Source organism: Aminobacter sp. BE322 (assembly GCF_050433525.1).
Classification (GTDB): Bacteria; Pseudomonadota; Alphaproteobacteria; order Rhizobiales; family Rhizobiaceae; genus Aminobacter.
Genome location: NZ_JBNPXB010000025.1, coordinates 1 through 52,714 on the forward strand (window position 1 = coordinate 1; position 52,714 = coordinate 52,714).

Below are 52,714 nucleotides of genomic sequence, written 5' to 3' on the forward strand. Positions count from 1 at the left end.
GCCGACATCTCTGATAGCGCAGGTGCGCAAACGATCCTCGATGGCATCCGCAAACGCTGGCCTTGGGTGAAGCATCTCTTCGCCGATGGCGCCTACGCTCGTCTGCAACATCATCATCATCGCCATCGGGATCGGGATCGGGATCGTCATCGAGGGTTGCGAGCGGCTCGTCCTCAAATTCCTCGGCGACCTCAAGCACCGCGCGGGGATCGGCATCGTCCCGTCGATCGATGCGCAGCCCATCCTCGGCGGCGGCGGTGACGAGCGCTTCTTCCTGGCGCTCCAAGCTGAGGCGTCGATCCGCGAGTACTGTGAAACGCGCGTCGCGTTCCGCGTCGGTCATTGCTGCGGCCATGTCGAGATTGTCGACCATGCAACACAGGCGATCGACCAACGCATCCCTCATCAGCCAAACAAAGAAGCTTGCGCCGCCATCGCCGATCTTGTTGCCGCCCACGATGTCGAGACGAATTCGTCTGCCGATGCCAGCCGGGTCGCCCTCCCGTGCCCGGGCATTAATCTCCGGAGCGCCTTTCGCAGCAATCGCATCAACGCTGCTGGCAATTTCTGCCTTAACTTCGGCTAGCGGCATGGGCGCCTGCTCCACCGCTCGCCATTCAGTCTCAACCCGCTCGATCTCGGTGCGAACGCGGTCGATAGCCTGGCGAAGGGTCTCGCCTTTCCGGGGCCCGATTTTTGGCAAGCTTTCGTGACGCAGCTTGCCGTCGCGACCAAAATAGGTGGCAACCCAGTCGCGGAGGTTCTCGATGAAGGCGAACTTTTCCCATGCTTCGCTGGCACGAGCCTCTGCGCCGACCGCCCGGTCGAGTTCGGCCTTGCGACGGGCAACGGGCGCAAGCATGCGCTCGACGGTCTCAGGGTCGCGCGTCTGCGACATACCCGAGATTTGACGTTGCGCCTGCGCCTCGGCGCTTTCCCACCGCTGGCGAGCATCTTCCACATCGGCAGACGCCAACCGCAGTGCGCCGAGGGCCGCTTGCTGTGTTTCAAGCAGGTCACGAACCTTGTCGGCGCTCTCGACTGGCAGTCGTGAAATCAGGTCTTCCGTCCAGTGGGCCACATTCGTCTCCTTCTCTGTGGGGGAGACGATATGCCGGGCGCTGAACGCCCGACGACTGACAAGTCGTGACACTCACTACGACATGTTGCGACATCGTGCGGTCGGCGCAGTTCTACTGACTTCGACAAAAGTCCGCCCGCCAGGGTCTCTATGAACATCGACCTGGCCTTTGGCGATCCAACGCCAAACCGTGCGCTCATCTACGCCATACAGGCCAGCGAATTTTGGAACGGTAAGACGTATCGGCACCTCTGCCGTCCCATCATACCCGCCTAAGCGCGCGACCAGCGCGCGCCTGGCATCATCCGGCGCGGTTAGGATGGCGACGAGCGCGGCTTCGAGATCGGCAGGCGCCGTCATGCTATGCCTCCACGAGGCTCGTCTTCGTCACTACCCCAAAATGTTTCCATGACGATTTTGTCGAATAGGTGCCCCACCTGTAGGCGCACAGCTTCGCGTGGAACGCCGGCCGCAAGCAGGGGCCCGGCGATCTCTCTTGCCAGCGTTTCCCAATATTGGAGGACATCGCTGTCCGTCATGCTCGCCATTCGAGTAACAGCCTGCCGAACCAGCGCGCGTCTGCTAGCGAGCGGAAACATGACGATCTTGGCCGATGGCTTCCAATCGAACAAATCAAGCTGCCTCATCTCTCGCCCCTTTGCTCGATTGCGACGATGGGGCATTCCAACGGATGCGCTTCAACTGTTCCGGCGAAACTTCGTCGTACCGTTTGGTCGAGTTTGGGAGCAGCGCCTCGCGCCCATTGATGACAGCCGCACCACACAGGAGATCAATTTCTCGGCATGAGATCATCCGGACAATCCCGAAGGTCCTTTCTTCTCCAGCGATGGTCTTGGTCATTATGCCCTTGCCAGTGATCGAGCATTGGCCAAAGCCGTCGACATCGATCCCATGACCGAGTTCGAACATGACTGGATCAGGAGACGCGCCCGCAGGGTGCGCGTCTCTACTATGATTTGTTGTGTCACCATTGGCAGACGCTTGAGGCGTCTGCCTGGGTTCATCAAAGGGTTCCATCAAAGGGTTCCCCTTCAATTTCTTGCAGGGTTGTTGGTCCGGATTTTGAAGGGATGCGCTTCTCAATTTTGAAGGGTTGCCGCATTCCATACCCTTCAAATTCTTGAAGGGTATCCCGTTCACAAGAGGTATGAACTTGTGGGTCTTTTTCGGCCCGCCTGCAGACCAATTCACCGCCATGTGTCCGCCGATTTCCAGCGCCTTCAATGCGGCTCTGACCGTGTTCAACGACTTGATCGACAGATCGCTCGCTAGCGTCTCGATCGATGGCCATGCCGAGCCGGTTTTCCGATTGAGGTATCGGCCGGCGACGACGACAGCGACCCGGATCGCGGCCGGTGGCTGAGCCGGGTCGGTGGCAACCTGATCGAGCCACTCCCATTTGAAGACGGTGAAACCGTCATCCTGCTGGCCGCTTGCCTTACCGGCGACCTGGCCGTAGGCTTTCACCTGTTCATTTTGATGATCTGCCGGCCCGGACGTTCGAGCGTCCGGCCGGCTTCTTTTTTGGGAGGTCATCGGACACCTCCCGCGACGAAGACGGCGACCGTCAGGATCGCCGCCGCGAACGAAAGATGGGCCAGCATCAGGCGGCTCTATCCGAGGTCGAGTTGACGACCTTTGCGGACAACCACTCGCGGGTCCATTCGACCGTGTAGAAGCACTTGATGCCTACCTTGATGTACTTCGGGCCGGCGCCCGTAACACGGTACTTTTGCAAGGTTGAACGACTGAACATGCCTCGGAATTCGGTGGCGGATATGAGTTCGTTGTCCATCATATAGATGCGATCTGTGCTCACTGCGGCAATCCTTTCTAACAGCAGAAGAACAGGCGCAACAATACATACTCACTCGCATTTATGCAAAATATCTATTTCCAACAATTGAGTAAAATCAAATGGTTATTTCAATATACAGCAGGATCATTTCCAGAAATAGCAGCGAAAAACCGCCTATTTCGTTCGCGTTGCTTTCCTGAATTCTATGACCTCGCCACCGGCCGCCACCCCCATCGCTGCGGCCACGGTGGCGGCAGTCTTTTCCGCTACAGCACGAACCGGGTCATCGGCGAGATGGGCGTATCGGGCTGTCATCGCCGGCGTCGAATGGCCGAGCAGCTTCCCAATCATCGGCAGGCTAGCGCCGCCGCTAGCGGCGAAGCTCGCAAAGCTATGCCGTAGATCATGGAGCCGAAGACCAGCGAGACCGGCCTGGCGGCGGAGCGGTATCCAGGCACTATCCAGATTGCTGCGGGGAACCGGCTTCTTTGCCGTTGATGATCGGCCTGGAAATACGTAGACGCCGCGCCGAGGCACACCAGCCAAGACGAGCGCGGCCGGCGCCGGCAACAAGACTGCTCGGCGGCCGGTTTTGCCGTGAATGGTCAGAACGCCACGTTCAAGGTCGACCTGATCCCATTTGAGGTGGAGAATTTCGCGGAGCCGGCATCCCGTGAATATCAGTATGCGCAAGGCGGCAAGCGCGTCAGGGTCGACCACCGTTCTGCGATCGCCACCATGCGGAACAAACTTTGCGCCATCTTTGGATTTCAGCTCCCAGAGTAGGCCGATCGTCTCAGCTTCGGACATCGCAGCCCCGAGCCGCTCGACCTCGGCCATGGAGAGAAAGCGCTCCCGCTTGTTCTTTTTGTACTGTTTGATACCGATCGCGGGGCATGTCTGCTCGGCTAAGAGCTCGGCCTCGGCCGCAGCCGCGTAGAGGTTCCGCAAACATTCCAGCATGGTGTTTGCACCGACTGGCGTCGATGCCATTTTGGTGTGGAGCTTGGCCACATCAGACTTCGCGACGGTGTCCATCTTCCGGTTTCCGAACGCCGGGCCGACATGCTTTCGAATGATCGATTGGTAATTCCTAATCGTCCCGATACGCAGCTTTGCTGTGAGCGGTTGCTCCGTCGCGATCTTCGCTGCCTCCTCGTAAAACTCCTTGGCGAAGTCATTCAGCGTGGGCACCTGCCGCGCCTTGGCGCGACTGGCAGCAGGATCGCCGCCGGCGACAACATCGGATGCAAGCTGCTCCGCCAGGCTTCGAGCTCGGTCAGGGGTCAGAACACCACCTCCCTCACGATCGCGGCCGATAGTTACGCGTCGCGTGATGCCACCCCTACCCTTCGATGAGCGATACTCGAACGCATAGCTTACGGTACCATTGGCATTCTTCCTGGCCTGAAATCCAACGAGCTTATCATCGCGAATGACGGTGCCAGCCTCAGCACCAAGCAGCGTGTCGACGGACCGCTTTGAAATGCGTATTTTTGCCATCCTTGCCTCCGGTCCAGTTAGTGCCGTCTCGCCACCGTGTCGCGACAGAGGCGCGACGTAAGTGGCAAATGGCGGAGATTACTGGCGAAGGATTAGGAAGCGTTACGACGATTATGCAAGTGAATTCCGTCACTTATGCAAATTGATGCAATAGACAGAAAGCGCCGGAAACGATGTATTTAAGGTTCAACACCTGAGGCCTCGGCAGGCTGGTGGCGCAGGCTGCGTGCCACGAGACCGGACTCGGGGCTGCGGGACGCGTCCCCAACGCGAGGCAGGAGCCGGCGAGTTCTGCCGCCGGCCGTCGCAACAGCCTTGGACAGGCTGGCGCCCTTTAAACATTCGTTAACCATCCCCATATACACCGTCATGGAGATTGCAGATCGTCTCCTCCTTTGACCACGGATGTACTGGCACTGGATGTCGAGATGTAGAGAAAGGTCGGGTTAGCCCGGCCTTTTTTGTTGGCTGGGACCGCCCATGTTCCGCCGCAATGCGCCGGCATTTGAGCCATAGGGGCTCAAGGAGAGGATTTGATCGTGAAATTCAATGGAATAGCTCTCGCTACCGCGCTGCTCGTGACGCTGGCAGCCTGCGCGCAGACGCCGCAACAGCAGGGTGCCGGGACGGGCGCTCTGGTGGGTGCGGCCGGCGGAGCGCTGGTTGGCCAGGCCATAGGCGGCAACACCAAGAGCACCGTGATCGGCGCCGCCAGCGGCGCCCTGCTCGGCGCGGTCGTCGGCTCGTCGGCGGCACCCCGGCAAGGCGGCGAGGTGCGGCGCGGCGAAGAGATGTGCCGCTACCGCGCGCCGGACGGCAGCATCTATGTCGACCGCTGCGACGACCGCTACTACAACGGCAACTATTGATCCCGGTCCCGATGCGGCGACGCATCGGAAAGCGGTCCATCAGCGCGCGGCGGGCTCGACCTGCCGCGCGTTTTCGTTTGGCCGCTGCCCGGCCCATGCCGGAGCTGAAGTGGATGCCCGGCTGCCCGATGGCGCTCGGGCCGCTAGCGGTCCCGGCGATACTGCCGTTCTGCGGGCTTTGCAGCCGCGGCTGGCTCTGAGCCAATCGATCTCCCCTGGCAGGCCCCTGCCGGGCCTTGTGCAGCATGCCGGGCCGGTCCATGGTGGATCGTACAAGCTTGAACAGGAATGCCGATGACCGCCAGAAAATGGGCTTTCGAGGATTTCGCCGAGGGCGTCGAAATCGACCTCGGCACCAAGACCGTCGAGGCTGGCGAAATCGTCGAATTCGCCAGCGAGTTCGACGCCCAGCCCTTCCACCTCGACGAGGCGGCCGGCAAGGCGAGCATCCTCGGCGGGCTCTCGGCGTCGGGCTGGCACACCTGCGCCATGTTCATGCGCATGCTGTGCGACGCCTTCCTGCTCAATTCGACCTCGCAGGGCGCACCGGGCGTCGACTTCGTGAAGTGGAAGAAGCCGGTGCTCGCCGGCGACATGCTCGCCGGCCGGCTGACGGTCCTTTCCAGGCGGTTGTCCAAAACGCGGCCGGGCATCGGCTTCGTCACCTGGCGGGCGGAACTCAAGAACCAGAAAGACGAACTGGTGTTCGAATTCCAGAACACCTGCATGTTCCTGACCCGCGAGGCGGCAGCGGCATGACCCTCGAGAACTATCTCGGCATCGGCAGGACGATCACCCTCGGCAGCTACCTCTTCGAGGCCGAGGCGATCAAGGCGTTCGCCCGCAAATACGACCCGCAGCCCTTCCATGTCGACGAGGAGGCCGCCCGCAACAGCGTCTTCGGCCGCCTCTGCGCCTCGGGCTGGCACACCACCGCGGTGTGGATGAAGCTCAATCTGGCGCATCGCGGCGAGCCCTGGGCGGGTCAGGGCCCGGCACCCGAATTCGGTCCCTCGCCCGGCTTCAAGAACCTCAAATGGCTGAAGCCGGTCTATGCCGGCGAAACCGTGACCTTCACGCGCATGGCGCAGGATCTCCGTCCGCTGGCCTCGCGCCCCGGCTGGCGGATCCTCACGCTGCACTCGGAAGGCTTCGACGGCAGCGGCGACAAGGTCATCGAGTTCGACAGCGTGGTGCTGGTGAAGGCGGGGTAGCGGCGCGCGCCTTCTCTTTCAGGAAGGTCCGTCTCATTCCTTCCCACCCCCCTCTGCCCTGCCGGGCATCTCCCCCACAAGGGGGGAGATTGGCAGCTTCGGCCGCAGCCCTTCAGTGCCCCTCGTAGGCGATGAGCGTGCGGACCTCGACGCCGAGGGCCTCGAGCTTCCTGCGGCCGCCGAGGTCGGGAAGATCGATGACGAAGCAGGCGGCGACGATGTCGGCACCCATCTGGCGCAGGAGCTTGACCGCCGCCTCCGCGGTGCCGCCGGTGGCGATCAGGTCGTCGACCAGAATGACTCTTTCGCCGGGCGTCACCGCGTCCTTGTGCATCTCCATCTCGTCCAGGCCGTATTCCAGGCTGTAGGCGATGCGCACGGTCTCGTGCGGCAGCTTGCCCTTCTTGCGGATCGGCACGAAGCCGGCGGACATCTGGTGGGCGATGGCGCCACCAAGGATGAAGCCGCGCGCCTCGATGCCGGCGATCTTGTCGATCTTCGATCCCGCATGCGGGTGGACGAGTTCGTCGATGGCGCGGCGGAAGGCGCGCGCATCGCCGAGCAGGGTGGTGATGTCGCGGAACATGACGCCGGGACGAGGATAGTCCGGGATGGTGCGGATCGACGAAAGCAACGTCTGTTCGAGAGAGGTGTTCATGGGGCGCCTTGTGAAGAGTTCCCTTCTTCTAGATGCTCGCTCACGGGATGAAAAGTCGTCCCGGAGACGAATGGTTGACGCCACCCCCACCCCACCCCTATCCTCACCTCGGCATTCCGCGATATCTGGAGGCAGCCATGCTTATCGAGATCAAGGACGATGTGATCTGGGCAAAGCACTTGAAGGCAAGCCCGGCCCTGTACGAAACCGTAGTCAGCCTTGCTCCCGAAGAGACGATCAGCCTTTCGGTCGACGGCATCGTCGGCAAATGGGCCAGGATGAGAAGTGGTGCGGACGGACGCCCGACACTCGGGCTGAAGCCGGTCGGCGCCATGGCCACGGTATGGAAGCGCCTGCAGGAACGGCGTGGCCAGAAGGTTCAACTGACCTGGCCCGACGATGACACGGATGCCTTGCTGCGTCTCGCCGACATGACCTTCGATGAATGGTACTCAGCTGAGGACGAAGAGGCCTTCGGTGACCTACGACCGATTTGACATCATCCTGGTCAACTTCCCCTTCACCGAAAAGCGCGGCCAGAAGCAGCGTCCGGCAATCATCCTAAGCAACGGCTCCTTCAATCGTGCGCATGGCCATTCACTGACCACGATGGTCACGACGGCCAGCAACACGAAATGGCCGAGCGACCTGCCGATCATCGACTTCGCCGACGCCGGATTGCGAACCCAGTGCGTTGCCCGAATGAAGCTGTTCACCGTCGCAGACGACCTCATCATCGGCCGCCTCGGAACATTGTCAGGCGGCGATCAGGGCCGGCTGACGGAAGCGATCGGCAAGATGATCAGCGCATAAAAAGAAAAGGGCGCCTCGCAGCGCCCTTTCATTTCTTGGCAAATCACACCCGCTCAGTGCGCGACGTTCGCCCACACCTTGCGCTTGGTCGCATAGAGCAGGCCGCCGAACAGCGCCAGGAACAGCAGGACCTGGAAGCCGGTCTGCTTGCGCTCCGGCAGATGCGGCTCGGCCGCCCACATCAGGAACGCCGCAACGTCCTTGGCATACTGGTCGACCGTCTCGGGCGTGCCGTCCTCGTAGGTCACCTGGCCGTCCGAGATCGGCTTGGCCATGGCCAGCGACTTGCCGGCGATGAAGGCCGGATTGTAGTGCGTGCCTTCCGGAATCTCCATGCCGGCCGGCGGCTGCTGGTCGTAGCTGGTCAGCAGCGCGTGGATGTAGTCCGGACCGCCTTCGGCATACTGGGTGAAGATGTCGAAGACGAAGGTCGGGAAGCCGCGGATGACGCCGCGCGCCTTGGCGATCAGCGAGAAGTCCGGCGGCACCGCGCCGTTGTTGGCGGCGGCCGCAGCGGCGCTGTTCGGGAACGGCGCCGGGAAGCGGTCGCCCGGCAGTGCCTTGCGGGTGAACATCTCGCCGTCGGAGTTCGGACCGTCCTGGACCTCGTACTCGGCGGCGAAGGCCTTGACCTGCGCCTCGGTGTAGCCGAGGTCCTCGAGCGTGCGGAAGGCCACCAGGTTCATCGAGTGGCAGGCCGCGCAGACTTCCTTGTAGATCTTGAGGCCGCGCTGCAGCTGGGCCTTGTCGTAGGTGCCGAACGGCCCCGCGAACGACCAGTCCATCTCCTTGGGCGCGTTGATGGGGAAGTGCGTCGGCTCCGCAAGGTTGTGCTCCGACGGGGCCTCCATGCCGGCCATGCCGGCCATGCCGCCCGTGCTGCCGGCGCCCATCTTGGACATGTCGTGCGGCTGGGTCGCGGGCGCGTTCTCCTGAGCCAGCGCTGCGCCGGCGGTTGCGGCGAGCAGCAGGCCGATGGCAGCCAGGCCGTTGAGAATCTTGTTCATTCGAAAAATCCCTCTCAGATTCTCGTTGGCTCAGCCGCGGGTTTCGGGCGCAGCGGTGGCACCGGCCGGGTGGGCCGAACCGCCCTTGTTCTTCTCGAGCACCGCTTCGGTGATCGAGTTCGGCAGGCGGCGCGGCGTCTCGATGAGGCCGAGCACCGGCATGACGATCAGGAAGAAGGCGAAGTAGTACAGCGTCGAGATCTGCATCAGCGGGATGTAGATGCCTTCCGCGGGCTTCGAGCCGAGCCAGCCGAGGAAGATGGCATTGGCGACGAAGAGCCAGAAGAACAGCTTGTACCACGGGCGGTAGACGGCTGAGCGCACCTTCGAGGTGTCGAGCCACGGCACCACGAACAGCACCGCGATGGCGCCGAACATGGCGAGCACACCGCCGAGCTTCGAGTCGATCGGCCCGATGTTGAAGGTGATGGCGCGCAGGATCGCGTAGAACGGCAGGAAGTACCATTCCGGAACGATATGCGCCGGCGTCTTCAGCGAGTCGGCCATGATGTAGTTGTCGGGATGGCCGAGGTAGTTCGGGATGTAGAACACGAAGTAGGCGAAGGCGGCGAGGAACACGATCATCGCGAACGCGTCCTTGATGGTCGCGTAGGGCGTGAAGGCGACGGTGTCGGTCTTCGACTTGACCTCGATGCCGGTCGGGTTGGTCTGGCCGGTCACGTGCAGCGCCCAGACGTGCAGGACGACGACGCCCGCGATCATGAACGGCAGCAGGTAGTGCAGCGCAAAGAAGCGGTTCAGCGTCGGGTTGTCGACGGCGAAGCCGCCGAGCAGCAGCTGCTGGATCCAGTCGCCGACCAACGGGATGGCGGTGAAGAAGCCGGTGATGACGGTCGCACCCCAGAAGGACATCTGACCCCAGGGCAGCACGTAGCCCATGAAGCCGGTGGCCATCATCAGCAGATAGATGATGCAGCCGAGGATCCAGAGCAGCTCACGCGGCGCCTTGTAGGAGCCGTAGTAGAGGCCGCGCATGATGTGGACGTAGACGGCGATGAAGAAGAATGACGCGCCGTTGGAGTGCAGGTAGCGCAGCAGCCAGCCGGAATTGACGTCGCGCACGATCTTCTCGACCGACTGGAAGGCGAGCGAGGTGTCCGAGGCGTAGTGCATGGCGAGCACGATGCCGGTCAGGATCTGCACGCCCAGCATGATCGAAAGGATGCCGCCGAAGGTGTAGGCGTAGTTCAGATTGCGCGGGACCGGGTACGACACGAAGGAATCGTGCACCAGCCGCGGCAGCGGCATGCGCGCATCGAACCAGCGGCCGATGCCGGTCTTGGGCGAATAGGTCGAGTGTCCGCTCATGGAAATAAGTCCCCCTGCCTCAGCCTATCCGGACCATGGAGTCGGAAATGAACTGGAATGTCGGAATTGCGAGATTTTCCGGCGCCGGCCCTTTGCGGATGCGGCCGGCCGTATCGTAGTGCGAGCCGTGGCACGGGCAGAACCAGCCGCCGAAATCGCCCTGCTGGCCGAGCGGCACGCAGCCCAGATGGGTGCACACGCCGACCATGACCAGCCAGTTTTCCTTGTCCTTGCCGGCGGAACGGTCGAGATCGGTCGCCTGGGCGTCCGGCGCGATGTTGGCGTTGCGCGCGACCGGATCCTTGAGATCGTCGAGCGAGACTTCCTGCGCAGCCTTGATCTCTTCGGGCGTACGGTTGCGGATGAAGACCGGCTTGCCGCGCCACTTGACCGTCAGCGACATGCCCGGCGTGACCGACGAGACGTCAACCTCGATCGAGGAAGCGGCCAGGGTCGAAGCGTCGGGGCGCATCTGGTCGATGAAGGGCCACGCCACGGCGCCAGCGCCGACCACGCCAGCCATACCGGTGGCCACATAGAGAAAATCGCGGCGATTGGGCTCGCTCGTATCGGTTGCGCTCACGGGACCTGATCCTTCTGCCTCAATTCCACCGGAGGCCGAGCACGTGTCCCCGCTCAACAATGCCAGCCCGACGGCGCGTGGCAACCAGGCTAGCGAAATTCCTCCGGCATTTGGAGTTCGGTTTATGCGTGAAGCCCGTTTTTGTCCAGACAAGACAGGAGACGTGGGCAGATTGTCGCGGGGATGGCGATATCCGTGGAAAACCCCCGGCAATCAGGCGGTTTCGGGCCTTTTTGCCTATCTTTGCGAGGCCTTGGCCACAGCTGCGCGACGGCATCGGCCGCCGCCCCCTCCAGCGGCAGCAAGGTTATCCCCTGCCACGTTCAGGCCGCGCCGAGTCGCGCCAGCACCTCGCGCGGGATGCCGTAGTGGCGGATGGCGTCGTCGTGGCGCCGGTAGCCGCAGAGTTCGCGCTGGACGAAATAGCCGTAGACGGCGTCGGCGGCGGCCTTGACCAGGACGCGGCGCGCCTCGGCATCGCCCGAATGGGCGCCGAGCCTGGCGAGCGCCTCGCCGACCCGTTCGCCGGCCCGGCCGAGGGCGGCCGCCTTCTCGGCCAGGAGTTCGTAGTCGAGGATGTTGAGGCTCTGCTCCTGGCGGCTGGAGAAGAGGCTGGGCGGGCGCACGGACATGAGGCGATCCTACTCCGCAGCGAGGCGATCGGCGAGGAACCCGCCCGACTGGCGCTTCCACAATTGCGAATAGAGCCCTCCCTTGGCGATGAGCGCGTCGTGGGTGCCCTCCTCGACGATGCGGCCCTCGTCGAGCACGATCAGCCGGTCGAGTGCGGCGATGGTCGACAGCCTGTGGGCGATGGCGATCACGGTCTTGCCCTCCATCAGCTTGTAGAGATTGTCCTGGATCGCCGCCTCGACCTCGCTGTCGAGCGCCGAGGTCGCCTCGTCGAGGATCAGGATCGGCGCGTCCTTGAGCATCATGCGCGCGATCGCCACGCGCTGGCGCTGGCCGCCCGAAAGCTTGACGCCGCGTTCGCCGACATGGGCCTCGTAGCCGCGGCGGCCGCGCGGATCGGCCACGCCGACGATGAAATCGTGGGCGGCGGCGCGTTTCGCCGCCTCGACGATCTCGGCCTGCGAGGCCCCTGCCCGGCCATAGCCGATATTGTCCGAGATCGAGCGGTGCATCAGCATCGCCTCCTGGCTGACGACCCCGAATTGGGCGCGCAGCGACGCCTGGGTGACCGAGCGCACGTCCTGGCCGTCGATCAGGATGCGGCCGGCCTCGACGTCGAACAGCCGCAGCGCGAGGTTGACGATGGTGGTCTTGCCGGCGCCCGACGGCCCGACCAGCGCGACGCGCTCGCCGGGGCGGATGTGCAGGTCGAGATTGTCGATCACCCCGCCGCCCTTGCCGTAGTGGAAGGAGACGTTGTCGAACACGATGTCGCCCATGGCCCGCGGCAGCAGCCGGGCGTCGGCCGCGTCGCGGATCGCCGGGCGGACGGAGATGGTGCGGGTGGCGTCCTGCACGGTGGCGTAGTTGCGCACCAGCCCGTTGATGTTGAACATCATCCAGCCCGACATCTGGTTGAGGCGGAAGACCAGGCCCAGCGCCGCGGCGATGGCGCCGGTGGAGATCTGGCCCTGGCTCCAGTTGACGAGGCAGATGGCGGCCACCGCCGCCATCATGAAGCCGTTGAGCAGGGCGACCGTCGAACGCACCGTGGTGATCGAGCGCGTCAGCCGGACGACGGCGCCGAGGTAGCTTTCGAGCCCGTCGCGGACATAGGCGTGTTCGTGCCGGCCGCTGTCGAACAGCTTGACCGCCATGATGTTGGTGAAGGCGTCGACGAGGCGGCCGTTGAAGATCGAGCGCTGGTCGGCGGTGGCGCGGCCGGCCTGGCGCATGCGCGGCAACAGGTAATAGATGATCGAGGCATAGCCCGCGAACCACAGCCCCACCACCGCCCCCAGAAGCGGATCGAGCGACACCAGAATGGTCACCGACAGGAACACGAAGGTGAGGAAGCCCCACATCGTCTGCAGCACGCTGACCATGAAGTCGCCGACGGCCTCGCCGCCCTGCATGATCTTGGTGGCGATGCGGCCGGCGAAGTCGTTCTGGTAGAAATCGTAGGGCTGTTCGATGACGCGCCGGAACGCCTGCCAGCGCACCATGGAGAAGAAGCCAGGCACCACGATCTGCTGCTCGACCACCGCCGAGCCGACGATCACGACGGTGCGAACCACCAGGATGAGCATGAGCAGGCCGGCGAGCGCCGGCCAATGGTCGGTGAACAGCCGCTGCGGCGAGCTGGAATCGAGCAGGTCGATAAGCCAGCCCACCGACCAGTAGAGCGCGGCGTCGACCGCGCCCGCGAGGAAGCCGGTGATCAGCAACAGGATGAACGGCCCCTTCGCCTGCCGGGCGAAATAGAGGATGAAGGCCCAGGCGCTTTCCGGCAGCACCTCGCGGTCGGTGTCCTGGAACGGGTCGATGGCGCCCTCGAAGCGGCGCCACAGGCGTTCCTGGAAGGGATCGGGGGTCATCGGGATGGCCCCGTTTGGTGTCGAAGCCGCAACCGCCGAGCTCCTTCCCTGAGGGCAGGCCAACTGCTTATGAAATTACCCCCACCCCTGCCCCTTCCCCACAAGGGGGAGGGAGACCTGGCGGCACGGCCGCCCAGCACCAATATTCGACGATTTTGGTGGAAACGGCGACGAAATGGTCCCCCTCCCCCCTGTGGGGAGGGGTCAGGGGTGGGGGTACAGGACCGCTCAAGCCCGTCAAAGCACCCATGAGCACCTGCCCTGCCCCCGCGGGATCGATGGCCCGCGCGACAAAGGGAGGTACGTAGCATCATTACTGCCCTCATCACGCCGGCCTCGTCTCTTCGAGGGGGCTTTCCTCGTGGAACAGGAAACCGCCCGACTGGCGCTTCCACAGCCGCGCATAAAGCCCGTCGAGAGCAAGAAGCTCCTCATGCGTTCCTTGTTCCACGATGCGGCCGCGATCGAGCACGACGAGCCGGTCGAGGGCGGCGATGGTGGAGAGCCGGTGGGCGATGGCGAGCACGGTCTTGCCGGCCATCAGCGCGGTCAGGTTTTCCTGGATCGCCGCCTCGATGTCGCTGTCGAGCGCCGAGGTCGCCTCGTCGAGGATCAGGATCGGCGCGTCCTTGAGGAAGACGCGGGCGATGGCGATGCGCTGGCGCTGGCCGCCCGACAGCTTGACGCCGCGCTCGCCGACATAGGCGTCGTAGCCGGCGCGGCCGCGGCTGTCGCGCAGCTCGGCGATGAACTCGTGCGCCTCCGCCTTGCGGGCGGCGGCGAAGACCTCGGCGTCGGAGGCGTCGGGCTTGCCGAGCTTGATGTTGTCGCGCAGCGAGCGGTGGAACAGCGCCGTGTCCTGGCTGACCACGCCGATCTCGCCGCGCAGCGAGTCCTGACTGACCGCGGCGATGTTCTGCCCGTCGATGAGGATGCGGCCGCCCTCGAGGTCGTAGAGGCGCAGGATGAGGTTGGCGAGCGTGGTCTTGCCGGCGCCCGAGGGACCGACGATGCCGACCTTCTCGCCCGGCTTGACGGCGAGCTCGATGCCGTCGAGCACACCGCCGCCCTTGCCGTAGTGGAAGACGACGCGGTCGACCTTGATCTCGCCGCCCTTGACTACAAGCTCAGCGGCACCGGGGCGGTCTGTCAGGCCGAGCGGCTGGGAGATCAGCGCCTTGGAATTTTCGAGCACGCCGAGGTTCCTGAGTATGCCGTTGAGCTGCATCATCAGCCGGCCGAGCAGCATGTTGAGGCGCAGCACCAGCGAGAGCGTGAAGGCGACAGCGCCGACCGAGATCGCGCCCTCGACCCAGAGCTGGATCGAATACCAGGCGATCAGCGTGATCATGACGCCCGACAGCGCAGTCAGCGCCATGCGCACCCCGGTGAGCCTACGGGTGAAGGGCCGGAGCGCGCCGAGATAGATGTCGAAGCCGGAGCGGATGTAGCGGTCGTCGCCGTCGGAGGCGAAGAGCTTCAGCGTCTGGACGTTGGAGTAGCTGTCGACGATGCGGCCGTTGATCATCGAGCCGGCCTCGGCGGTGGCCTCCGCATGCTTGCGGATGGTGGGCAGGTAGCGCCGCGCAAGGAAGCCGAACGCGACGATCCAGACGACCACCAGTGCAGCCAGCCGCCAGTCGAGGCCCGCGACCACCAGAAGCGTGGTGACGGTGTAGACGATCATGAACCAGACGACCTCGATGAAGCTCTCCATCAGGTCGCCGGTCGCCTGCCCCGCCTGCCAGACTTTTGTCGCGATGCGGCCGGCGAAGTCGTTCTGGAAGAAGGAATAGGACTGACGCGAGACGTGGCGGTGGGCCTGCCAGCGCACGAGATTGTAGAAGCCGGGGGTGATCGTCTGCTCGTCGACCAGTGCCGAGAGCCCGACGATGACGGTGCGGATGACCAGCACGGTCGCCGCCATGAACAGGAGCTCAGGGCCGGCATGGGCCCAGAGCGAGGCCCAGCTGCGGTCGGCGGGCATCTGGTCGAGGATGTCGACGAGCCGGCCGACGAAATAGAACAGCCCCGCCTCGACCAGCGGGGCGATGCCGCCGATGACCAGCATGGCGAAGAAGGCGAGCCGGGCCTGGCCGACATAGTGCCAGAGGAAGCCGCGTACGGTGGACGGCGGGCGGAGGTGCTTCGGCTCCCGGAACGGATAGACCCAGTTCTCGAACCAGTCGTAGATTCTGTTCATGAGCACGCTGGGCCATCCACCGGTAAAGACTCGGTATTTTGGGATCGAAGCAATTCGAAGGCAACCGGTTGCGGCCCATCCTGTCCTGTCGTCGTACCCCACGCCCGCACCCCCACCCTCAATCCCTCCCCACAAGGGGGAGGGAGGCGACTTCACCGACGGGCGATACCAAGACCGTTGGTGTTCGGCGTTGGGCAGCCGCGCGGCAAAGTCCCCCTCCCCACAAGAGGGAGGGAGACCTCGGCGTTTCGCTCCCTACTCCGCCGCCTGGGCCTCGACGCCATCGGCCTCTTCGAGCAGGAAGCCGCCCGACTGGCGCTGCCACAGCGAGGCATAGAGCCCGCCTTTGGCGACCAGCTCGTCATGGCTGCCCTGCTCGACGATGCGGCCCTTGTCCATGACGACGAGGCGGTCCATCGCCGCGATGGTGGAGAGGCGGTGGGCGATGGCGATGACGGTCTTGCCCTCCATCAGGCGATAGAGGTTTTCCTGGATCGCCGCCTCGACCTCGGAATCGAGCGCCGAGGTCGCCTCATCGAGGATCAGGATCGGCGCGTCCTTGAGCATGACGCGCGCGATCGCGATGCGCTGGCGCTGACCGCCCGACAGCTTGACGCCGCGTTCGCCGACATGCGCCTCGAAGCCCTTGCGCCCCTTGGGGTCGGCGAGCGTGGCGATGAAGTCGAGCGCTTCGGCGCGGCGCGCCGCCTCGATCATCATCGCTTCCGACGCATCGGGACGGCCATAGAGGATGTTGTCGGCCACCGAGCGGTGCAGCAGCGAGGTGTCCTGCGTGACCATGCCGATCTGGGCGCGCAGGCTGTCCTGCGTGACCTTGGCGATGTCCTGCCCGTCGATCAGGATGCGACCCTTCTCGAGGTCGTAGAAGCGCAGCAAAAGGTTGACCAGCGTCGACTTGCCGGCGCCCGAGCGGCCGACGATGCCGACCTTCTCGCCCGGCTTCACGTCGAGCGTGAGCTTGTCGATCACGCCCTTCTGCTTGCCATAGTGGAAGCCGATGCCGTCGAACGAGATCGCCCCCTTCTCGACGGCGATGGTCTTGGCGCCGGGCTGGTCCTCGACCAGGCGCGGCATCGAGATCGAGGTGATGCCGTCCTGGACGGTGCCGATGCTCTCGAACAGGCCCGAGACCTCCCACATGATCCACTGCGACATGCCCCACAGGCGCAGGACGAGGCCGAGCACCACGGCGACGGCGCCGATGGTGACGACCTCGTCGAGCCACAGCCAGATCGACAGGATGCCGACCGACAGGAGCAGCGTCGAGTTGAGCAGGTAGAGCGCGCCGTAGAGCGAGGTCACCAGCCGCATCGACCGGTAGACGGTGCCCATGAACAGCGACATGCCCTCCTTGGCGAAGGACGCCTCGCGGCGCGAATGCGAGAACAGCTTGACCGTCTGGATGTTGGTGTAGCTGTCGACGACGCGGCCGGTCATGGTCGAGCGCGCATCGGCCTGCTCTTCGGCGAGCCTGCCGAGCCGCGGCACGAAATAGCGCAGCAGAAGCACGTAGCTGACGAGCCAGGCCACCAGCGGCGCCGCGAGGCGCAGGTCCGCCGAGCCGACGATGATCAGCACGCCTATGAAATAGACGATGACGTAGTTGAGCACGTCGATCAGCTTGACCACGCACTCGCGCACGGCGAGCGCGGTCTGCATCAGCTTGGTGGCGATGCGGCCGGCGAACTCGTCCTGGTAGAAGCTCATCGACTGCTTGAGCAGGTAGCGGTGCACCTGCCAGCGGATGCGCATCGGATAGTTGCCCATCAGCGTCTGCTGGTTGACCAGCGACTGCAGCACCACCATGCCCGGCAGGATGACCATGACGATGAAGGCCATGCCGGCGAGCTTCCAGCCTTCGTTCTCGAGGAACGTCTCGCGGTTCTGGGCCGACAGCCAGTCGACGATGTTGCCGAGGAAGCCGAACATCCACACTTCGGCGAGCGCGATCAGCGAGGTCAGCAGCGCCGCAATGACGATGTAGGGCCACGCGCCCCTGGTATAGTGCAGGCAGAAGGCGACAAGCGTCTTCGGCGGCTCGACCGGCTCCTCGGGCGGAAACGGATTCAGTCTGTTTTCAAACCAGCGGAACATCTTGTCTCTCAATTCGAAGTTCTGGCGCGGCACCCCGCGCAGTATCGGTAGTTTCAACGCGGCACAGGGACGCGTGATGCATTGTTCGAGCGCCAATCGTCCGGCCCTGCGGCGCCTCGCGCCAGCGGCGCGGGACAGCACTAGAAATGTAGGTGACGGCTAAGGGTTCGGCGAACCCCTAGCGCGTGCCTCCTGACATCGTTCTGGCAGCAGGCCGGGCTGCCTCCGACCGGCCGGCGAGCCGGCCGATCAGTCTTGCCAGCCGCTTGAACAGCGGCCGGTGGTTGGGGTCGGGCACCACCAGCGACATGTCGACGTCGGGCAGCATGCCCCGATGCGGGCGCCGCGGCGCAGCCCACGCTTGCGGGCTTTCGCCCATCGACAGCGCCCAGGCCGCATGCCTCGCTTCGGCGAGTGCGTTCGACCGGACCGGGTTTACAGAGTCGTGTTGGCTACGGGCAACCTGCCCGTTGAAGATGTTGGCAAACATCGGAATTGTCCTTCGAAAACCGGAACAGGAGTTCGGCGGATCGCGATGCGAGGATGCCTGTATATGTCAGGAATGTCGTCGTACCGGGCCGCCGCTCAGGCAGTTCGTCGCCCACAGAGGGGGCGGTGAATGTCTATGGCCATCATGTGTCCCATGCCCTCCTCCTTCGGTTCGAGTTGACAATGGCGGCCGTATACTCCCATTCGCGACAGAACGCCACATGAGCCCGTTCACTTTCTTCTTTGGCGGAACTTGCTGTTGCCCTGCAGCCACAGATTAGGAAGGCCAAATGAACGAGAAGCTGCGCATCGCCCTCTACCAGCCGGACATCGCCGGAAACACCGGCACCATTCTCCGCATGGCCGCCTGCCTAGGGCTCGGCGTCGACCTGATCGAGCCCGCCGGCTTCGACATCTCCGACCGGGCGCTCAAACGCGCCGGCATGGACTATCTCGAAATGGCGGCCCTGACCCGGCACGTCGACTTCGACCGCTTCGAGCACTGGCGCCAGGGCGAAGGCCGCCGCCTGATACTGATGTCGACCAAAGCCGCCCTGCCCTATACGGATTTCCGCTTCGAAGCCGGCGATATCGTCATGCTCGGCCGCGAATCGGCCGGCGTGCCGGACCACGTCCACGATCTCGCCGACCAGCAGCTGATCATCCCCATGCCCGGCGGCGGCCGCAGCCTCAATGTCGCGCTGGCTGCCGCCATGGTCGCAGGCGAAGCACTGCGCCAGATCGGCTGAGACCAGCGCCGCCAGCCTGGCGGCCAGCGCGGCAAGATCGCCCGGCGCCGCGCCGCATGAACTCCGGTTCCAGTGTGTCGCCATGCTCTCTTTCCTTCTCTTGCAAGGTCATGGCCTGTTCCGTACAACCTCAACTAAACTTGAGGTCAAGCGGGAATTTTCATGGGCCAGGAACTGACAGTCGGCGAGGTGGCGCGGCGCAGCGGCGTGGCGGTTTCGGCGCTGCATTTCTATGAGACGCGCGGGCTGATCCAGAGCCATCGCACGGCGGGCAACCAGCGCCGCTATTCACGCGACGTGCTGCGTCGCGTGGCGGTGATCAGGATCGCGCAGGAGGTCGGCATTTCGCTCGCCGACATTGCCGCGACCCTTGCCACCCTGCCCGACGGGCGCACGCCGACGCGCGAGGATTGGAGTCTGCTTTCAACGGCTTGGCGCCACGACCTCGACCACCGCATCGAACAGCTGAAGAAGCTGCGCGACGGGCTGACCGACTGCATCGGCTGCGGCTGCATGTCGATCGACAGGTGCCCGTTGCGCAACCGCGAGGACAGGCTGGCGCGCCAGGGCCCTGGACCGCGAAGGCTGATCGTGAAGGATTAGTCCGGCGGAAGGATCAGTCAGACGTCGGCAGACGGCGGATGGTGAATTCGATGACGTCGCCGGGGCGCTCGAACCAGCTTTCGATCTCGGTCCAGTAGGCCTGCTTCGGCCAGCGGGTGAACCACTCCTGCGCCTTGGCCCGCGCGTCGTTGCGCGGCAGCACGAACGTCTCGCGCAGGAACCCGTCGCGCGGCTTGCCGGCACGTTCGGCGCGGCTGCGCTGCAGCCGCTTCCTGAGGTCGTCCAGCGGCGGTCTGGTCGGGGTGCCCATAAAGAACTCCTTGACCCTGTCGAGAAGGAGATTAGGGATCGCGCCGGAAAATTACGAGTCATTTGTGCGGAGCCCAAATTGCAGCGCCCAGAAATACCGGTTGGACTTCCGGCCGACATAGAAGACCGCAAACTGCGCGCCCGCGCCTGGTTCGAGGAACTTCGCGATCGCATCTGCCAGACCTTCGAGACGCTGGAAGACGAGGTGCAGGGACCGCTGGCGAGCTGGGCGCCCGGCCGCTTCGAGCGCACGCCGTGGCAGCGCGACGAAGGCAAGGGCGGCGGCGGCGTCATGTCGATGATGCACGGCCGCGTGTTCGAGAAGGTGGGCGTGCACACTTCGACCGTGCATGGCGAGTTCTCGCCCGAGTTCCGCAAGCAGATGCCCGGCGCCGAGGAAGACCCGCGCTTCTGGGCCTCCGGCATCTCGCTGATCGCCCATCCGCAGAACCCCAACGTGCCGGCCGTGCACATGAACACGCGCATGGTCGCGACCTCGCGCTGGTGGTTCGGCGGCGGCGCCGACCTCACCCCGGTGCTCGACCGCCGGCGCACCCAGGAGGACACCGACACGGTGGCGTTCCACAAGGCCATGCAATTCGCCTGCGGCAAACACGCCGGCGTCGCCGACTACCAGAAGTACAAGGACTGGTGCGACGAGTATTTCTTCCTGCCGCACCGCAACGAGCCGCGCGGCACCGGCGGCATCTTCTTCGACTGGCAGCATTCGCCCGAGGAAAAGGGCGGCTGGGACGCCGACTTCCGCTTCGTGCAGGATGTCGGCCGCGCCTTCCTCGTCGCCTACCAGCACCTGGTCCGCCAGAACTTCAACTCGAACTGGACCGACGCCGACCGCGACGAGCAGCTGGTGCGCCGCGGCCGCTATGTCGAGTTCAACCTGCTCTACGACCGGGGCACGATCTTCGGGCTCAAGACCGGCGGCAACATCGCCTCGATCCTGTCGAGCCTGCCGCCGGAGGTCAGGTGGCCATAAGCGGCCTGTTGCGCTTACTACGCTGATAGCGTATAAATGCGGTAGCCGATGGATGCCGCATGAAGATTTCCTTCGACCCAGGCAAGGACGAATGGACCTGGGCCGAGCGAGGCTTCTCGCTGGCACTCGGGGCGGAGGTGATCCGCAACAAGGTCACCACCTTCCTCGACGACCGGCAAGACTATGGCGAGGACCGCTTCGTCACCTTCGGCTATGTCGAGGCGCGGCTCTACGTCTGCGTGTTCACGATGCGCGATACGGTCTTTCACATCATCTCGCTGCGGAAGGCCAACGACCGGGAGATAGCAAGATATGGTCGATGATGCCGACAGCCACGACTGGACCGAAGAAGCGACGCGCGCACTGGATGCGGCCGCCAAGCTGAAGCTCGTGCGCGGGCTGCTGGAGATGAGCCAGGGCGATTTCTCCACCCTGCTCGGCATCCCTGTCGCTACCCTGCAGAACTGGGAACAGCGCCGCACTGAACCGGATGCGGTGGCGCGGACGCTGATCGACCTGATCTATGACGACCCCAAGGAGATGCGGGCACGAATGCTGCGGCGCAACGCTGCATAGGTGCGCTTCGCATTGACGCGGCGGCGGCGAGCCTTTAGAGAGCGCCCTTTCCTTGGCCCTCCCCATGAGACGGGCCTTGCTCTCATTGGAAGAATTCGGTGACGATTTTCGACAACATGGTTCCGGCGCTGGCCGGGGCACTCGCCGCGCGTGGCTACGAAACGCTGACCGCGGTGCAGACGGCGGTACTGGCCCCGGAGGCAGCCGACGTCGACCTGCTGGTCTCGGCCCAGACCGGCTCGGGCAAGACGGTGGCCTTCGGCATCGCGATCGCGCCGACGCTGCTTGCGGGCCGCGAACGCTTCGTGCCGGGGGCGGCGCCAAGTGCCGTCATCATCGCGCCGACGCGCGAGCTTGCCATCCAGGTGCGCCGCGAGTTCGAATGGCTCTATGCCGGCACCGGCGCGCGCATCGCCTCCTGCGTCGGCGGCATGGACATGCGCAAGGAACGCCGGGCGCTGGATGACGGCGCGGACATCGTCGTCGGCACGCCGGGCCGCCTGCGCGACCACATCACCCGCGGCTCGCTCGACATCGCCTCGCTCCGCGCCGTGGTGCTGGACGAGGCCGACGAGATGCTCGACCTCGGCTTCCGCGAGGACCTCGAATTCATCCTGGCGGCCGCCCCCCAAGAGCGCCGCACGCTTTTGTTCTCGGCGACCGTCCCCCCGCAGATCGCGCAATTGGCAAAACGCTTCCAGCGCGACGCGCTGCGCATCACCGCCGCCGGCGAGAGCCGCCAGCACGACGACATCGAATACCGCACCATCCTGGTGGCGCCCGCCGACCGCGAGAACGCCATCATCAACTCGCTGCTCTATTTCGACGCGCCGAGCACCATGGTGTTCTGCTCGACCCGCGAGGCGGTGAAGCATCTTGCGGCGCGCCTCGCCAACCGCGGCTTCCACGTGGTGGCGCTGTCGGGCGAGTTGAGCCAGGCCGAACGCAACAACGCCCTGCAGGCGATGCGCGACGGACGGGCGCGGGTCTGCGTCGCGACCGACGTCGCCGCCCGCGGCATCGACCTGCCCAATCTCGACCTCGTCATCCATGCCGACCTGCCGTCGAACCCCGAGACGCTGCTGCACCGCTCGGGCCGCACCGGCCGCGCGGGACGCAAGGGCGTCTGCGCCCTGATCGTGCCGTTCCACCGCCGCGGCAGCGCAGCACGCCTCCTGAAGATCGCCAAGCTGCAGGCGGAGACGCAAGCCGCGCCCGGCCCGGCCGAGATCGACGCGCGTAACCATGAGCGCATGCTGGCCGAGCTTGCCGGCATCGAAGCCGCAGCCGAGGACGAGGCCGCACAGGTGGCCGAACTGCTCGCCGCGCATTCGCCCGAGACGCTGGCGCTCGCCTGGCTGCGCCAGCAGGCGACCTTGCGCCCGGCCGCCGAAGAACTGTCCGACGGCCCCGCCCCCGCCTTCGACGCGGCCAAGGCAGAGCGCCCCGACAACCGCTTCGAGAGCGGCGTCTGGTTCTCGGTGTCGGTCGGCCGCAAGCATCGCGCCGAACCGCGCTGGCTCTTGCCGCTGATCTGCAAGGCCGGCCGGGTGACCAAGCGCGAGATCGGCTCGATCCGCATCTTCGACACGGATTCGCATTTCGAGGTCATCACCGAACGCGCCGACGCCTTCGCGCGGGCGGTCGAGGAACAGGGCACGCTGGAAAAGGGCGTCGTCATCAGCCGCCTCGATGGCGCGCCTGGTGGCCGGGACGCCGGCGCCAAGCCGAAAAAGCAGCACCGCAAGGGCCAGTACGATCCTTCGGCCAAGCCGCCGTTCAAGAAGAAGGCCTTCGACAAGGCGCCCCACGACAAGCCCAAGGGCGAGAGGTCGGGCTTCGACAAGCCGCGCGGCGAGAAGTCCTGGGGCGACAAGCCGAAGGGCGACGGGCCGGCGAAGAAGTTCAAGCCGAAGAAGAAGCCTGCGAAATTCGACCGGTAGGACATGCCGGTGGATGCGACTTTTGGCTGCATCCCCCCGCCGCCACAATCGACGCCACAATGTGCAATTTCGGCGAAGATTGTGGCTAACCGACTGCGAATAAATATCTTTTTCGTCTAATATTCGCAGCCGGGGGCAGGTTTATGTCTATTGCCGGGCCGGGAAACGCCGGCGGTTTCCTACACCCCGGAGCCGCGACCCGACGTGACCTGACGGCCCAACACCCAGGCGGGCACCAGGCCCAAATGGTGCCCGCACCTCCGGAGAGCATTGCCATGCGCAAGCTTTTTGTCCCGGCAGTAGCAGCTGCCGTCCTCGCCTCCTCCGCCCTCGCCTTCGCAGCCTCGGCCCAGCACACCAACGGAACAATCAAGACCTTCGACATGAAGGCCATGAGCCTGGTGCTGGACGACGGCTCGACTTATGTCCTGTCCAAGAAGTTCAAGGACCCCGGGCTGAAGGCCGGCGAGAAGGTCGCGGTGACCTGGGACACGAGCGGCAAGGACAAGGTTGCAGAGGTCGTCAAGATCCTCAAGTAGCGCTGCTGCGGCGAAAGCATGCCAAAGGGGGCGGAACGGCTTGTTCCGCCCCCTTTTTCGCGCAGCGCCCGAGCAAGTGGATTCACATTGTCGGCGCTTTGGCGCAAGCATTTGAAAACACTTTGCTTTTGCCATGACTACCAGCCTCTTCACGGCGAATTGTCGCCGTTCCGGCGAGCCGGGCAACCAATCGCCGCCTCGCGTGTTATAGTTCGCGCCGAACAGAGCGAGGACGCGAGGAAAGGAGACCTCCGATGAAGGAATTTCAATGCGGGTCGCTGGTCCCCGGCTGCCAATGGCATACCCGCCACGAGGACGAAGCCGAGATCATGCGCCGCGTGGCCGAGCATATGCGCGAGACGCATGGCGAAACCGTCATCCGCGAGACGATGATCGAAGCCATCCGCTCGCGCATCGAGAAAGTGCCTGACGCGGCCTGACCTCAGGCCTTGGCCAATTCCGCGGCGCGTTCGAGCAGCGCGTCGCGCTCCAAAACGAGCCCGCCCTCGACCCATTCTGCCTCCAGCGCCTTGAGCAGCGCGCCAAGACGCGCGCCCTCGACCCCGAGCGGCGCGACGTCGCCGCCGCGCAACGGGAACTGCGGCTTCCGCCACTTACCGGCAAATGTGAGCAGGCGAAAATAGCCGCCGGCCTCGACCATCGCCTTGTCGTCCTGCACGGCGCGCCCGCGCGCCGAAGCCAGGTCGAGGCGCAGCCGATCGACATGGCCCTGGAAGTCGCCGCGGTAGAGCCGCTTGGCGAGCCCGCCCTCGGTGACGGTCGGCTCGACCTTGGACGTAGACGCCCAATGTACCAACCTCTCCGTTTCGGCGTTGGACAGCCTGAGCCTCTCGCCCAGCGCCTTCATCCGCGCCGCATCGGGTGGAACGATCGCCGCCAGCCTGAGGAGCGGATCGGCCGGCCAGCCGAGATCGGCCTCGGCGCGGACCAGCGCGTGGATGGCGTCGATGCCCCATTTCTCGGTTTCGGCAAGCACCGCCGTCAGCACGCCGACCTGGCGCATCCAGAGGAGCGCGCGCGACGGGTCGGGTGCCGAGAGCATCTTCTTCAGCTCCGACCAGACGCGCTCGGCCGAAAGCCGGGAAAGCCCGTCCTTGAGGCGGGCGCAGGCCTTGAGCCCCTCCGCATCGGGCCGTCCCGAGCCGTACCAGGCAAAGAAGCGGAAGAAGCGCAGGATGCGCAGATAGTCCTCGCGGATGCGCGTCTCGGCGTCGCCGATGAAGCGCAGGGTGCGGCTTTCGAGGTCGGCGAGGCCGCCCACGAGATCGACCACCGTGCCGTCGGCCCGGGCATAGAGCGCGTTGATGGTGAAGTCGCGCCGCTCGGCGTCGAGCCTCCAGTCGCGGCCGAAGACGACCTTGGCGCGGCGGCCGTCGGTCTCGACGTCGGCGCGCAGGGTGGTGACCTCGAAGGGCCGGCCGCCGGCAATCACCGTGATGGTGCCGTGCTCGGCCCCAGTCGGCACCGTCCTGAAACCCGCCGCCTCGGCGCGGAGCACCGTTTGCGCGGGCAGATTGGTGGTCGCGATGTCGACGTCGGCGACCGCTTCGCCGAGCAGCGCGTTGCGCACCGCGCCGCCGGCGATGCGCGCCTCCTCGCCGTCGGCCTCGAGCGCCGCAAGCAGCGTCTGCAGATGTGGATCGGCCAGCCAGCCGGCCTTGCCGGCGATCGAAGCGCTCACGCGTAGAGCCTTTCATAAAGCGCCCTGATGATACCGGCGGTGACACCCCAGATGTAGCGCTCCTCGTAGGGCATGGCGTAGAAGAAGCGTTCCTGGTCCTGCCAGACGCGGCTGGCGCGGTTGTGGTTGAGCGGGTCCATCAGGAAGCCGAGCGGCACCTCGAAGGCATCGTCGACCTCGTCGGCGTTGAGGGCGAGTTCGAAGCCGGGACGGACGATCCCGAGCACAGGCGCGATGCGGTAGCCCGAGCCGGTGACATAGTCGGGAAGCCGGCCGATCACGTCGATGAATTCGGACGTCAGCCCGATCTCCTCGACCGTTTCGCGCAGGGCGGCGGCTTCGGGCGACACGTCGCCCGGATCGATGCGGCCGCCGGGAAAGGCGATCTGGCCGGAATGGCTCTTCAGCTTGTCGGCGCGCTTGGTGAGGATGACGGTCGAGGCATCGCCATGGTCGACGACGGGAATGAGCACCGCGGCGTCGCGCAGCCGGTCGTGGACGAAGACCTCGCGCAGGCCGGGATTGAGCGTGTGGTCGCCATAGTCGGCGGCAGCGTCGTTGAGATGCTCCTGGGCGGCGCGCTGGCGGAAATCCTGCGCCGAATAATGCGCTGCGGGGGCATGGACCATCACGCGCTCAACCGCTCCAGCCGGTCCCAGGGCATGACCGGATAGACCTCGCCCTTCGAGCGGACCGCAAACATCGCCTCGCCGCCGATGTCGATGCGTTCGCCGATGCCCGCCATCTCGTACATCACCGGCCGCGCCACCAGCGCCTCGAGCCGGCCGCGCACCAAGAGATAGGGCTTGAGCCCGCCGGTCTCGGGCTCGTCGACGAAGCGCAGCGGATGGCCGGGGCCTGCCTCGACCACGTCGCCGACATTGGTGCGGAAGGTGAGCACCTGGTCTGTGCCCTCGCCTGCGACGTTCATCTCGACGGCGACGAAGGGCGCGTCGACGACGCGGATGCCGACCCGCTCGACCGGGGTGACCAGATAGGTCTTGCCGTCGGCGTCCTTGCGCAGGACGGTGGAAAAGAGCTGCACCAGCGGCGCCCGGCCGATCGGCGTGCCGAGATAGAACCAGGTGCCGTCGGCGCGGATCTCCATGTCGAGATCGCCGCAGAAAACAGGATTCCAGCGCTCGACCGGCGGCAGGCCCTTGCCGACGCGGGCGGCGCGCGAAATCAGCGCCGCGAGCCCGGCAGTGTCGCCGGCCCGGGTCAGCCCGGTCTCAACGATGGCCTCGCGGCTATGGTCCAGGTCGGCGGTCATGGTCACGAAATAGTCACTGTTGTTGCGCTTGTCAGCATAGGCGAGTGATTTAAGTTGAACATGAAGACCTCGCCAAGGTGCGAGTCGGGAGTTGCGACGCCCAGGAACGTTTGACCTTCGGGGACTGGGCGGCAGGCGCCACGTCCGAACGGACGGCGCGGTAGACCGAAGGGGCGGATGGTCTTGGGGCTGGCACTTCGATAGTTTGAGTTGGCGCATGCTTCTTCCGCTGTCGGAAGCGATTCTGGGATCGATGCGCGAGTAGAAGGATCGGGCCCGCATGAGCGTGATGATCAAGGAAACAGCTGTCAGCGAACGCGACATGATCGCCGCGGCCGAGCGCGCTCTGGCCGACATATCCAAGGTGCGCCAAGGCGTCGGCCGCGTCATCTTCGGCCAGGAAAGCGTGGTCGAGCGCGCGCTGGTGGCGCTGCTCGCCGGCGGCCATGCGCTGCTGGTGGGCGTGCCCGGTCTCGCCAAGACCAAGCTGGTCGAGACGCTGGGCGTGGTGCTCGGGCTCGACGCCCGCCGCATCCAGTTCACGCCTGACCTGATGCCGTCCGACATCCTCGGCTCCGAGGTGATGGAGCAGGACGAGCAGGGCAAGCGCTCCTTCCGCTTCATTTCCGGCCCGATCTTCGCCCAGCTCCTGATGGCCGACGAGATCAACCGCGCCAGCCCGCGCACCCAGTCGGCGCTGCTGCAGGCGATGCAGGAATATCACGTCACGGTCGCCGGCGAGCGCCACGACCTGCCCGCCCCGTTCCACGTGCTGGCGACGCAGAACCCGCTCGAGCAGGAAGGCACCTATCCCCTGCCCGAGGCGCAGCTCGACCGCTTCCTCATGCAGATCGACATCCTCTACCCCGACATCGAGGCCGAGCGGCGCATCCTGCTCGAAACCACGGGCATCGAGGACGCCAGGGCGCAGAACGTGCTCGATCCGGAACGTCTCAAGGACATCCAGAGGCTTATCCGCCGCATGCCGGTGCCCGAAAGCGTGGTCGAGGCGATCCTGAAGCTGGTGCGCTCGGCCCGTCCCGGCCAGGGCAATGCCGACACCGACAAGCACGTGACGTGGGGGCCGGGCCCCCGCGCCAGCCAGGCGCTGACGCTGTGCGCCCGCGCCCGCGCCCTCTATGACGGGCGGCTGGCGCCGTCGATCGACGACGTCAAGGCGCTGGCGGAGCCCGTGCTGCAGCATCGCATGGCGCTGACCTTTGCCGCCCGCGCCGAGGGCATGAGCGTGCGCGACGTGATCGCAAGGCTGGCCAAGGACGTGTGATGGCACGTATCGGCGAGGCATCCGCACCTGTCGCGACGAGCGATGCGCTCGCGCGCGGGCGGCTGCGCGCCTCGCTGGTGCCCGACCTCCTGGTCGAGGCCCGCCGCATCGTCAACACCGTCATCGCCGGCTGGCACGGCCGCAAGAAGCGCGGCATCGGCGAGAATTTCTGGCAGTTCCGCCCCTATGTGCAGGGCGAATCCATGGCCCGCATCGACTGGCGCCGCTCGGCCCGCGACGACCACACCTATGTGCGCGACCGCGAATGGGAGGCGGCCCACACCGTCTGGCTGTGGGCGGACCTCTCGCCGTCGATGCTGTACAGGTCGAAGACAGCCTCGGTGTCGAAGGAATCGCGCGCGCTGGTGCTGATCCTGGCGCTGGCCGAGCTTTTGTCGCGCAGCGGCGAACGCATCGCCTGGCCCGGCCTGACCGACCCGTTCTCGGCGCGCAACGGCGCCGAGCGGCTCGCCTCGCAGCTGTCGCAGGCGATCGGCATGCCGGCGCGGCCGGACCTCGCCGGCATCCGCCGCTTCTCCGACGTCATCCTCGTCGGCGACTTCCTCGACCCGGTCGAGGAGACGATGGCCTGGCTCGACACGCTGGCGCGCCATGGCGCGCGCGTGCATCTGGTCGAGGTGGCCGATCCGGCCGAGGAGACCTTCCCCTATTCCGGGCGCACCGAGTTCACCGACCCCGAGACCGGCGACAAGCTGACCGCCGGGCGGGCCGAGCAGCTCGCCACCGACTACCGCAACCTCTACCAGGCGCGCCGGCACGAGCTTGGTGCCTGGTGCAAGCGGCTCGGCTGGAGCTACACGGTCAACCACACCGACCGGCTGGCCTCGGAGGCGCTGGTGCATGTGCACATGGCGATGACCGCAGAGGGCCACGGGCCGGGAGGCCGCCGATGAGCTGGCTGCCGCTTTCCTTCGCAGCACCGGCGGTGCTGTGGGGCCTGCTCGCGCTGCCCGTCATCTGGTGGCTGCTCAGGCTGACCCCGCCCAAGCCGCAGGCGGAGATATTCCCGCCGCTGAAGATCCTGGCGAGGGTGTTCAGGAAGGAAGAGACACCGCACCGCAGCCCGTGGTGGCTGACGCTGCTGCGCCTGCTGATGGCGGCGCTGGTGGTGCTGGCGCTGGCCGAACCGATCTTCAACCCGCGCCAGCCGGTGACGACGAGTTCGAGCGCGCTGGCGCTGGTGATCGACAATGGCTGGTCGAGCGCGCCCGACTGGAAGCTGCGCATGGCGACCGCTGAACGGCTGATCAAGACCGCCGAGGCCAAGGACGCGCCGATTATCCTCGCCTTCACCGCCGAGAAGGCCAATGCCCAGATCGGCCCCTACAGCGCCCGTGAGGCGCGCGACCGGCTGAACGCGGCGATGCCGCGCCCGGTGCCGACCGACCGGCCCGCCGTCTATGCCCGCGTCGGCACGGCGCTGAAGGACCTGCCGGGTGCGACGGTTGCCGTGCTGGGTGACGGCCTTGCCACGCCAGACGACCAGAAATCCTTTGCCAACCTCTTCGGCGAGCAGACCGGCAACATCATCTGGGCGCAGCCCGACCGCATCGACACGGTCGCCATGACCGCTGCAGACAACCAGGTCGACCGCTTCTCCATCACCGCCATCCGCGCGCCCGGCAACCCGGCGCCGGCGCAGGTGACGGCGGGCGTCTATGACGACAAGGCCCGCCGGATCGGCGACGCGGCAATGACCTTCCGCCCCGGCGAGAGCCAGGCGACGGGCGACATCGTCGTGCCCTTCGAGCTGCGCAACGACTTTTCCTGGATCGCACTCGATGGCCAACCGCAGGCAGGCGCGGTGCGCGTGCTCGACGAAAACGCCAAGCGCCGACGTGTCGGGCTTCTGTCGCAGACACCGGTCGACCAGTCGCGCCTGCTACTGTCACCGCTCTACTATATCCGCAGGGCGCTTGAGCCATTCGCCGACCTGGTCGAGCCGCCGAGCCCCGACCTGATCGAGGCGATCCCGCAGCTTCTGGCGCAGAAGCCGGCCGTCATCGTCATGGGCGACGTCGGCACCGTGCCCGAGAGCGTGCGCGGCCAGTTGATCGATTGGATGGACAATGGCGGCACGCTGGTGCGCTTCGCCAGCTCCCGTCTGATCACCGCCGGCAACGACGCCGAGCTGCTGCCGGTAAGCCTGAGGCTCGGCGAGCGCTCGCTCGGCGGATCGTTATCCTGGACCGAACCGCAGCCAGTGGCGCAGTTCCCCTCGACCGGTCCCTTCGCCGACCTCGCGCCGCCGTCCGATGTGACCGTCAACCGCCAGGTGCTGGCCGAACCGACGCCCGACCTCGTCGACAAGACCTGGGCGGTGCTGGCCGACGGCACGCCGCTGGTGACCGCCGACCGCCGCGGCAAGGGCATGGTCGTGCTGTTCCACATCGCGCCGCAGGCGACATGGTCGAACCTGCCGATCTCGGGCAGCTTCGTCGAGATGCTGCGCCGCATCGTGCAACTGTCGCGCAACCAGGGGGCTGCCGGCGCACGCCCCGATGTGCCGGTGGCCTCACTTGCTCCCTATCGCATGATCGGCGCCGACAGCGCGCTGACCCCGCCCTCAGGCGAAACGAAGCCGCTGCAGGTCGGCGGCGGCAAGGCCCCGCCGGTGACGCTCGACAATCCACCCGGCATGTATGGCTCGCAAGACGGCATCTTCGCCCACAACCTGCTTGCCGCCGACGCCACGCTGGCGCCGATCGAGCGCCCGGCGATGTCCGTTCCCGTAACAGACGAACGTTATGCGCTCGACGAATCGCGCGACATGAAGGCACCTCTGCTCGCCACTGCCGCGGCATTGCTTCTGGCCGACAGCCTGATCGTGCTGTGGTTGGGCGGCATGTTCCGCCGCCGCCCGCGCACCGCCCAGGTCGCGAGCGCAGTGCTGATGCTGTTCGTGCTTGCGGGTGCATTCGCGACCTCCGTACCGGATGCCCGCGCCCAGGATTCCAAGCCCGGCGACGTTCAGGCGGTCGAGGCGATCTCCAAGACCCGCATCGCCTATGTGCTGACGGGCGTCGCCAATACCGATTCCGTCAGCCGGGCCGGCCTGACCGGCCTCACCCAGTTCCTGATCGAGAAGACGGCGCTGGAGCCCGGCGAGCCCGCCGGCGTCGACATCGGCAAGGACGAGCTTGCCTTTTACCCGCTGATCTACTGGCCCATCGATCCAGGTGCGCAGATGCCGAGCGAACAGGCGATCGCCCGCATCGACCAGTACATGAAGGAAGGCGGGACGGTGCTGTTCGACACGCGCGACCAGTTCGCGAGCGGCCTCGGCGCCGATTCCGCCAGCCCGGCAACGCAACGCCTGCGCGACATCCTCGCCAACCTCAACGTGCCGCCGCTCGAGCCTGTGCCGCAGGACCATGTGCTGACCAAGGCCTTCTTCATCCTTCCGGAGTTTCCCGGCCGCTTCAACGGCAGCCCGCTGTGGGTGGAAGCGTCTTTGGACGCGGAGAATACCGAGAGGCGACCGGTGCGGACCGGCGACGGCGTGAGCCCCATCATGATCACCGCCAACGACTTTGCCGGCGCATGGGCCGTCGATGCCACCGGCGCACCGCTGCTGCCGACCGTGCCGTCGGATCAGATGCAGCGCGTGCTGGCGCTGCGCGCCGGCGTCAACATCATGATGTACATGCTGACCGGCAACTACAAATCCGACCAGGTGCACGTGCCGGCGCTGCTCGAACGGCTGGGGCAGTGAGATGAACTGGTCGGCGACATTCGAACCCCTGCTCTCCTGGCCGGTGCTGGCGACAATCCTGGCGCCCGTCCTGATCGCGGCCCTTGCCGGGCTCTATTTCCGCCAGCGCGGCGCCTGGCTGCGCCTTGCCGCACTGGCCGCACTTGCGCTCGCGCTCGCCAACCCCGTCATCCTCGACGAGGAGCGCGAGCCGCTGAAGAGCGTGGTGGCGATCGTCGTCGACCGCAGCCAGAGCCAGGACATCGGCGAACGAACCGCGCAGACCAATGCGGCCGTCGAGGGGCTGAAGGAACGGCTGGCGCGCTTCCGCCAGTTCGAGGTGCGGGTGGTGGAGGCCGGGCGCGCCTCGGCCGGCGACGACAGGACCCAGACGCGGCTGTTCGCGGCGCTCGAAAGCGCCTTCCGCGACGTGCCGCCCTCGCGCATCGGCGGCGCCGTCATGGTGACCGACGGCCAGGTGCACGACGTTCCGGGCGCCCCCGCCATCGGCGCGCCGCTGCACGGGCTCATCACCGGTGAGGAGCACGAGCGCGACCGCCGCATCCGCTTCGAGAGCGCACCGCGCTTCGGCATCGTCGGCAAGCCGCTCGACATGACCTATCGCGTGATCGACACCGGCGGCGCCGCCGGCGAGGTCGACGTCAGGGTGTCGATCAACGGACAGCAGGTTTCCGTCGAGCGCGCCTTCGTCGGCCAGCAGATGCCGCTCCAGATCACCGTGCCGAGTGCCGGCCGCAACATCGTCGAGCTTGCCATCGACCCCGTCGAGGGCGAGCTGACCGACACCAACAACCGGGCGATCGCGCTGGTCGACGGCATCCGCGAGAACCTGCGCGTGCTGCTCGTCTCGGGCGAACCGCATGCGGGCGAGCGCACCTGGCGAAACCTGCTCAAGTCGGACGCCTCGGTCGACCTCGTGCACTTCACCATCCTGCGGCCGCCGGAAAAGCAGGACGGCACGCCGATCAACGAGCTGTCGCTGATCGCGTTTCCGACGCGCGAGCTGTTCGTCGAGCGCATCAACGACTTCGACCTGATCATCTTCGACCGCTACCAGCACCGCGACGTGCTGCCGATCCTCTACTACGACTACATCGCCGAATATGTCGAAAAGGGCGGCGCGCTGCTGATCGCGGCAGGTCCCGAATATGCCGGCGACCAGTCGATCGCGCGCACCCCGCTGATTTCCGCCCTGCCCGCCATGCCGAACGGCGAGGTGATCGAAAAGGCGTTCTACCCGCGCCTGACCGAGCTCGGAAAGCGCCACCCGGTGACCCGCGGCCTGGAAGGCTCGGCGCAGGAGCCGCCGCGCTGGAGCCGCTGGTTCCGCCAGATCGGCATCGAGCAGCCGGAGGGCGAGGTGGTGATGAAGGGCGCCGACGACAAGCCGCTGCTCCTGCTCGACCGCAAGGGCGAAGGCCGCGTCGGCATGTTCCTGTCCGACCAGGGCTGGCTCTGGGCACGCGGCTTCGAGGGCGGCGGCCCGCACGTGGCGCTCTACCGCCGCATCGCCCACTGGCTGATGAAGGAGCCCGAGCTCGAGGAAGAGCGGCTGACGGCGGAGGGCCGCGGCATGGTGCTCGACATCCGCCGCCAGACGATGCGCGACGAGGCCGGCTCGGCCCGTGTCATCACCCCTTCCGGCAAGACGCTCGACGTGCCGCTCAAGCAGAGCGAGCCGGGGATCTTCTCCGGCAGCGTCGAGACCAGCGAGATCGGGCTCTACCAGGTCGGCAACGGCGATCTCACCGCGCTCGCCCATGTCGGCCCGGTCAACGCGCCGGAATTCGCCGACGTGGTTTCCACCGAAAACGTGCTGCGCCCGGCAGCGGAGGCGACCGGCGGCGACGTGCGGAGGCTCGCAGCGAGCGGCATCGCCGGCGTGGGCGGCGGCATTTCGCTGCCCAACGTGGTGCCGGTGCGCGGCTCGGCCGATGCCTCGGGGCGTGACTGGATCGGCTTCCGCACCACCGACGACAGCGTGCTGAAATCGGTATCGCGGGTGCCCCTGTTCGGCGGCTTCCTCGGCCTCGGCCTGCTGCTTCTGGCGCTCGGAGCCATGTGGTACCGCGAGGGACGTTAGCTGGCCTGCGCCAGCTTCGCGCTTTGCGCCCGGATTTTTCCAACGACGCCAGTTTCATACCCCCACCCCTAACCCCTCCCTACAAGGGGGAGGGGAATCTTCCGGCCGCCAGCACAAGCCCGTACCCCCTCGCGCCATAGGCGCAGACCTGTTCGCGATGTCCTCGCACACCTGTTCGCGATGTCCCCGGTCCAAACAGTGGGGAGGGGTTAGGGGCGGGGGTACCTATCGATGCGCCCAACACGAGGTGTGCGCCGATGGTACAGCGTCCCCCTACTCCTCCGGCTCGGTTGTGAACTGCAGCGGATAGCCCTTGGCGCGACCGGCCTCGGTGGCGCGGGTGGCCTTGGTCTCGGCGACGTCCCTTGTGAACACCGCGACCACGCAGACGCCTCGCCGGTGGGCGGTGATCATCACCCGATAGGCCTGGTCCTCGCTCATCCTGAACTCGCCCTTCAGCACCGTGACGACGAACTCGCGCGGCGTATAGTCGTCGTTGACGAGAATGACCTTGTGCAGCCGCGGCCGCTCGGTCCTGGGGCGGGTCTGCGTGCGCGGAACGGTGATCGTTGCGGGCATGGCGCTCGTGCCTCATGCGCTCATGCCGATATTATGGGATCGGCGAGCGCCGCGCGCAACGCATGGGAACCGCTTCGCCGCTCGTTCATTGAACAGCCGCCGGGGCGCGCGGCGAAAAATTCGAGGGACCATTGTCGGATTCCCGCCCGGCCGTTCGTCCTTGGGAAGCCAAGTCCAAACCACGAGGAGAACAAGATGACCTATGTCGACGGATTCGTGCTCGCAGTGCCGAAGAGCAACATCGAGGCCTACAAGGCCATGGCCAAGACGGCCGGCGAGGTGTGGAAGGAACACGGCGCGATCGACTATGTCGAATGCCTTGCCGACGACGTACCCTATGGCGAGGTGACGTCGTTCCCGCGCGCGGTACAGGCCAAGGAGGACGAGATCGTGGTCTTTTCCTGGGCCGCCTATCGCTCGCGCGAGGAGCGCGACGAGATCATGAAAAAGGTGATGGCCGACCCGCGCCTGAAGAGTGATCCTGCCTCGTGGCCCTTCGACGGCAGGCGCATGATCTATGGCGGTTTCGAGGCGTTCCTCAAGCTGTAGCCTGTTCGATTGCGACGGCGCCCAACTGCCAGTCTCTCGAACCTTGACCTCGGTCAAGTCCGGGGCCGATCGGACCGTCTAGGCTTGATTCGACATAACGCAAGGAGACGACGAATGTCGAACACGCCCCACACCCTCGGCGAGGAATTCCCCGGCAAGCTCGAAGCCATCCACGCGCTCAAGGCGCAGGACGAGACCTTCGCACGCGCGCTCGCGGAATATGACGAGGTGAACGACCGGATCCACCGGGCCGAGACCAGGATCGAACCGGTCAGCGAGGATCATGAGGCATCGCTGCGCAAGCGCCGGTTGGTGCTCAAGGACGCCATCGCCACGGCGCTTGCCGCCAACTGACGACCCGCCCGCGGGCACGCCACCGGGTGTGCCCGCGGAGCTGTATCCGTTGCCCGGGTTCAGCGAACCACGCCCCACACCGCCCCCATCGGCGTTGCACAGTAGCATGGCGTGTTTATCGGGGTTGCCGATCCCGTACACATCGGCTGGCCGTAAGGGTTCACACAAGCGTAGCCGACCTGCATGCCTGGGTTCTGAACCACGGTAATATTTGGCGAGACGACGAAGTCCCCGCCCCGTGCATTTCCGTTTACCGACCTTGCATCCCCAGCCGTGCATGGCTTTGCAAGGTCTAGGTACAATTGAACTCTACCAAAGCAGGAAGGATGCACATGCCGCGCCCATGACTGGCGACGCTTCATTTGATGTTCGCTCACGCTGCATGCTTCCTTAGAGGTTGCCGTTCCCCTCCACAGCCCCGGTTGACCAAAAGGCCGTTTGCGCGGATAAGGGCAACAACCCGCATGTCGTGCATGGTTGCAATAATTCCCGCATAGGTCGCAGGCGGGGCGACCGGCTTCAAATGGATCGGCTCCGATGCAGCGCCTGTCGACACGCGACGTTCCGGCACGCGACCGCTTGTCCTATCTGCACGACTTCGTCGCCCGCCATGTCGCCGGACTGCGCTTCAGGCCGATGGACAGCGAGACCTTCACCTTCGACCTCGCGGCCTATTTCCTCGATTCGCGCACGACGGTGGGCACCGCCTGCTATTCGGCGGTTGCCGGCGAGCGCCCCAGGGACCTGCTGGCTGTCGACGGCCGGCAGGACTATCTCATGACCATCCACACCTCGGACTACGAGGTGGCGATCGAGGGCAAGAGCCCGCTCGTCATCCGGGCCGGCGACATCACCCTCGTCAACGAGGCCACGCCCATGGCCTTCGCCCTGCCCGCGACGCTGCTCAAGGTCGTCTCGCTCGACGAGGCACGGCTTGCGACACTGGCCCCGCGCGTACGCACGCAGGCTTTTCACCACATCGCCTCGGGTGCGGCGGGCGCAGCCCTGCTGTCGGGCTACGCCGATCTGTTGCGCGCGGCCGCCCCGGACGGCGAGGCCGGGCGCCGGCTCGCGGGCAACCATCTCTACGACCTCGCGGCGCTGGCCATCCAGGGCGGCAGCACCGCCGCCGAGCAGGCAGGGCCAAGCCTGGGCGCGGCCCGGCTCGCGCTGGTCAAGGCCGATATCCTGCGCCATTTGACCGACCCGGCGCTCGGGATTGCCGGCGTTGCCCGGCGCCAGGGGGTGACCCCGCGCTACGTCCAGCGCCTGTTCGGCCAGGAGGGGCTGACTTTCTCCGAATTCCTGCGCGATGCGCGCCTCGACCTCGCGCTGAAGGCGCTGCAACGCTCCGCCCCCCGGACGGCGACCATCTCGGCGATCGCCTTCGACGCCGGCTTCGGCGACCTGTCCCATTTCAACCGCGTCTTCCGCCAGCGCTTCGGCGCCACCCCCAGGGACATCAGGGCGGCTGCGCTCGGCCGGCAGTAAATTTCGCCGCAGGTTCGCTCCAGCCCGCATCCGTTCGTCCAGCGCCAAGACCAGCCCCGGCGGCCTGTCGTAGAGCGGCGGCGTGGCGGACCGGTGCATGGGATCGACGGGGGGCTCCCGCAAGACGATGACCGATTGCCACGAACGGACCGCCGGCTGGGCAGAGCCGGCGGTCCACGCGTTCCTGTCCGGCGCGGCCAACCTTCATTCAAATCGAGAGCGAAGCATGAAACGGGCAATCCTATTGATCCTTTGCGGCCTCGCCGCCGCGTGCAGCCAGACCGCGACGACTTCCAGCCCCGGTCCGGCGGCCAAGGCGTCGGCAAGGACGAGCGCGAAGGCGACGACACGGCAGGCAGCCGCCGCGAACTGCGAGGAAGCCATGCGCAAGGCGACCCAGGCACAGACGAATGCCGCGATGCTTGGCGGCGCCCTGTCGATGGTCGGCGGCTTCGGGGGCTTCGGCGGCCGTGGCGGCGCGATCGCCGCGCAGGCCGCGTCGGTCGGCGGTTCGCTGGTGCAGGCCAAGGCGCAGGGCGACGCCGACAAGGCGATGCAGGCGGAGTGCATGGGATGACGGTCGCGGCACGATGCCGGCTCGCAGCCGGACTATTTGCGGCAGTCCTGGGCTTCTGTGCCCTGGTTTCGCCGGCGGCGGCGCTGACCGAGGAAGAGGCCGGCAAGGTGACCCGGCTGCTCGGCGAGCTGCAGCCGGAGCTGGGCAGCCTCGCCTATGACGAAGAGGCGGCCGACGACTGGTTCGACCGCGACCAGGAAAGCGAGGGCCGCATCGAGAAGGCCGGCTTCAGCCGCGAGGGCTGGAAAGAGGCGCTGGACGCCACATTCCGAGGCTATCTGGCGACCATCCCGGAGGCCGAGTTCGAGGGCCGCTTTGCCAACATCGAGGCAAGGCTCGAGGCCAGCTCGACGCTGACGGCCGAGCAGAAGGCGGCGATGCGGGAAATGTTCGAGGAAGAACGGGCCAAGACGCGAGCGCTGCGCGCCGAAGGCCGACAGTATCTCGATATCATCCGGCCCTATGCCGATCTCCTGGATGCGGCGCTCGGCGAGCCATCGCCCTGACGGGGCAAGAAAGGGAGGCGCCAGGCGCTTCCCGTCAACCTTCGCGCGCGGCGGGCGGCACGCCGCCGCCATCCCGGACGGAGGCGACCACGCTGGCCAGGAGGTCGTGCAGCTGGTCGCGATAGCCGGACTGCGCCGACGGATTGCCGTCGTCGGAGGTCATGGCGACGGTGAGGCCGAGCGACGGCACGATGTAGAGCATCTGTCCGCCGTAGCCCCAGGCATAACGCACGTCCTCGCCGCCGATGCGGCGCAGGAACCATCCGTAGCCATAGCCGTCGCCGTTGAAGACCGAGGTGGTGCGCGGCACCCAGGATGCCTCGATCCATTCGGGAGAGACGACACGCTCGCCCTCCGGTGTGGTGCCGCCATTGCGGTAGAGTTCGCCGAAGGCCAGCAGCGAGCGGGTGCTCATGGCCATCTGGTTGCCGCCGAGATAGATGCCCTGCGGGTCGCGGTCCCAGCCGCCGATGCGGAAATCCTTGACCGGCGCCAGCCAGTCGCGGGCGAGTTCGAGCATCGGGCGGCCGGTCTTGCGGGTGAGGATGGCCGAGAGCAGGTGCGATGAGCCGGTCGAATAGAGCATGCCGCCGCCAGGCTCGTCGACGAAGGGCTGGGCCAGCACGAAGCGGACCCAGTTGTGGCTGGACACCCAGCGGCCGTAATTGGGACCGGACGTGCGGTCGAGCCCGGCCTGCATCGACAAAAGGTTGCCGATGGTGATCCGGTCGAGCCGCGGATCGGGCTTCTCCGGCAGGTCGCGGGCGAGGATCGGCGCAATCTTCTCGTCGACGCCGTCGAGGACCTTCTTGTCGATGGCGATGCCGACCAGCAGCGCCACCACCGTTTTGGATGCCGACTTGATGTTGGTGGGCGTGTCCGGCGAATTGCCGCGATAGCCGCGTTCGGCCAGCACGTCGCCGCCGCGGGCGACGATGACCGCCTTGAGGTTTTCCAGCCTTGCCGCCTCGTCGAGCAGCGTCGGCAGCGGCCGTGGCGCGGATGTCGGTGCCTGCTGCTGGGAGAAGGCCGGGGGCACGACGGGGAACAGGCCCGCAAGGGCGAGGAAATGACGGCGGTTCATGCCGCCGGATCTAGCCCTGCGGCATGTCGGAATCATGCGCGATGCGGCGAGGTCACGACGATTTGACCGGCCGCCCGGGCGGCCGGTCGGTCGGCACGCTAGCGCCTCAGCACCGCGCTCAGCACGTCGCGGACGCCGATGGCGCCGACGAAGCGCGACTGGTCGTCGAAGAGTGCCACCGGCGAGGTCTGCGAGCGGTGCATGGCGAGCATGACCAGCTTGAGCGAGGTGCCGGGCTTGGCCCAGAACACCTGCGCCACGTCCTCGGGCTGGCCGTCGATCTCGTCGCAGGACACCCAGATGGCCGGCTTGCCGTTGCGTTCCGCCGCAGTCACCATCCCCTGCCCGTCGATCTTGAAGCGCGTCGTCTTGCGACGGTCGAGCCACAGCCAGCCCTCGCCGGCATCCTCGAGGTCGCGGCGGTCGCGCATGACGTTCCAGGCGGTCAGCACCGACAGCGGGTTCACGTTGGCGATGAAGTCGCGGACATAGTCGTTGGCCGGACGCAGCACGATATCCTCGGGCGCGCCGGTCTGGACGATGCGGCCGCCCTCCATGATGGTGATGTGGCTGCCGATCTTGAGCGCTTCCTCGAGGTCGTGGCTGACGAAGATGATGGTCTTCTTGAGCTTCTTCTGCAGCAGCAGCAGCTCGTCCTGCAGCTTGGTGCGGATCAGCGGGTCGAGCGCCGAGAACGGCTCGTCCATGAGCAGGATCGGCGCCTCGGTGGCGAAGGCGCGGGCGAGGCCGACGCGCTGCTGCATGCCGCCCGAAAGCTCATGCGCATATTTCTTCGCCCAAGGCGTCAGGTTGACCAGATCGAGCTGCTTGCCGACGCGCGCCTTGCGCTCGGCCTCCGGCATGCCGGCGAGTTCGAGGCCGAAGCCGACATTCTCCTCGACCGTGCGCCAGGGCAGCAGCCCGAACTGCTGGAACACCATGGCGACCTGGTGCTGGCGCAGCCGGCGCAGCGTCGCCTCGCTGCAGCTGACCACGTCGACCATCTTGTCGCCGTCCTTGACCATGACCTGGCCGCGCGAGACGATGTTGAGGCGGTTGACCGCCCTGAGCAGCGTGGACTTGCCCGAGCCCGACAGGCCCATCAGCACCGAGATCTCGCCCTCGTTGACGGTGAGGTTGGCGCCGGCGCAGCCGAGCACGTTGCCGGTCTTCTCGAGGATTTCGGCGCGGCTGGCGCCGGCATCGATCATGGCGAGCGAGGCGGCGGCATCGGAGCCGAAGACGATGTCGACATCCTTGAAATCGACGGCAACGGTCATTTCTTGCCTCCCACGCCGATGCGGGTCATGCGGTCGAGCACGATGGCGAGCACCACGATGGCCAGGCCCGCCTCGAGCCCGAGGTCGATCCTGCGCGATCCGAGCGCGCGGTTGATTTCGGTGCCGAGGCCGCCGGCGCCGATGAGGGCGGCGAACACCACCATCGACAGCGACAGCATGATGCACTGGGTGAGCCCGGCCATGATGGTGGGGAGCGCGGCCGGCAGCTCGACCTTCCACAAAAGCTGCCGCTTGGTGGCGCCGAAGGCCTGGCCGGCCTCGATGATCGATGTCGGCACCGAGACGACGCCGAGATGGGTGAGGCGTACCGCGGTAGGGATGACGAAGATGATGGTGACGATGAGGCCCGGCGCGTTGCCGAGGCCGAACAGGGTGAGCACCGGAATGAGGTAGACGAAGGTCGGCAGCGTCTGCATCAGGTCGAGCACCGGCAAGAGAAAGCGGTAGACCTTGGGGTTGTGCGCGGCCCAGATGCCGAGCGGGACGCCGATGGCCATCGACGCGGCGGAGGCGGCGACGACGAGCACCAAAGTCTCGACGGTCTGCTTCCACAGGCCTTGGTTGATGATGAAGAGCAGGCCGAGCAGCACGCCGACGGCAAGCGCGCGCGAGCGCTGCAGGTACCATGCCAGCCCGGCGATGAGCACGGCGACAAGTACCGGCGGGAGCAGGAGCAACGTGTCGACCAGCCCGTCGAGCAGGAAGTTGAGGCCGTTGGAGAAGCCACGCAGGATGGCGTTGAAGTTGTCCGTCAGAAAGGTGAAGAAGGCCTTGCCCCAGGCCCCGATCGGGATCTTGTAGGCGGCCAGAAATTGCGAAACAGGATCCATCTCTCCCCTCTCCCTTTCGGACGCCGGTCGATGCCGGCGCTCACCCGTCGATCAAAAGATACGAAAAAGGGCAGCCATTCCTCGCATTGCTGCCCTCAATCGCTTCACTTGGTCGGCAAGATGCCGGTTCAGCTTCCCAGAGCCGTCTTCACCGCGGCCGCGGCGTCGCCGCCGTCGAAGGTGGTGACGCCGTCCAGCCATTTGGCCGCTGCGTCCGGATTGGCCTTCAGCCAGTCCTTGGCGACGTCGTTGGCATTCCCGCCCTTGAGGATCGCATCCATCATGGTGTTTTCCATGGACAGGTCGAACTTCAGGTTGGAGATGAACTTGCCGACGTTCGGGCACTCCTGCAGATAGCCCTTGCGCACGTTGGTGTGCACGGTGGCCGCGCCGAAGCCGCTGTCGCCCATGCCGTCGAGATAGCTGATCTTCATCTCGCCCATGACGGGATGCGGCGTCCAGCCGAGGAAGACGATCCACTGGTTGTCCTTCATCGCCTGTTCGGCCTGGGTGAGCATGCCGGCCTCGGAGGATTCGACCAGTTCGAAGCCGGCGAGGTTGTTCTCGGGCTTCGAGATCATGTCGAGGATGATGCGGTTGCCGTCGTTGCCGGCCTCGATGCCGTAGATCTTGCCGTCGAACTTGTCCTTGAACTTGCCGAGGTCGGTGAGCGTCTTGACGCCGCCTTCGGCGACGTAGGTCGGCACGACCAGGCCGTAGCCGGCGCCTTCGAGGTTCTGGCTGATGGTCTCGACCGAGCCTTCGGCGGTGTAGTCCTTGATGTCGTTGGTCATCGACGGCATCCAGTTGCCGAGGAAGACGTCGAGATCGTTATTCTTGAGCGAGGCGTAGGTGACGGGCACGGACAGCTGGATCACCTGCGGCTCGTAGCCGAGCGCGGTGAGCAGCACCGAGGCGACGCCCGTCGTGGCCTGGATGTCGGTCCAGCCGACGTCCGACAGACGCACGACCTTGCAGCTTTCCGCATCGCCGGCGAAGGCGACACCCGAAACAAGAACCGCCGACACGCCAATGGCGGCGGCGAGTGATTTGATGCGCAACATGTAGAATCTCCCAATCGGTATTATAGTTGGCGACGCGTATGGTTGTTGGTCTTGGTCGCGAGCCAAACACCATTTTTCTTTGGATTCAAGTGACATGACCCAACGACAGACGCCGCCGGCTGTGCCATCCGCGACATGAATCCGGTTTTTTGCGGTGGACGGAGAAAGTCTTCCCTCCCCGCGTCGGGAAGGTTCGGCATAGAAGGACGTCATGGCCAAGCTCTACTTCCACTACGCGACCATGAACGCCGGCAAGACGACCATGCTCCTGCAGGCGTCCTACAATTACCGCGAGCGCGGCATGAACACGATGCTGTTCGTGGCCGGCCACTACCGCAAGGGCGACACGGGCTACATTTCGTCGCGCATCGGGCTCGAGGCGGGCGCCGGGATGTTCCGCGACGGCGACGACCTCTATGCCCGAATCGCCGAACACCACGACCATGCGACGGTGCACTGCGTCTTCGTCGACGAGGCGCAGTTCCTGGAGGAAGAGCAGGTGTGGCAGCTGGCGCGGGTTGCCGACAGGCTCGGCATACCGGTGATGTGCTACGGCCTGCGCACCGACTTCCAGGGCAATCTGTTTTCCGGCTCGCGGGCGTTGCTCGCCATCGCCGACGACCTGCGCGAAGTGCGCACCATCTGCCGCTGCGGCCGCAAGGCCACCATGGTCGTGCGGCTCGGCCCCGACGGCAAGGTGGCCAAGCAGGGCGAACAGGTGGCGATCGGCAAGGACGTCTACGTGTCGCTGTGCCGGCGGCACTGGGAAGAGGAAATGGGCAGGGTCCAGCCGGACGACCTCGTCGGCTTCATTGGCAGATGAGGCGCTGCGCGGCGTCCCCCGGCCCGGCCTGGCCGGCCGCCTGGTTGCTGTTGGACGCCACCTTGGCCCCCGAACGGAAGACGGCGTGCCCGTTGCGGCCACGCTTCTTGGCCTCGTAAAGCGCGGCATCGGCGGCCTCGATGACGGTCGCGAGATCGGTGCCATTGGCCGGAAGCCACTCGGCGACCCCGATGCTGACCGTCAGCGGAACCGCCTCCCCCTTCCAGTCGAAAGCCGCCGCGCGGAAGCGCTGCACCAGCGCACCCGCGACTGCCTCCGCCTCCCCGGCCGACGTCTCGGGCAGGAGCGCGCAGAATTCGTCGCCTCCGAGGCGAGCCAGCATTGCCTGCGGCGGCATCAGGGCGGCTGCGGTTCCGGCGAAATGTTCGAGCGCCGCATCGCCGGCGGCATGGCCGCGCCGGTCGTTGATCGACTTGAAGTCGTCGAGGTCGAGCATCAGGAGCGAGAACGGCCGGCCGGTGCGGTCGGCCCGCAGCGCCTCCGCCGCGGCGGCTTCCATGAAGCGGCGGCGGTTGGGGAGGCCGGTCAGCTCGTCGGCGACGGCAAGGGCGGCAAGTTCGCTGCGCAGCCGATCGATCGCCAGGAGCACGAAGCCGAAATTCCACACCACCGCGCCGAAGATGATGGTCAGCAGGCAGAGGGCGGCGAAATCGTAGTAGGAAGCGTCCGAGAGCACGCCTGCGATGCGCATCAGGTTCATGACCGCCTCGGCGCCCTGCCCGAGCATGCCGACGATCATGGCGAGCGCCGCCACCCAGGCGCCGAGGCTGCGTTCTTCGCGAAACAGCAGATGCACCGCAGCCAATGACACGAGCACGATCTGCCCGGTGGCATAGACGACGTTGCGCGCCTCGGAACTGTCGCGGACGGCGGCCAGGACCAATACCGCGACCAGCGTGACCAGCGCGCTCGTCCACCAGCCGCCGGGCCTGCCATGGAAGCTCCTGATGCCGATCCAGACCAGGCCGAAACCGAAGATGACCAGCGCATTGCCGGCAACGGCCAGTGCCAGATTGAAGCCGTCGCCCTGCATGGCGAGCAGCCCGCCGCCGATGGTGGTCAGGATGCATGCGCCCAGCCAGTGCCTGGCGGCGAAGATATTGGCATGGACATATGCGATCGCCCCCCAGATGACGGTGAGCGTCAGCGAGTTCAGCAGGATGACGAGGTAGAGGGTTGGGAAGTCGAGCTTCATGACGCGCCTGAATTGGACCTGCCGCGGGGCGCACCTCCCAGAAGCGCCTCGGCAACCGGGCAATAGCGGAAATCAAGGTGCAGTTGGTTAAGATTGCGGCGCGCCGTCAATGAAAACTGAATTCTGCGTGTCGTCTTTCAATCGATAGATACGCCACATATATTCCCCGCCAGTGCCCTGTATTCGAGACCGGAGGAACTCAATGGCAACGCTGCAGAACTTCGATGCCGAGATCGCCAAGACCAAGCAGGTCGTGGAGGAGATGCGCAGCAAGATCGAGCAGTCCGGCACGGTGCTGGACAAGATCGCCAAGACCGACGAGAAGATCGGCGCCTCCGATTTCGACATCGAGAACGCCCGCATCCAGGACGTGATGAAGCAGCAGAAGGTGATGGAATCGAACATCGCCGACCTGATCATCGGCCTCGAGGACGCCACCAACGTGTTCGGCGCCGAGTTCGAGAACATGAAGAGCTTCACCGGCTGGGAGAGCTTCGTCGGCATCTTCTCCGACGAGAGCAAGCAGCGCATGCGCACCGAGCGCGTCCGCAACATGTCGCTGGCCGGCAATCTGCAGGAGCTGCTCACCAAGTCGGACACCATCGTCGGCATCCTCAAGGCGCAGAAGGCGGTGCTCGACCAGCGCTACAAGACCTCGGAGACCAGCCTTTCGCAAGTGATCGAACGCCGCAAGACGACGATGGCCAACCTCGAGGCAACCCAGAAGCGGATCGAGGAGTTGAACCCTCTGCTGCTCGACATCGAGAACAAGATTGCCGCCTCGACCAGCCAGAAGGAGCGCACCGACCTCGAATCCGAGCGCTCGAAGCTCGCCACCGAATACAACGAGAAGCAGGCCAAGGAGCAGGAACTGCTGGCCGAGAGCCAGACGCTCGAACGCTACACCTCGATGTTCCAGACCTTCGTCGATTCGCTCAACAACCAGATCGCTGCCCAGAACACGCTGATCAACAAGCTGACCATCGATACCGAGCAGCGCATCGTGCTCTACAAGGCGCTGGAGGATTCGCTGAAGACGGCGGCCCAGCAGGACGTGGCCCACAAGATCAACACGCTGGGCTCGAAGGTCGACAACACGGCCGAGGAGACGATGGCCGGCATCGGTGCCGCCGCCCAGAAGCACATCGGCGACCTGCTCGAACTGCACGAGAAGAACATGGTGGCGACCGCCGACATCCAGCGCCGCAAGAAGCTGGCCGACGACGCCTTCGCCCGCCGCTTCGAGGAAGTGCTGAAGAAGCACAACGCGTCGGACTACGTGCAGTCGTAACCGACCGGAATCCGCAATGTTGCGCCCTGTCGCGCCCCCCTCTGGCCTGCCGGCCATCTCCCCCACTAGGGGGGAGATCGGCTGTGACATGCATTGCCGTCCAACCTTCGTCGTTCGCAATTGGCGACGAACTCGCCGCCGCTTAATCTCCCCCCTTGTGGGGGAGATGGCCGGCAGGCCAGAGGGGGGCAACGTCGAGCGCATGCGTCGGAGACTTCATTCATGACCCCCACCGACGACCCGGCGGTCCGCTATTTCGACGCCATCAAGGCGGCGCTGAGCGGCCTCGAGATCTTCATGCGCGACGACCGTTCGCCGCTCTACCGGCACGGCATCGTCGCCAAGGTCGCCGCCGAATACATCTCCCGGCTGGAGAAATCCTTCGCCTGCTGGCGCAACCGGCTGGGCTTCATGGAGACCTTCAAGATCAGCCGGGCCGAGAGCGGCTTCCCGGTGTTCCAGAACGTGCTCGAACTCGAGAACGACCGCAGGTCCGCGGCGCAGCGCCTCGCCAGCATCCCGCCGCCCGGCGAGTTGCGCGAGGAGATGGCCGACTTCATCCTGCGCCACAAGGAGTTCCCCGAGGCGCTGCAGCGCTCGATGGCCGAGCGGCTCTATCTCGAGGACGTCAAGGACGGCGTGACCTTCTCGCCCTTCATCCTGGCGCAGACGGCCAAGGTCTCGGTCAACCCCAACACCGGGCGTCCCTACTACCTGGTGCACTGGGGCAGCTTCGACGGCACCGCCAACCTGCCGCTGATCTACATGGCGACCGTCGAGGATTCGTCCGAGGCGATGATCGACCAGCTGGTCGATCGCAACGGCAAGTTCAACGACAAGGTCGATATCCCCCTGCCCGTCGACGGCCTGCTCAACCCCGACCTTGCGCACCGCTTCGACGACTTCACCGAGAAGAACTCGGCCTACACGCTGTCGCCGCTGACGGTGGCGACCAATCTCGACAAGGATTTCGAGGAGCTGCATCCCAAGCAGCTCCGGCGCCTGGTGCTCGGGCCGTTCTATTCGGCCGGCATCACCGAGCACAACTCGACGGTTGCCGAGGTGCTGTCCAAGGTGCGCAAGGCCGAGAATGCCTGGCTGCTGACCTGGACCATCCAGGAGGTCTATTCAAAGGCCGAGAAACCCGGCCGCAGGGGCCTGTTCTCCAGCGAGAAGGCGACGCAGGAGTTCTATATCAACACCGACGACCTCGAGGCGACGCGCCAGGGCGTGTCGAGCTACGAGAAGCACGCGCTGATCCCGCACGAGGCCTACCAGGCGCTCTATGCCGCCGGCGAGGCGCAGAAGATATTCGAGGGCTACAAGGTGCACATCCTGTCGAAGGGACAGGTGATCTCGGATGTGTAGCGCACCGTTGTCTGGCGTTGGATCAGCCCCTCACCCTTACCCTCTCCCCGTAAACAACGGGGAGAGGGAGGCGTCGACGTCGCAGCCAGCCTTCTTCTCCCCGTCCTTACGGGGAGAAGGTCCGGCAGGGGATGAGGGGCAGCGCCGACGCTCCCCTGAACGAGCGAGGGTTCAATGGACACCGGCCTGACCACGATTTCCGAAGCCGACATCGACAAGCACCGCGCCACCGCGCAGAGCTTCATCACCCGCATCGTCGTGCTGGAGGATTCCTCCGGCCAGTCGGGCACCGCACTTGCCGGCACCAACAGGCGCTTCGTCTCGACGGTCTCGACCGGCTCGATCCGCAAGACGCGCGAGGTCGAGCTGCAGAAGACCGTCGCGGCCATCCGCCCCGACGACCAGCTGATGTCGATCTTGCAGCATACGCTGCTCTACCGCGCCCGCCGCGGCATCGCGGTGGCGCTTGCCATCTCGGACGTGTTCGCGCGCTCGACCGACCTCGAGGCGCTGCAGGCCAAGAACGCGCGCAGCCCGCTCGAGGGCGACGAGGCCGGCCACTTCAAGAAGCTTCTGTCGGCCTCGGCCTATGTCGCGGCGTTTTCGCTCGCCTCCTATCTCGCCCAGCTGATCGACAGCGACGGCGAGGCGCCCAACGACGTCAGCGAGCCTGACTTCCTGTTCGACACGCCGCAGGACGCGGTGAAGTCGCTCATCGCCGGGCTCGACCGGGCGCTGTCGGGCACCAAGGACGACACCGACCTGATGACCCGCGCCCGCGCCTTCGCCCGCACGGCGATCGAGGGCCTGCTGCAGCGCAAGGGCCGCTTCGACGGCCTCGGCGCCTTCGAGAACGCCCATATCCGCATCGACGCCGACGACTTCACCCTCGACGGCTTCGACGTGGCGCCCGGCAGGAAGTCGAAGCCGCTGGTGATGACCTTCAAGAAGCCCGAGGAGGTCGTCGGCAACCACATCGCCAAGTTCCAGTCGGTCAGGCTCGCCAAGATGCTGATGGCCTACGACTTCGACCGCGAGCTGAACCCGTTCGTCGAGCTCGGCGGTTTCTTGTTCACTTTCATCGGGGATGGCGCCCCCGGCACCGGCAAGACGACGCTGATCCAGATGATCGCGGGCCTAGTCAACGGCTATTGCCAGGTCGCCGGCTACCCCTTCGCCTACGAGAATTTCGGCGTCGACCAGATCTCGTCCTACCAGGGCAAGTCGGGCCAGAACTGCCGCCAGTTCATCAACAACGTGCTGAACCCGCGCGCCATCGGCTTCGGCACCATCGACGACATCGACCAGGTGGCGGCGAAGCGCTCCGACGACCGCGCCTCGGCTGGCCAGCAGGAGATCACCGGCGTGCTGATGGACGCCTTTGCGGGTGCCGGCACCGTGGTGCGCGGCAACTGCTCGTTCGGCATGTTCTCCAACTATCCCGAAAACGTCGACGACGCGCTGCGCCAGCGCGCCGGCGCCCGCTGGCTGGTCGACGGGCCGCAGACCCGCGACGACTACATCGACATCTTCGTGCTGCTCGCCGGCAAGAACCACAAGATCCCGCTGGGCGAACACGAACTCTATGCCGCCCAGGAAATCCAGCGCGCCGTGGCCGAGGCCTACGAGGAGCATGGCAAGCCGCAGGAAGACGGGCTGATGAAGGTCTACGACCGCTTCATGAAGGACAATGGCGCGCCGAAGACCCTGGCCGACGTCGGCACCTACCTGCACATGATCAAGGAGGCCGAGCCGCGCTTCACCGGCCGCGCCATCAAGAACGTCACCGACGCCATCAAGATGCGCGCCATGGACATCGAGCTGCCCGACGACTGGTTCGAGAAGCCCGAAGCCTTCATGCACAAGGGCTACGACGAGAAGAAGGCGATGATCGAGGAACTGCGCGGGCCGTTCTCGATGGAGATGGTGATGCAGGAGATCAATCGCTACGCCGACAGCGAGTTCCGCTACTCCGACAAGTCCGACGATGCGGCGGTGGCCAAGCTTCTGCGGGACGCAAGGCTGCGGGAGCGCGCGGCGAAGGAGATGGAGGAACTGAAGGCGAAGGGGCTGTGGAATGCGTAGCTTCCTTCTCCCCGTTCACGGGGAGAAGGTGCCCGAAGGGCGGATGAGGGGCAGCGCGATGCGTGGCGGGAATGGATTCAGGACCTCAAGAGCTAGGCAGCTTCGGCAATCAGATAATGAAGCCGAGGAGAGACTCTGGTCCGAACTTAGGTCGCGACGCTTGAACGGCCACAAATTTGTTCGCCAATTGCGGATCGGGCCCTATTTCGCTGACTTTGCCTGTCGCGAGGCCAATCTGGTGGTGGAGGTGGATGGCAGCCAACATGCGCAAGACACCCGCGACGCATATCGCGACGAGACGATGAATCGGAATGGATGGTCAGTTGTGAGATTTTGGCACATCGATGTGCTCCAACAACGCAAGCAGGTGTTGGACACGATTGCAGCTGCACTCGACGGTCGGCTCGTCAGCAAGACGATCGCTCCGGATCTGAAATTTCTTCCTGCGCATTCGAAGCATTCGAACGAGGATCACTTGTGAAGCTTGGTGCCGCCCCTCATCCGCCCTTCGGGCACCTTCTCCCCGTGAACGGGGAGAAGGAATAATGGACCTCCTGCGCGACAACGAATTGATCTGGGGCCGGCTGCTCACCGTCGACGAGCCGCATCTGATCGAGCGCTACAACAAGGCGCTGACGGCGTTTGGGCTCAAGCCGACGAAGCTCGAGAGCTTCGACATCGACCGCACCGGCTTTTCGCCGCAGGTGGCCGAGGAGCTCGGCGACTACCAGTATCTCGACCCCAACGAGGTCAACCGCCGCTTCATCATCCTGACCCCGTCGCAGATCGACCTGCCGGTGGTGCACACCGCCTTTTCCAACACCTCGCAGCTCGTCTACGAGTTCATGTCGAAGAACCAGCGCGCCATCGACGCCCTGACGATCAAGGACGTGATCTACGGCGAGATCGAGGATTCGGTGTCCAAGGTCGAGGACATCGAGGACCTTTTGTCGATCAACCAGGTCGAGTTCCGCGTGCTGTCGGCCGAGGACGTGCTCGGCAAGGCCGCCGAATTGGGCAAGCTGGTCGATCGTCTCAAGCAGGAGCCGGATGCCTGGCGCGACGACGAAATGCTCCAGCGCATGGTCGAGCTCGCCAAGGTCTGCGGCGACATCCGCGAGAACGCGCTCGTTCCCGACCAGGTGATCTTCCGCCACAACGCCTTCTGGACCAGCCATTTCGGCGGGCTCTACGTGTTCGTCGACCGCGACGTCACGACCGTCATTTCCGATCCGTCCGCACCCGGCTTCCGCCGCTCGCGCCCCTGGCAGGTGAGCTACCTGTCCATCAAGGATGCCGACAAGGTGTTCAAGTTCCTGGCCTCCACCGGACGGCTCGACCTGCCGCGCGCCTCCTGGATCGAAAGCTCCGGCTATCTAGAGCACCGCGCCGAGATGGCGGTGCGCGCGCTGATCCGGGCGGCCGAGCCCAAGCGCGACCTGGGCAAGGTCGACAAGGTGTGGCTGCAGACCTGGATCCACAGCCATGCCGATGCCATCACCAGCGACGGCACCTTCCCCTTCCTCAACGGCGCCAAGCGCGAGGTCGCGCAGTTCGGGCAGCTGAGGCTGGAAGAGGTGTTTCCGCTGCACCGCTTCCTGGTGGTGCGGGCAAAGCCCGACCATCCGGACGCGTGGCTGACCAACCGGCTGATCTCGGAATTCGTGCCCGCGGACTTCGTGTCGCGTTACGTCTTCAACAAGCAAGGCTTCTACAAGGACTATGAAAGTCTCAACGAGGTCTGGCGCGCCAACGTTGTCGACACGCTGAAAAACTCATATCTCAAGGACAAGGCGGCATTCCGCGCACAGCTCTACGGCCTGACCGACTGAGGGGACTTTGACAATGCTCGATCCGATCGTGAATTTCTTCACCCGGATATTCCAGCTGATCGGACGCGGCATCGGCCTCGTCATCGGCATCCTGCTGTGGCCCTTCATGTGGGTCGGCCGCTGGTACGGCAACCGCAACCTGACGCTGCGGGCGGTGCTCGGCCTGATCGTCGTCGGCATCGTCGGCCTCTATGCCTATTTCTTCTACGTGACGCAGTTCTGGAAGAGCTTCGATCCGGACTATCCGACCCGCGTCGCGGCGGATTCGGCCTCCGCCCAGGCCACCAACGCGGTTGCAGGGGACCCGATCGCCGGCACGACCGGGACGGCCGAGGGCAGCGGTCAGCCGGCCGCCGCGGCAGCCGGGACGACCGCGCAGACGGCGCCCGCGCCGCAGAGCTGCAAGCGCTCCGAAATCGCCGCCGTGGCCGCCGATCTGATCGACTTCAACGTCAACCAGAATGCCTGGATCTCCTCCATGCTGGCCTCGAAGCTCGGCTTCTTCGGCGTCTCCTGGCGCAACACGCCCTTCTTCGACAACAAGGCCGCCTTCCAGCTCGGCATCAACCAGGTGCTGCGCCGCACGACGACGGAGCTGGTGGACACGCTCGGCCGCGCCCGCGGCACCTCGCGCATCGACCAGAACCTGCAGGACGCGCGCACCGCGCTCGCCTGGGACGAGGACGCCTGGTACATCGGCATGCGCGGCCCGACGCGCCCGACGCCGAGCGTCTACCGCGAGGCGATCGGCAAGCTGCGCGGCTTCAACACCAGCCTGGAGCAGTGCCAGGCGACCTTCGATGCCCGCGCCGACAACCTGCTGCAGTTCCTCGACCGCATCGCCGGCGACATGGGTTCCACCTCGGACATCCTGCGCAGCCAGATCGAGGCCTCGGACGCCGGCTGGCTCGACCCGCGCGCCGACGACCGCTTCTGGTTCGCCTACGGCCAGCTCTACGCCTATTACGGCATCCTGAGCGCGACACACACGGACTTCTCGGCGGTGATCCGCGAGCGCAACCTCGCGACGCTGTGGGACACCATGCAGACGCAGATGCGCGACGCGCTCAACATGCAGCCCTGGATCATCTCCAACGGCAACGAATCGAGCTTCCTGTTCCCGTCGCACCTGGCGACGATGGGCTTCAACCTGTTGCGCGCCCGCTCGCAGATCGTCGAGATCCGCAGCGTGCTCGACCGCTGACGGCGCTCAGCCGTCTCCCGACCAGCTACGTGTGCGGCGCCTTGACGGCGCCGCAATCGCAAGGGCCTGCTCCGACCGCACGACCCTGTCGCAATCCGTGCATTGGGCGGCTGTTTTGAGACGGCGGCAGAAACCGGTGTCGGGCTTCTATGGGGTCATAGGACGGGCACAGCCCCGCTTGTTTGCGACATGATTTTCGGAGGAGCCGCGATGGCCGAGTACAAGACCGACATCCAGATTGCCCGCGAGGCCAAGAAGAAGCCGATCCAGGAGATCGGGGCGAAGATCGGCATCCCGAGCGAGCACCTCCTGCCCTACGGCCACGACAAGGCGAAAATCTCGGCCGAGTTCATCGCCAATGCGCGCAAGAACAAGGACGGCAAGCTGGTCCTGGTCACCGCCATCAACCCGACACCGGCCGGCGAAGGCAAGACCACGACCACCGTCGGCCTCGGCGACGGCTTGAACCGCATCGGCAAGAAGGCGGTGGTCTGCATCCGCGAGGCCTCGCTCGGGCCCAACTTCGGCGTCAAGGGCGGTGCCGCCGGCGGCGGCTATGCCCAGGTCGTGCCGATGGAGGACATGAACCTCCACTTCACCGGCGACTTCCACGC

At 65.6% G+C, this 52,714-nt stretch carries 56 protein-coding genes; 32 read left to right on the forward strand and 24 right to left on the reverse strand.

Annotated elements, in window-relative coordinates; all coding sequences use genetic code 11:
* Together J2X50_RS22830 and J2X50_RS22835 are read left to right on the forward strand one after the other, a co-directional pair.
* On the forward strand, positions 1–261 hold a 261-nt coding region (locus J2X50_RS22830), incomplete at its 5' end, for a transposase (protein WP_429098284.1).
* 448 nt (positions 262–709) lie between these two features.
* Positions 710–1,054 (forward strand): hypothetical protein, encoded by a 345-nt coding sequence (locus J2X50_RS22835; protein WP_429098286.1) that lies wholly within the window; start codon positions 710–712, stop codon positions 1,052–1,054.
* Between the two features lie 102 nt (positions 1,055–1,156).
* Here the strand turns inward: J2X50_RS22835 and J2X50_RS22840 are convergent, their stop codons facing one another.
* The 5 genes from J2X50_RS22840 to J2X50_RS22860 form a co-directional block, all read right to left on the reverse strand.
* A complete protein-coding gene (locus tag J2X50_RS22840) occupies positions 1,157–1,441 on the reverse strand; it encodes a hypothetical protein (RefSeq protein WP_429098288.1) in 285 nt (94 codons plus the stop codon).
* Entirely contained in the window at positions 1,438–1,728 is a 291-nt protein-coding gene (locus J2X50_RS22845) for a DUF6074 family protein (protein ID WP_429098290.1), read from the reverse strand. Before J2X50_RS22845 ends, J2X50_RS22840 begins: the two co-directional genes overlap by 4 nt.
* Entirely contained in the window at positions 1,715–2,638 is a 924-nt protein-coding gene (locus J2X50_RS22850) for a helix-turn-helix domain-containing protein (RefSeq protein ID WP_429098291.1), read from the reverse strand. The genes J2X50_RS22845 and J2X50_RS22850 overlap by 14 nt, the downstream gene beginning before the upstream one ends.
* A gap of 67 nt (positions 2,639–2,705) precedes the next feature.
* Positions 2,706–2,921, reverse strand: a complete 216-nt coding sequence (locus J2X50_RS22855; protein WP_429098292.1) for a hypothetical protein — start codon at positions 2,919–2,921, stop codon at positions 2,706–2,708.
* A 153-nt stretch (positions 2,922–3,074) separates the two neighbouring features.
* Positions 3,075–4,403, reverse strand: coding sequence for a tyrosine-type recombinase/integrase (locus tag J2X50_RS22860; protein WP_429098294.1), 1,329 nt, complete (start codon positions 4,401–4,403; stop codon positions 3,075–3,077).
* Positions 4,404–4,942: 539 nt separating this feature from the next.
* Here J2X50_RS22860 and J2X50_RS22865 point away from each other — a divergent pair.
* The 3 genes from J2X50_RS22865 (at position 4,943) to J2X50_RS22875 (ending at position 6,486) form a co-directional block, all read left to right on the forward strand.
* Complete coding sequence (locus J2X50_RS22865) at positions 4,943–5,272, forward strand: YMGG-like glycine zipper-containing protein (RefSeq protein ID WP_429098296.1); 330 nt, start codon at positions 4,943–4,945, stop codon at positions 5,270–5,272.
* A gap of 294 nt (positions 5,273–5,566) precedes the next feature.
* A complete protein-coding gene (locus J2X50_RS22870) occupies positions 5,567–6,031 on the forward strand; it encodes a MaoC family dehydratase (RefSeq protein ID WP_429098297.1) in 465 nt (154 codons plus the stop codon).
* On the forward strand, positions 6,028–6,486 hold the full coding sequence (locus J2X50_RS22875) for a MaoC family dehydratase (RefSeq protein ID WP_429098299.1): 459 nt from the start codon (positions 6,028–6,030) through the stop codon (positions 6,484–6,486). Before J2X50_RS22870 ends, J2X50_RS22875 begins: the two co-directional genes overlap by 4 nt.
* A 112-nt stretch (positions 6,487–6,598) precedes the next feature.
* On the opposite strand, the gene J2X50_RS22880 is transcribed toward J2X50_RS22875, so the two are convergent.
* Entirely contained in the window at positions 6,599–7,144 is a 546-nt protein-coding gene (locus J2X50_RS22880) for an adenine phosphoribosyltransferase (protein WP_429098301.1), read from the reverse strand.
* 137 nt (positions 7,145–7,281) lie between these two features.
* Here J2X50_RS22880 and J2X50_RS22885 point away from each other — a divergent pair, with 137 nt between their 5' ends.
* Entirely contained in the window at positions 7,282–7,641 is a 360-nt protein-coding gene (locus J2X50_RS22885; RefSeq protein WP_347968172.1) for a hypothetical protein, read from the forward strand.
* The gene (locus J2X50_RS22890) at positions 7,622–7,957 is read left to right on the forward strand and encodes a type II toxin-antitoxin system PemK/MazF family toxin (protein WP_429098302.1); all 336 of its coding nucleotides are present in this window, start codon (positions 7,622–7,624) and stop codon (positions 7,955–7,957) included. Before J2X50_RS22885 ends, J2X50_RS22890 begins: the two co-directional genes overlap by 20 nt.
* 53 nt (positions 7,958–8,010) lie before the next feature.
* On the opposite strand, the gene J2X50_RS22895 is transcribed toward J2X50_RS22890, so the two are convergent.
* The 8 genes from J2X50_RS22895 to J2X50_RS22930 all read right to left on the reverse strand — a co-directional run bounded on the left by J2X50_RS22895 (position 8,011) and on the right by J2X50_RS22930 (position 18,194).
* A complete protein-coding gene (locus tag J2X50_RS22895; protein WP_429098362.1) occupies positions 8,011–8,826 on the reverse strand; it encodes a cytochrome c1 in 816 nt (271 codons plus the stop codon).
* 168 nt (positions 8,827–8,994) lie between these two features.
* Positions 8,995–10,293, reverse strand: coding sequence for a cytochrome b (locus J2X50_RS22900; protein WP_429098304.1), 1,299 nt, complete (start codon positions 10,291–10,293; stop codon positions 8,995–8,997).
* A gap of 19 nt (positions 10,294–10,312) precedes the next feature.
* Positions 10,313–10,876: a ubiquinol-cytochrome c reductase iron-sulfur subunit gene (gene petA, locus J2X50_RS22905; protein ID WP_429098306.1), complete on the reverse strand. Its 564-nt coding sequence runs from the start codon at positions 10,874–10,876 to the stop codon at positions 10,313–10,315.
* Between the two features lie 323 nt (positions 10,877–11,199).
* Positions 11,200–11,508, reverse strand: coding sequence for a DUF6665 family protein (locus J2X50_RS22910; RefSeq protein ID WP_429098308.1), 309 nt, complete (start codon positions 11,506–11,508; stop codon positions 11,200–11,202).
* 9 nt (positions 11,509–11,517) lie between these two features.
* Complete coding sequence (locus J2X50_RS22915) at positions 11,518–13,386, reverse strand: ABC transporter ATP-binding protein (RefSeq protein WP_429098309.1); 1,869 nt, start codon at positions 13,384–13,386, stop codon at positions 11,518–11,520.
* A 325-nt stretch (positions 13,387–13,711) separates the two neighbouring features.
* Positions 13,712–15,589, reverse strand: a complete 1,878-nt coding sequence (locus J2X50_RS22920; RefSeq protein ID WP_429098364.1) for an ABC transporter ATP-binding protein — start codon at positions 15,587–15,589, stop codon at positions 13,712–13,714.
* Positions 15,590–15,844: 255 nt separating this feature from the next.
* The gene (locus J2X50_RS22925) at positions 15,845–17,704 is read right to left on the reverse strand and encodes an ABC transporter ATP-binding protein (protein ID WP_429098311.1); all 1,860 of its coding nucleotides are present in this window, start codon (positions 17,702–17,704) and stop codon (positions 15,845–15,847) included.
* 178 nt (positions 17,705–17,882) lie between these two features.
* Positions 17,883–18,194 (reverse strand): hypothetical protein, encoded by a 312-nt coding sequence (locus J2X50_RS22930; RefSeq protein ID WP_429098313.1) that lies wholly within the window; start codon positions 18,192–18,194, stop codon positions 17,883–17,885.
* Positions 18,195–18,483: 289 nt separating this feature from the next.
* Between J2X50_RS22930 and J2X50_RS22935 the strand changes: the two genes are divergently transcribed.
* Together J2X50_RS22935 and soxR are read left to right on the forward strand one after the other, a co-directional pair.
* Positions 18,484–18,942 (forward strand): tRNA (cytidine(34)-2'-O)-methyltransferase, encoded by a 459-nt coding sequence (locus J2X50_RS22935; RefSeq protein ID WP_429098315.1) that lies wholly within the window; start codon positions 18,484–18,486, stop codon positions 18,940–18,942.
* A 162-nt stretch (positions 18,943–19,104) separates the two neighbouring features.
* Positions 19,105–19,545, forward strand: a complete 441-nt coding sequence (gene soxR, locus J2X50_RS22940; RefSeq protein WP_429098317.1) for a redox-sensitive transcriptional activator SoxR — start codon at positions 19,105–19,107, stop codon at positions 19,543–19,545.
* A gap of 13 nt (positions 19,546–19,558) precedes the next feature.
* On the opposite strand, the gene J2X50_RS22945 is transcribed toward soxR, so the two are convergent.
* Positions 19,559–19,816 (reverse strand): hypothetical protein, encoded by a 258-nt coding sequence (locus J2X50_RS22945; protein WP_340038341.1) that lies wholly within the window; start codon positions 19,814–19,816, stop codon positions 19,559–19,561.
* Positions 19,817–19,894: 78 nt separating this feature from the next.
* Between J2X50_RS22945 and hemF the strand changes: the two genes are divergently transcribed.
* From hemF to J2X50_RS22975, 6 genes are all read left to right on the forward strand, one after another.
* Positions 19,895–20,809 (forward strand): oxygen-dependent coproporphyrinogen oxidase, encoded by a 915-nt coding sequence (hemF, locus tag J2X50_RS22950; protein ID WP_347968163.1) that lies wholly within the window; start codon positions 19,895–19,897, stop codon positions 20,807–20,809.
* Positions 20,810–20,868: 59 nt separating this feature from the next.
* Complete coding sequence (locus J2X50_RS22955) at positions 20,869–21,132, forward strand: BrnT family toxin (RefSeq protein WP_429098319.1); 264 nt, start codon at positions 20,869–20,871, stop codon at positions 21,130–21,132.
* Complete coding sequence (locus J2X50_RS22960; protein ID WP_429098320.1) at positions 21,122–21,385, forward strand: helix-turn-helix domain-containing protein; 264 nt, start codon at positions 21,122–21,124, stop codon at positions 21,383–21,385. The genes J2X50_RS22955 and J2X50_RS22960 overlap by 11 nt, the downstream gene beginning before the upstream one ends.
* 98 nt (positions 21,386–21,483) lie before the next feature.
* A complete protein-coding gene (locus tag J2X50_RS22965; RefSeq protein ID WP_429098322.1) occupies positions 21,484–23,328 on the forward strand; it encodes a DEAD/DEAH box helicase in 1,845 nt (614 codons plus the stop codon).
* 275 nt (positions 23,329–23,603) lie between these two features.
* Positions 23,604–23,867: a DUF1344 domain-containing protein gene (locus J2X50_RS22970; RefSeq protein ID WP_429098324.1), complete on the forward strand. Its 264-nt coding sequence runs from the start codon at positions 23,604–23,606 to the stop codon at positions 23,865–23,867.
* Positions 23,868–24,121: 254 nt separating this feature from the next.
* Entirely contained in the window at positions 24,122–24,307 is a 186-nt protein-coding gene (locus J2X50_RS22975; RefSeq protein WP_340038348.1) for a DUF1059 domain-containing protein, read from the forward strand.
* A gap of 2 nt (positions 24,308–24,309) precedes the next feature.
* Here J2X50_RS22975 and J2X50_RS22980 read toward each other — a convergent pair whose 3' ends face one another.
* From J2X50_RS22980 to J2X50_RS22990, 3 genes are read right to left on the reverse strand one after another with little or no spacing between them, the layout of a single operon-like run.
* A complete protein-coding gene (locus J2X50_RS22980; RefSeq protein ID WP_429098326.1) occupies positions 24,310–25,569 on the reverse strand; it encodes a CCA tRNA nucleotidyltransferase in 1,260 nt (419 codons plus the stop codon).
* Positions 25,566–26,198 carry a CoA pyrophosphatase gene (locus tag J2X50_RS22985; protein ID WP_347968232.1) on the reverse strand — a complete coding sequence of 211 codons (633 nt, stop codon included), beginning with the start codon at positions 26,196–26,198 and terminating at the stop codon, positions 25,566–25,568. Before J2X50_RS22985 ends, J2X50_RS22980 begins: the two co-directional genes overlap by 4 nt.
* Entirely contained in the window at positions 26,198–26,842 is a 645-nt protein-coding gene (locus J2X50_RS22990; protein WP_429098365.1) for a DUF1285 domain-containing protein, read from the reverse strand. Before J2X50_RS22990 ends, J2X50_RS22985 begins: the two co-directional genes overlap by 1 nt.
* Positions 26,843–27,122: 280 nt before the next feature.
* On the opposite strand from J2X50_RS22990, the gene J2X50_RS22995 reads away from it, so the two are divergent.
* From J2X50_RS22995 to J2X50_RS23010, 4 genes are read left to right on the forward strand one after another with little or no spacing between them, the layout of a single operon-like run.
* Positions 27,123–28,127 carry an AAA family ATPase gene (locus tag J2X50_RS22995; RefSeq protein WP_429098328.1) on the forward strand — a complete coding sequence of 335 codons (1,005 nt, stop codon included), beginning with the start codon at positions 27,123–27,125 and terminating at the stop codon, positions 28,125–28,127.
* Positions 28,127–29,041 (forward strand): DUF58 domain-containing protein, encoded by a 915-nt coding sequence (locus J2X50_RS23000; protein WP_429098329.1) that lies wholly within the window; start codon positions 28,127–28,129, stop codon positions 29,039–29,041. Before J2X50_RS22995 ends, J2X50_RS23000 begins: the two co-directional genes overlap by 1 nt.
* Positions 29,038–31,863: a DUF4159 domain-containing protein gene (locus tag J2X50_RS23005; protein ID WP_429098331.1), complete on the forward strand. Its 2,826-nt coding sequence runs from the start codon at positions 29,038–29,040 to the stop codon at positions 31,861–31,863. Before J2X50_RS23000 ends, J2X50_RS23005 begins: the two co-directional genes overlap by 4 nt.
* Before the next feature lies 1 nt (position 31,864).
* Positions 31,865–33,946, forward strand: a complete 2,082-nt coding sequence (locus tag J2X50_RS23010) for a hypothetical protein (protein ID WP_429098333.1) — start codon at positions 31,865–31,867, stop codon at positions 33,944–33,946.
* 273 nt (positions 33,947–34,219) lie between these two features.
* On the opposite strand, the gene clpS is transcribed toward J2X50_RS23010, so the two are convergent.
* Entirely contained in the window at positions 34,220–34,525 is a 306-nt protein-coding gene (clpS, locus tag J2X50_RS23015; RefSeq protein ID WP_429098334.1) for an ATP-dependent Clp protease adapter ClpS, read from the reverse strand.
* A gap of 195 nt (positions 34,526–34,720) precedes the next feature.
* On the opposite strand from clpS, the gene J2X50_RS23020 reads away from it, so the two are divergent.
* The 5 genes from J2X50_RS23020 to J2X50_RS23040 all read left to right on the forward strand — a co-directional run bounded on the left by J2X50_RS23020 (position 34,721) and on the right by J2X50_RS23040 (position 38,002).
* On the forward strand, positions 34,721–35,074 hold the full coding sequence (locus J2X50_RS23020) for a DUF1428 domain-containing protein (RefSeq protein WP_429098335.1): 354 nt from the start codon (positions 34,721–34,723) through the stop codon (positions 35,072–35,074).
* A 114-nt stretch (positions 35,075–35,188) separates the two neighbouring features.
* The gene (locus J2X50_RS23025) at positions 35,189–35,428 is read left to right on the forward strand and encodes a YdcH family protein (RefSeq protein ID WP_429098336.1); all 240 of its coding nucleotides are present in this window, start codon (positions 35,189–35,191) and stop codon (positions 35,426–35,428) included.
* A 537-nt stretch (positions 35,429–35,965) separates the two neighbouring features.
* The gene (locus tag J2X50_RS23030) at positions 35,966–36,919 is read left to right on the forward strand and encodes a helix-turn-helix transcriptional regulator (protein WP_429098338.1); all 954 of its coding nucleotides are present in this window, start codon (positions 35,966–35,968) and stop codon (positions 36,917–36,919) included.
* A gap of 226 nt (positions 36,920–37,145) precedes the next feature.
* Positions 37,146–37,496, forward strand: coding sequence for a hypothetical protein (locus tag J2X50_RS23035; RefSeq protein WP_429098340.1), 351 nt, complete (start codon positions 37,146–37,148; stop codon positions 37,494–37,496).
* On the forward strand, positions 37,493–38,002 hold the full coding sequence (locus J2X50_RS23040) for a hypothetical protein (RefSeq protein ID WP_429098341.1): 510 nt from the start codon (positions 37,493–37,495) through the stop codon (positions 38,000–38,002). The genes J2X50_RS23035 and J2X50_RS23040 overlap by 4 nt, the downstream gene beginning before the upstream one ends.
* A 34-nt stretch (positions 38,003–38,036) precedes the next feature.
* On the opposite strand, the gene J2X50_RS23045 is transcribed toward J2X50_RS23040, so the two are convergent.
* The 4 genes from J2X50_RS23045 to J2X50_RS23060 form a co-directional block, all read right to left on the reverse strand.
* The gene (locus tag J2X50_RS23045; protein WP_429098343.1) at positions 38,037–39,086 is read right to left on the reverse strand and encodes a serine hydrolase domain-containing protein; all 1,050 of its coding nucleotides are present in this window, start codon (positions 39,084–39,086) and stop codon (positions 38,037–38,039) included.
* A gap of 98 nt (positions 39,087–39,184) precedes the next feature.
* Complete coding sequence (gene choV / locus J2X50_RS23050) at positions 39,185–40,366, reverse strand: choline ABC transporter ATP-binding protein (RefSeq protein ID WP_429098345.1); 1,182 nt, start codon at positions 40,364–40,366, stop codon at positions 39,185–39,187.
* Positions 40,363–41,217, reverse strand: a complete 855-nt coding sequence (gene choW / locus J2X50_RS23055; protein ID WP_429098347.1) for a choline ABC transporter permease subunit — start codon at positions 41,215–41,217, stop codon at positions 40,363–40,365. Before choW ends, choV begins: the two co-directional genes overlap by 4 nt.
* Positions 41,218–41,345: 128 nt before the next feature.
* The gene (locus J2X50_RS23060) at positions 41,346–42,281 is read right to left on the reverse strand and encodes a choline ABC transporter substrate-binding protein (protein ID WP_429098349.1); all 936 of its coding nucleotides are present in this window, start codon (positions 42,279–42,281) and stop codon (positions 41,346–41,348) included.
* Between the two features lie 211 nt (positions 42,282–42,492).
* On the opposite strand from J2X50_RS23060, the gene J2X50_RS23065 reads away from it, so the two are divergent.
* Positions 42,493–43,104 carry a thymidine kinase gene (locus J2X50_RS23065; RefSeq protein WP_429098350.1) on the forward strand — a complete coding sequence of 204 codons (612 nt, stop codon included), beginning with the start codon at positions 42,493–42,495 and terminating at the stop codon, positions 43,102–43,104.
* Here J2X50_RS23065 and J2X50_RS23070 read toward each other — a convergent pair.
* Complete coding sequence (locus tag J2X50_RS23070; RefSeq protein ID WP_429098352.1) at positions 43,091–44,320, reverse strand: GGDEF domain-containing protein; 1,230 nt, start codon at positions 44,318–44,320, stop codon at positions 43,091–43,093. The two genes, J2X50_RS23065 and J2X50_RS23070, sit on opposite strands and share 14 nt — an antisense overlap.
* A gap of 202 nt (positions 44,321–44,522) precedes the next feature.
* Here J2X50_RS23070 and J2X50_RS23075 point away from each other — a divergent pair, with 202 nt between their 5' ends.
* The 7 genes from J2X50_RS23075 to J2X50_RS23105 all read left to right on the forward strand — a co-directional run.
* Positions 44,523–45,611: a hypothetical protein gene (locus J2X50_RS23075; protein WP_340038363.1), complete on the forward strand. Its 1,089-nt coding sequence runs from the start codon at positions 44,523–44,525 to the stop codon at positions 45,609–45,611.
* A 222-nt stretch (positions 45,612–45,833) separates the two neighbouring features.
* Positions 45,834–46,979 carry a hypothetical protein gene (locus tag J2X50_RS23080; RefSeq protein ID WP_429098353.1) on the forward strand — a complete coding sequence of 382 codons (1,146 nt, stop codon included), beginning with the start codon at positions 45,834–45,836 and terminating at the stop codon, positions 46,977–46,979.
* Positions 46,980–47,153: 174 nt separating this feature from the next.
* Positions 47,154–49,064: an AAA family ATPase gene (locus tag J2X50_RS23085; RefSeq protein WP_429098355.1), complete on the forward strand. Its 1,911-nt coding sequence runs from the start codon at positions 47,154–47,156 to the stop codon at positions 49,062–49,064.
* Positions 49,065–49,122: 58 nt separating this feature from the next.
* The gene (locus tag J2X50_RS23090) at positions 49,123–49,545 is read left to right on the forward strand and encodes an endonuclease domain-containing protein (protein ID WP_429098367.1); all 423 of its coding nucleotides are present in this window, start codon (positions 49,123–49,125) and stop codon (positions 49,543–49,545) included.
* A 64-nt stretch (positions 49,546–49,609) separates the two neighbouring features.
* On the forward strand, positions 49,610–50,896 hold the full coding sequence (locus tag J2X50_RS23095; RefSeq protein ID WP_429098357.1) for a DUF6638 family protein: 1,287 nt from the start codon (positions 49,610–49,612) through the stop codon (positions 50,894–50,896).
* Positions 50,897–50,909: 13 nt separating this feature from the next.
* A complete protein-coding gene (locus J2X50_RS23100; RefSeq protein ID WP_429098359.1) occupies positions 50,910–52,100 on the forward strand; it encodes a DUF2333 family protein in 1,191 nt (396 codons plus the stop codon).
* Positions 52,101–52,310: 210 nt separating this feature from the next.
* Positions 52,311–52,714: formate--tetrahydrofolate ligase (locus J2X50_RS23105; RefSeq protein WP_429098360.1), on the forward strand; the 404-nt coding region annotated here is incomplete at its 3' end.

Bases quoted from the DNA above. Each gene is read 5' to 3' on its own strand.
- J2X50_RS23065 (WP_429098350.1), top strand. From the start codon at position 42,493: ATGGCCAAGCTCTACTTCCACTACGCGACCATGAACGCCGGCAAGACG.
- J2X50_RS22870 (WP_429098297.1), top strand. From the start codon at position 5,567: ATGACCGCCAGAAAATGGGCTTTCGAGGATTTCGCCGAGGGCGTCGAA.
- J2X50_RS23040 (WP_429098341.1), top strand. From the start codon at position 37,493: ATGACGGTCGCGGCACGATGCCGGCTCGCAGCCGGACTATTTGCGGCA.
- J2X50_RS22935 (WP_429098315.1), top strand. From the start codon at position 18,484: ATGAACGAGAAGCTGCGCATCGCCCTCTACCAGCCGGACATCGCCGGA.
- J2X50_RS22955 (WP_429098319.1), top strand. From the start codon at position 20,869: ATGAAGATTTCCTTCGACCCAGGCAAGGACGAATGGACCTGGGCCGAG.
- J2X50_RS22850 (WP_429098291.1), bottom strand. From the start codon at position 2,638: ATGACCTCCCAAAAAAGAAGCCGGCCGGACGCTCGAACGTCCGGGCCG.
- J2X50_RS22880 (WP_429098301.1), bottom strand. From the start codon at position 7,144: ATGAACACCTCTCTCGAACAGACGTTGCTTTCGTCGATCCGCACCATC.
- J2X50_RS23000 (WP_429098329.1), top strand. From the start codon at position 28,127: ATGGCACGTATCGGCGAGGCATCCGCACCTGTCGCGACGAGCGATGCG.
- J2X50_RS23005 (WP_429098331.1), top strand. From the start codon at position 29,038: ATGAGCTGGCTGCCGCTTTCCTTCGCAGCACCGGCGGTGCTGTGGGGC.
- J2X50_RS22930 (WP_429098313.1), bottom strand. From the start codon at position 18,194: ATGTTTGCCAACATCTTCAACGGGCAGGTTGCCCGTAGCCAACACGAC.
- J2X50_RS22960 (WP_429098320.1), top strand. From the start codon at position 21,122: ATGGTCGATGATGCCGACAGCCACGACTGGACCGAAGAAGCGACGCGC.
- J2X50_RS22945 (WP_340038341.1), bottom strand. From the start codon at position 19,816: ATGGGCACCCCGACCAGACCGCCGCTGGACGACCTCAGGAAGCGGCTG.
- J2X50_RS22910 (WP_429098308.1), bottom strand. From the start codon at position 11,508: ATGTCCGTGCGCCCGCCCAGCCTCTTCTCCAGCCGCCAGGAGCAGAGC.
- J2X50_RS23045 (WP_429098343.1), bottom strand. From the start codon at position 39,086: ATGAACCGCCGTCATTTCCTCGCCCTTGCGGGCCTGTTCCCCGTCGTG.
- choV (WP_429098345.1), bottom strand. From the start codon at position 40,366: ATGACCGTTGCCGTCGATTTCAAGGATGTCGACATCGTCTTCGGCTCC.
- soxR (WP_429098317.1), top strand. From the start codon at position 19,105: ATGGGCCAGGAACTGACAGTCGGCGAGGTGGCGCGGCGCAGCGGCGTG.
- J2X50_RS23070 (WP_429098352.1), bottom strand. From the start codon at position 44,320: ATGAAGCTCGACTTCCCAACCCTCTACCTCGTCATCCTGCTGAACTCG.
- J2X50_RS22900 (WP_429098304.1), bottom strand. From the start codon at position 10,293: ATGAGCGGACACTCGACCTATTCGCCCAAGACCGGCATCGGCCGCTGG.
- J2X50_RS23090 (WP_429098367.1), top strand. From the start codon at position 49,123: ATGCGTGGCGGGAATGGATTCAGGACCTCAAGAGCTAGGCAGCTTCGG.
- J2X50_RS22895 (WP_429098362.1), bottom strand. From the start codon at position 8,826: ATGGCCGGCATGGCCGGCATGGAGGCCCCGTCGGAGCACAACCTTGCG.
- J2X50_RS23080 (WP_429098353.1), top strand. From the start codon at position 45,834: ATGACCCCCACCGACGACCCGGCGGTCCGCTATTTCGACGCCATCAAG.
- J2X50_RS23100 (WP_429098359.1), top strand. From the start codon at position 50,910: ATGCTCGATCCGATCGTGAATTTCTTCACCCGGATATTCCAGCTGATC.
- J2X50_RS23085 (WP_429098355.1), top strand. From the start codon at position 47,154: ATGGACACCGGCCTGACCACGATTTCCGAAGCCGACATCGACAAGCAC.
- choW (WP_429098347.1), bottom strand. From the start codon at position 41,217: ATGGATCCTGTTTCGCAATTTCTGGCCGCCTACAAGATCCCGATCGGG.
- J2X50_RS23010 (WP_429098333.1), top strand. From the start codon at position 31,865: ATGAACTGGTCGGCGACATTCGAACCCCTGCTCTCCTGGCCGGTGCTG.
- J2X50_RS22840 (WP_429098288.1), bottom strand. From the start codon at position 1,441: ATGACGGCGCCTGCCGATCTCGAAGCCGCGCTCGTCGCCATCCTAACC.
- J2X50_RS22970 (WP_429098324.1), top strand. From the start codon at position 23,604: ATGCGCAAGCTTTTTGTCCCGGCAGTAGCAGCTGCCGTCCTCGCCTCC.
- J2X50_RS23075 (WP_340038363.1), top strand. From the start codon at position 44,523: ATGGCAACGCTGCAGAACTTCGATGCCGAGATCGCCAAGACCAAGCAG.
- J2X50_RS22875 (WP_429098299.1), top strand. From the start codon at position 6,028: ATGACCCTCGAGAACTATCTCGGCATCGGCAGGACGATCACCCTCGGC.
- J2X50_RS23035 (WP_429098340.1), top strand. From the start codon at position 37,146: ATGAAACGGGCAATCCTATTGATCCTTTGCGGCCTCGCCGCCGCGTGC.
- J2X50_RS22885 (WP_347968172.1), top strand. From the start codon at position 7,282: ATGCTTATCGAGATCAAGGACGATGTGATCTGGGCAAAGCACTTGAAG.
- J2X50_RS22990 (WP_429098365.1), bottom strand. From the start codon at position 26,842: ATGACCGCCGACCTGGACCATAGCCGCGAGGCCATCGTTGAGACCGGG.
- J2X50_RS22845 (WP_429098290.1), bottom strand. From the start codon at position 1,728: ATGAGGCAGCTTGATTTGTTCGATTGGAAGCCATCGGCCAAGATCGTC.
- J2X50_RS22995 (WP_429098328.1), top strand. From the start codon at position 27,123: ATGAGCGTGATGATCAAGGAAACAGCTGTCAGCGAACGCGACATGATC.
- clpS (WP_429098334.1), bottom strand. From the start codon at position 34,525: ATGCCCGCAACGATCACCGTTCCGCGCACGCAGACCCGCCCCAGGACC.
- J2X50_RS22920 (WP_429098364.1), bottom strand. From the start codon at position 15,589: ATGAACAGAATCTACGACTGGTTCGAGAACTGGGTCTATCCGTTCCGG.
- J2X50_RS23030 (WP_429098338.1), top strand. From the start codon at position 35,966: ATGCAGCGCCTGTCGACACGCGACGTTCCGGCACGCGACCGCTTGTCC.
- J2X50_RS23025 (WP_429098336.1), top strand. From the start codon at position 35,189: ATGTCGAACACGCCCCACACCCTCGGCGAGGAATTCCCCGGCAAGCTC.
- J2X50_RS23060 (WP_429098349.1), bottom strand. From the start codon at position 42,281: ATGTTGCGCATCAAATCACTCGCCGCCGCCATTGGCGTGTCGGCGGTT.
- J2X50_RS23020 (WP_429098335.1), top strand. From the start codon at position 34,721: ATGACCTATGTCGACGGATTCGTGCTCGCAGTGCCGAAGAGCAACATC.
- J2X50_RS22975 (WP_340038348.1), top strand. From the start codon at position 24,122: ATGAAGGAATTTCAATGCGGGTCGCTGGTCCCCGGCTGCCAATGGCAT.
- J2X50_RS22860 (WP_429098294.1), bottom strand. From the start codon at position 4,403: ATGGCAAAAATACGCATTTCAAAGCGGTCCGTCGACACGCTGCTTGGT.
- J2X50_RS22915 (WP_429098309.1), bottom strand. From the start codon at position 13,386: ATGACCCCCGATCCCTTCCAGGAACGCCTGTGGCGCCGCTTCGAGGGC.
- J2X50_RS23095 (WP_429098357.1), top strand. From the start codon at position 49,610: ATGGACCTCCTGCGCGACAACGAATTGATCTGGGGCCGGCTGCTCACC.
- J2X50_RS22985 (WP_347968232.1), bottom strand. From the start codon at position 26,198: ATGGTCCATGCCCCCGCAGCGCATTATTCGGCGCAGGATTTCCGCCAG.
- J2X50_RS22925 (WP_429098311.1), bottom strand. From the start codon at position 17,704: ATGTTCCGCTGGTTTGAAAACAGACTGAATCCGTTTCCGCCCGAGGAG.